General features: G+C 66.9%; 56 protein-coding genes (2 of these 56 cut by a window edge). 7 read left to right on the top strand and 49 right to left on the bottom strand.

Features of this window, described 5'->3' with window-relative positions; all coding sequences use genetic code 11:
* The 33 genes from fliM to AC10QF_RS05980 all read right to left on the bottom strand — a co-directional run.
* Window positions 1–953 carry the 5' portion of a flagellar motor switch protein FliM gene (fliM, locus tag AC10QF_RS06140; protein WP_005416434.1) on the bottom strand. It extends 52 nt beyond the left edge of the window, so only the first 953 of its 1,005 coding nucleotides appear in the window; it begins with the start codon at window positions 951–953; its stop codon lies off the left edge, out of view.
* 10 nt (window positions 954–963) lie between these two features.
* The gene (locus AC10QF_RS06135) at window positions 964–1,479 is read right to left on the bottom strand and encodes a flagellar basal body-associated FliL family protein (protein WP_005416435.1); all 516 of its coding nucleotides are present in this window, start codon (window positions 1,477–1,479) and stop codon (window positions 964–966) included.
* Window positions 1,480–1,606: 127 nt separating this feature from the next.
* A complete protein-coding gene (locus tag AC10QF_RS06130) occupies window positions 1,607–2,776 on the bottom strand; it encodes a flagellar hook-length control protein FliK (protein WP_494541930.1) in 1,170 nt (389 codons plus the stop codon).
* Window positions 2,776–3,243 (bottom strand): flagellar export protein FliJ, encoded by a 468-nt coding sequence (fliJ, locus tag AC10QF_RS06125; RefSeq protein WP_005416437.1) that lies wholly within the window; start codon window positions 3,241–3,243, stop codon window positions 2,776–2,778. The genes AC10QF_RS06130 and fliJ overlap by 1 nt, the downstream gene beginning before the upstream one ends.
* A 3-nt stretch (window positions 3,244–3,246) precedes the next feature.
* Window positions 3,247–4,632 carry a FliI/YscN family ATPase gene (locus tag AC10QF_RS06120; RefSeq protein ID WP_049412897.1) on the bottom strand — a complete coding sequence of 462 codons (1,386 nt, stop codon included), beginning with the start codon at window positions 4,630–4,632 and terminating at the stop codon, window positions 3,247–3,249.
* Entirely contained in the window at window positions 4,629–5,270 is a 642-nt protein-coding gene (locus AC10QF_RS06115) for a FliH/SctL family protein (RefSeq protein WP_065178547.1), read from the bottom strand. The genes AC10QF_RS06120 and AC10QF_RS06115 overlap by 4 nt, the downstream gene beginning before the upstream one ends.
* Window positions 5,267–6,253 (bottom strand): flagellar motor switch protein FliG, encoded by a 987-nt coding sequence (gene fliG / locus AC10QF_RS06110; protein ID WP_024958226.1) that lies wholly within the window; start codon window positions 6,251–6,253, stop codon window positions 5,267–5,269. The genes AC10QF_RS06115 and fliG overlap by 4 nt, the downstream gene beginning before the upstream one ends.
* 7 nt (window positions 6,254–6,260) lie before the next feature.
* Window positions 6,261–7,907: a flagellar basal-body MS-ring/collar protein FliF gene (gene fliF / locus AC10QF_RS06105; RefSeq protein ID WP_171956910.1), complete on the bottom strand. Its 1,647-nt coding sequence runs from the start codon at window positions 7,905–7,907 to the stop codon at window positions 6,261–6,263.
* A gap of 13 nt (window positions 7,908–7,920) precedes the next feature.
* Entirely contained in the window at window positions 7,921–8,286 is a 366-nt protein-coding gene (fliE, locus tag AC10QF_RS06100) for a flagellar hook-basal body complex protein FliE (RefSeq protein ID WP_005409552.1), read from the bottom strand.
* Window positions 8,287–8,730: 444 nt separating this feature from the next.
* On the bottom strand, window positions 8,731–9,147 hold the full coding sequence (locus AC10QF_RS06095) for a hypothetical protein (RefSeq protein ID WP_494541929.1): 417 nt from the start codon (window positions 9,145–9,147) through the stop codon (window positions 8,731–8,733).
* 185 nt (window positions 9,148–9,332) lie between these two features.
* Window positions 9,333–10,835 carry a sigma-54 dependent transcriptional regulator gene (locus tag AC10QF_RS06090; RefSeq protein ID WP_494541928.1) on the bottom strand — a complete coding sequence of 501 codons (1,503 nt, stop codon included), beginning with the start codon at window positions 10,833–10,835 and terminating at the stop codon, window positions 9,333–9,335.
* On the bottom strand, window positions 10,832–11,209 hold the full coding sequence (locus AC10QF_RS06085) for a response regulator (protein WP_005409556.1): 378 nt from the start codon (window positions 11,207–11,209) through the stop codon (window positions 10,832–10,834). The genes AC10QF_RS06090 and AC10QF_RS06085 overlap by 4 nt, the downstream gene beginning before the upstream one ends.
* A 14-nt stretch (window positions 11,210–11,223) precedes the next feature.
* Window positions 11,224–12,633: an RNA polymerase factor sigma-54 gene (rpoN, locus tag AC10QF_RS06080; RefSeq protein WP_494541927.1), complete on the bottom strand. Its 1,410-nt coding sequence runs from the start codon at window positions 12,631–12,633 to the stop codon at window positions 11,224–11,226.
* 323 nt (window positions 12,634–12,956) lie between these two features.
* Window positions 12,957–13,589, bottom strand: a complete 633-nt coding sequence (locus AC10QF_RS06075) for a response regulator (RefSeq protein ID WP_005413261.1) — start codon at window positions 13,587–13,589, stop codon at window positions 12,957–12,959.
* 92 nt (window positions 13,590–13,681) lie between these two features.
* Window positions 13,682–14,260, bottom strand: coding sequence for a PilZ domain-containing protein (locus tag AC10QF_RS06070; RefSeq protein ID WP_069138606.1), 579 nt, complete (start codon window positions 14,258–14,260; stop codon window positions 13,682–13,684).
* Window positions 14,257–14,550: a hypothetical protein gene (locus AC10QF_RS06065; protein WP_069138605.1), complete on the bottom strand. Its 294-nt coding sequence runs from the start codon at window positions 14,548–14,550 to the stop codon at window positions 14,257–14,259. The genes AC10QF_RS06070 and AC10QF_RS06065 overlap by 4 nt, the downstream gene beginning before the upstream one ends.
* Window positions 14,547–14,963, bottom strand: a complete 417-nt coding sequence (gene fliS, locus AC10QF_RS06060) for a flagellar export chaperone FliS (protein ID WP_005416447.1) — start codon at window positions 14,961–14,963, stop codon at window positions 14,547–14,549. The genes AC10QF_RS06065 and fliS overlap by 4 nt, the downstream gene beginning before the upstream one ends.
* Before the next feature lie 128 nt (window positions 14,964–15,091).
* Window positions 15,092–16,507 carry a flagellar filament capping protein FliD gene (gene fliD, locus AC10QF_RS06055; RefSeq protein WP_049412079.1) on the bottom strand — a complete coding sequence of 472 codons (1,416 nt, stop codon included), beginning with the start codon at window positions 16,505–16,507 and terminating at the stop codon, window positions 15,092–15,094.
* A gap of 441 nt (window positions 16,508–16,948) precedes the next feature.
* A complete protein-coding gene (locus tag AC10QF_RS06050; RefSeq protein WP_049442739.1) occupies window positions 16,949–18,127 on the bottom strand; it encodes a flagellin in 1,179 nt (392 codons plus the stop codon).
* 86 nt (window positions 18,128–18,213) lie between these two features.
* The gene (locus tag AC10QF_RS06045; RefSeq protein WP_099485385.1) at window positions 18,214–19,404 is read right to left on the bottom strand and encodes a flagellin; all 1,191 of its coding nucleotides are present in this window, start codon (window positions 19,402–19,404) and stop codon (window positions 18,214–18,216) included.
* 72 nt (window positions 19,405–19,476) lie between these two features.
* On the bottom strand, window positions 19,477–20,694 hold the full coding sequence (locus tag AC10QF_RS06040) for a flagellin (protein ID WP_005416451.1): 1,218 nt from the start codon (window positions 20,692–20,694) through the stop codon (window positions 19,477–19,479).
* Window positions 20,695–21,112: 418 nt separating this feature from the next.
* Window positions 21,113–22,315: a flagellar hook-associated protein FlgL gene (gene flgL / locus AC10QF_RS06035; protein ID WP_049412414.1), complete on the bottom strand. Its 1,203-nt coding sequence runs from the start codon at window positions 22,313–22,315 to the stop codon at window positions 21,113–21,115.
* The gene (flgK, locus tag AC10QF_RS06030; RefSeq protein ID WP_049412411.1) at window positions 22,312–24,192 is read right to left on the bottom strand and encodes a flagellar hook-associated protein FlgK; all 1,881 of its coding nucleotides are present in this window, start codon (window positions 24,190–24,192) and stop codon (window positions 22,312–22,314) included. Before flgK ends, flgL begins: the two co-directional genes overlap by 4 nt.
* Window positions 24,193–24,200: 8 nt before the next feature.
* Window positions 24,201–25,400: a flagellar assembly peptidoglycan hydrolase FlgJ gene (gene flgJ / locus AC10QF_RS06025; protein WP_100478063.1), complete on the bottom strand. Its 1,200-nt coding sequence runs from the start codon at window positions 25,398–25,400 to the stop codon at window positions 24,201–24,203.
* Between the two features lies 1 nt (window position 25,401).
* Window positions 25,402–26,532: a flagellar basal body P-ring protein FlgI gene (locus tag AC10QF_RS06020; protein ID WP_494541926.1), complete on the bottom strand. Its 1,131-nt coding sequence runs from the start codon at window positions 26,530–26,532 to the stop codon at window positions 25,402–25,404.
* 8 nt (window positions 26,533–26,540) lie between these two features.
* Window positions 26,541–27,233, bottom strand: a complete 693-nt coding sequence (flgH, locus tag AC10QF_RS06015) for a flagellar basal body L-ring protein FlgH (RefSeq protein WP_005416456.1) — start codon at window positions 27,231–27,233, stop codon at window positions 26,541–26,543.
* Window positions 27,234–27,255: 22 nt separating this feature from the next.
* Window positions 27,256–28,041, bottom strand: coding sequence for a flagellar basal-body rod protein FlgG (gene flgG, locus AC10QF_RS06010; protein ID WP_005416457.1), 786 nt, complete (start codon window positions 28,039–28,041; stop codon window positions 27,256–27,258).
* 103 nt (window positions 28,042–28,144) lie between these two features.
* Entirely contained in the window at window positions 28,145–28,894 is a 750-nt protein-coding gene (locus AC10QF_RS06005) for a flagellar basal body rod protein FlgF (protein ID WP_494541925.1), read from the bottom strand.
* A gap of 32 nt (window positions 28,895–28,926) precedes the next feature.
* Complete coding sequence (gene flgE / locus AC10QF_RS06000; RefSeq protein WP_005416459.1) at window positions 28,927–30,150, bottom strand: flagellar hook protein FlgE; 1,224 nt, start codon at window positions 30,148–30,150, stop codon at window positions 28,927–28,929.
* Window positions 30,151–30,182: 32 nt separating this feature from the next.
* Window positions 30,183–30,866, bottom strand: coding sequence for a flagellar hook assembly protein FlgD (locus AC10QF_RS05995; RefSeq protein WP_005416460.1), 684 nt, complete (start codon window positions 30,864–30,866; stop codon window positions 30,183–30,185).
* Between the two features lie 23 nt (window positions 30,867–30,889).
* Window positions 30,890–31,297, bottom strand: a complete 408-nt coding sequence (gene flgC / locus AC10QF_RS05990) for a flagellar basal body rod protein FlgC (protein ID WP_005416461.1) — start codon at window positions 31,295–31,297, stop codon at window positions 30,890–30,892.
* Window positions 31,298–31,300: 3 nt separating this feature from the next.
* A complete protein-coding gene (flgB, locus tag AC10QF_RS05985; protein WP_005409576.1) occupies window positions 31,301–31,696 on the bottom strand; it encodes a flagellar basal body rod protein FlgB in 396 nt (131 codons plus the stop codon).
* Window positions 31,697–31,834: 138 nt separating this feature from the next.
* Window positions 31,835–32,779: a chemotaxis protein gene (locus tag AC10QF_RS05980; RefSeq protein WP_005416462.1), complete on the bottom strand. Its 945-nt coding sequence runs from the start codon at window positions 32,777–32,779 to the stop codon at window positions 31,835–31,837.
* Window positions 32,780–33,042: 263 nt separating this feature from the next.
* Between AC10QF_RS05980 and flgA the strand changes: the two genes are divergently transcribed.
* The 4 genes from flgA to AC10QF_RS05960 all read left to right on the top strand — a co-directional run bounded on the left by flgA (window position 33,043) and on the right by AC10QF_RS05960 (window position 35,727).
* Entirely contained in the window at window positions 33,043–33,699 is a 657-nt protein-coding gene (gene flgA, locus AC10QF_RS05975) for a flagellar basal body P-ring formation chaperone FlgA (RefSeq protein WP_111178530.1), read from the top strand.
* 75 nt (window positions 33,700–33,774) lie between these two features.
* Window positions 33,775–34,080 carry a flagellar biosynthesis anti-sigma factor FlgM gene (flgM, locus tag AC10QF_RS05970; protein WP_005409579.1) on the top strand — a complete coding sequence of 102 codons (306 nt, stop codon included), beginning with the start codon at window positions 33,775–33,777 and terminating at the stop codon, window positions 34,078–34,080.
* Entirely contained in the window at window positions 34,077–34,415 is a 339-nt protein-coding gene (locus AC10QF_RS05965; protein ID WP_014037132.1) for a FlgN family protein, read from the top strand. Before flgM ends, AC10QF_RS05965 begins: the two co-directional genes overlap by 4 nt.
* Window positions 34,416–34,506: 91 nt before the next feature.
* On the top strand, window positions 34,507–35,727 hold the full coding sequence (locus AC10QF_RS05960; RefSeq protein WP_053496680.1) for an ATP-binding protein: 1,221 nt from the start codon (window positions 34,507–34,509) through the stop codon (window positions 35,725–35,727).
* 93 nt (window positions 35,728–35,820) lie between these two features.
* On the opposite strand, the gene AC10QF_RS05955 is transcribed toward AC10QF_RS05960, so the two are convergent.
* Entirely contained in the window at window positions 35,821–37,593 is a 1,773-nt protein-coding gene (locus AC10QF_RS05955) for an EAL domain-containing protein (RefSeq protein WP_005416466.1), read from the bottom strand.
* 3 nt (window positions 37,594–37,596) lie between these two features.
* The gene (locus AC10QF_RS05950; protein WP_494541924.1) at window positions 37,597–39,699 is read right to left on the bottom strand and encodes a PAS domain-containing sensor histidine kinase; all 2,103 of its coding nucleotides are present in this window, start codon (window positions 39,697–39,699) and stop codon (window positions 37,597–37,599) included.
* 130 nt (window positions 39,700–39,829) lie between these two features.
* On the opposite strand from AC10QF_RS05950, the gene AC10QF_RS05945 reads away from it, so the two are divergent.
* Window positions 39,830–42,589: a bifunctional diguanylate cyclase/phosphodiesterase gene (locus tag AC10QF_RS05945; protein ID WP_494541923.1), complete on the top strand. Its 2,760-nt coding sequence runs from the start codon at window positions 39,830–39,832 to the stop codon at window positions 42,587–42,589.
* 185 nt (window positions 42,590–42,774) lie between these two features.
* On the opposite strand, the gene AC10QF_RS05940 is transcribed toward AC10QF_RS05945, so the two are convergent.
* The 9 genes from AC10QF_RS05940 to AC10QF_RS05900 form a co-directional block, all read right to left on the bottom strand.
* On the bottom strand, window positions 42,775–43,950 hold the full coding sequence (locus tag AC10QF_RS05940; RefSeq protein WP_181452220.1) for a GAD-like domain-containing protein: 1,176 nt from the start codon (window positions 43,948–43,950) through the stop codon (window positions 42,775–42,777).
* 54 nt (window positions 43,951–44,004) lie between these two features.
* Window positions 44,005–44,511: a hypothetical protein gene (locus AC10QF_RS05935; protein ID WP_494541922.1), complete on the bottom strand. Its 507-nt coding sequence runs from the start codon at window positions 44,509–44,511 to the stop codon at window positions 44,005–44,007.
* Between the two features lie 106 nt (window positions 44,512–44,617).
* Window positions 44,618–45,082 (bottom strand): hypothetical protein, encoded by a 465-nt coding sequence (locus tag AC10QF_RS05930; protein ID WP_494541921.1) that lies wholly within the window; start codon window positions 45,080–45,082, stop codon window positions 44,618–44,620.
* A 135-nt stretch (window positions 45,083–45,217) separates the two neighbouring features.
* Window positions 45,218–45,433, bottom strand: coding sequence for a hypothetical protein (locus AC10QF_RS05925; RefSeq protein WP_494541920.1), 216 nt, complete (start codon window positions 45,431–45,433; stop codon window positions 45,218–45,220).
* Between the two features lie 98 nt (window positions 45,434–45,531).
* Window positions 45,532–46,722, bottom strand: coding sequence for a methyl-accepting chemotaxis protein (locus AC10QF_RS05920; RefSeq protein WP_005416472.1), 1,191 nt, complete (start codon window positions 46,720–46,722; stop codon window positions 45,532–45,534).
* Window positions 46,723–46,933: 211 nt separating this feature from the next.
* Window positions 46,934–47,548 (bottom strand): high frequency lysogenization protein HflD, encoded by a 615-nt coding sequence (gene hflD / locus AC10QF_RS05915; RefSeq protein WP_005416473.1) that lies wholly within the window; start codon window positions 47,546–47,548, stop codon window positions 46,934–46,936.
* Entirely contained in the window at window positions 47,545–48,687 is a 1,143-nt protein-coding gene (mnmA, locus tag AC10QF_RS05910) for a tRNA 2-thiouridine(34) synthase MnmA (protein ID WP_005416474.1), read from the bottom strand. The genes hflD and mnmA overlap by 4 nt, the downstream gene beginning before the upstream one ends.
* Window positions 48,684–49,145 (bottom strand): NUDIX hydrolase, encoded by a 462-nt coding sequence (locus tag AC10QF_RS05905; RefSeq protein WP_049460786.1) that lies wholly within the window; start codon window positions 49,143–49,145, stop codon window positions 48,684–48,686. The genes mnmA and AC10QF_RS05905 overlap by 4 nt, the downstream gene beginning before the upstream one ends.
* Window position 49,146: 1 nt before the next feature.
* The gene (locus AC10QF_RS05900; RefSeq protein WP_005416476.1) at window positions 49,147–49,620 is read right to left on the bottom strand and encodes a hypothetical protein; all 474 of its coding nucleotides are present in this window, start codon (window positions 49,618–49,620) and stop codon (window positions 49,147–49,149) included.
* 112 nt (window positions 49,621–49,732) lie between these two features.
* Between AC10QF_RS05900 and clpS the strand changes: the two genes are divergently transcribed.
* Window positions 49,733–50,059 (top strand): ATP-dependent Clp protease adapter ClpS, encoded by a 327-nt coding sequence (gene clpS, locus AC10QF_RS05895; RefSeq protein ID WP_005416477.1) that lies wholly within the window; start codon window positions 49,733–49,735, stop codon window positions 50,057–50,059.
* Window positions 50,060–50,197: 138 nt separating this feature from the next.
* Here clpS and AC10QF_RS05890 read toward each other — a convergent pair whose 3' ends face one another.
* Entirely contained in the window at window positions 50,198–51,010 is an 813-nt protein-coding gene (locus AC10QF_RS05890; RefSeq protein ID WP_111178546.1) for an APH(6) family putative aminoglycoside O-phosphotransferase, read from the bottom strand.
* A 138-nt stretch (window positions 51,011–51,148) separates the two neighbouring features.
* Here AC10QF_RS05890 and clpA point away from each other — a divergent pair, with 138 nt between their 5' ends.
* Window positions 51,149–53,434 (top strand): ATP-dependent Clp protease ATP-binding subunit ClpA, encoded by a 2,286-nt coding sequence (gene clpA, locus AC10QF_RS05885; protein ID WP_069138589.1) that lies wholly within the window; start codon window positions 51,149–51,151, stop codon window positions 53,432–53,434.
* A 72-nt stretch (window positions 53,435–53,506) separates the two neighbouring features.
* Here clpA and AC10QF_RS05880 read toward each other — a convergent pair whose 3' ends face one another.
* The 4 genes from AC10QF_RS05880 to AC10QF_RS05865 form a co-directional block, all read right to left on the bottom strand.
* Window positions 53,507–53,887: a hypothetical protein gene (locus tag AC10QF_RS05880; RefSeq protein WP_049460780.1), complete on the bottom strand. Its 381-nt coding sequence runs from the start codon at window positions 53,885–53,887 to the stop codon at window positions 53,507–53,509.
* A 202-nt stretch (window positions 53,888–54,089) separates the two neighbouring features.
* Window positions 54,090–54,308: a translation initiation factor IF-1 gene (gene infA / locus AC10QF_RS05875; RefSeq protein ID WP_005409596.1), complete on the bottom strand. Its 219-nt coding sequence runs from the start codon at window positions 54,306–54,308 to the stop codon at window positions 54,090–54,092.
* Window positions 54,309–54,394: 86 nt separating this feature from the next.
* Entirely contained in the window at window positions 54,395–55,135 is a 741-nt protein-coding gene (aat, locus tag AC10QF_RS05870) for a leucyl/phenylalanyl-tRNA--protein transferase (protein WP_111178562.1), read from the bottom strand.
* A gap of 65 nt (window positions 55,136–55,200) precedes the next feature.
* On the bottom strand, window positions 55,201–55,785 hold the 3' portion of the coding sequence (locus tag AC10QF_RS05865) for a GNAT family N-acetyltransferase (protein WP_494541919.1). 540 nt of this gene lie beyond the right edge of the window; the window shows 585 of its 1,125 coding nt (coding positions 541–1,125); its start codon lies beyond the right edge, outside the window; the stop codon is at window positions 55,201–55,203.

The raw sequence follows: 55,785 nt of genomic DNA, 5'->3' as shown, positions 1-55,785 counted from the left end.
TGGGTAGCGGTGATCTTCACGGCGTTCATGCCGTTGGCGATGCCGAACTCGCCGGTGAACACGGGGATGTTCTCCACGCATAGCGGCACCTGCGGGCTGAGCTCGATCGGCAGGATGTCGCCGACCTTCAGCTGGGTCAGGTCGCGCAAGGTCATGCGCTTGCTGGCCAGCACGCTGGACAGGGTGACTTCGGCGACGTTGAGCTGCTCACGCAGGGTCTTGCCCCAGCTCTCGTCGCGGTCGTTGCGGTCGCTCTGGATGCCGGCGTCGAGCAGTTCGCGGATCGGTTCCAGCATCGAGTAGGGCAGGGTGACGTGGATGTCGCCGCCGCCACCGTCGAGCTCGACGTGCAGGCGGCACACCACCACATATTCGCGCGGGGTCACGATGTTGGCGAAATGCGGGTTGATCTCCGAGTTGATGTACTCGAAGTCGACATCCATCACCGGTGCCCACGCTTCGCGCAGATCGGCGAAGGTCTGCTTCAACAGCAGGTGGATCACCCGCATTTCAGTAGCCGTGAACTCGCGGCCCTCGATGCGGGTGGGGTAGCGCCCGTCGCCGCCGAAGAAATTGTCGACGATGGCGAACACCAGGGTCGGCTCGAACACGATCAGGCCGGTGCCGCGCAGCGGCTTGAAGCGGATCAGGTTCAGGTTGGTCGGTACATACAGCGAGTGCATGTAGTCGTTGAACTTGATCAGTTCGATGCCGCGCACCGACAGTTCGGCCGAGCGGCGGATCAGGTTGAACAGGCCGATCCGCCACAGGCGCGCGAAGCGCTCATGGACCATTTCCAGGGTCGGCATGCGACCACGGATGATGCGGTCCTGGCTGGCGAAGTCGTACGAGCGCGCTTCGCCTGACGGGGGTTCCGCATCGGTCTCGACCGCGCCACTGTCCACGCCGTGGAGCAGGGCATCGATCTCGTCCTGGGACAGCAGATCATTCATCGGTGGGCCCTTACTGGGTCACGAAGCTGGTGAACAGCAGATCGTCGGCGCCGTTGCTGCCGGTCTCGGCCTTGAGTACCTTCTGCACCTCGGCCAATGAGGCGGCCTGCAGCTTCTGCTTGCCGGCGACATCGGCGATCTGGTCCGGGCTGACCTGCGAGAACAGCATCAGCAGGCGCGCACGGATGGCCGGGGCGTGGGTCTTGATCGCTTCCAGCGCGGCCGGGTCGCGGGTCATCAGCTGGACCTCCAGCTGCAGGTAACGCGGGCCGTCGACCGGGCCATTGAGGTTGACCACGAAGGCCGGGTCCAGCGCGAAGTACTGTGCCGGGGCTGGGGTCGCGCTCTTCTTCGGCGCCTGCGCGGTCTTCTCTTCGTGCTTGGACTGGGTGAAGAACCACACGCCGCCACCGGCGGCAGCGGCGGCCAGTACGGCCACCAGCGCGGTGATCAGGATCGGACTACGCGGCTTGGCGGCCTTGTCCTTCTCTGCGGTCTTCTTGGTTTTGTCAGCGGCTGCGGCCACGGGTGAAGCTCCTGAGGGTTGCTTCACCGGGATATGCAAGGGGCGTGCCGAAGGCCGGGCAGCGGGATGCGACGGAATTCCGTCGGAAACCTGCGCTGGTGGGTGCCGACCCTGGTCGGCACGGCTGTCAGGCGTAGGCGTCCAGCAGTCCGCGCTGGCGGATCAACTGCGCCGACGACACGCTGGCATCGCCCGGCGTCGGTTCTCCGTCGCCGATGATGCCGCTGCCACCGGGCTGGCCCGGCGCATTGCCCTCACCACCCGGTGACTGGTGGCCGACATCGGCGTGGGCCAGCTGGAAGCCCTGTTCGCCCAGCAGCTCGCGCAGGCGCGGCAGGCTGCTTTCCAGCGCTTGCCGCACGTCCACGTGCGGGCTGCTGAAGCTGGCGTGCACCTTGTCGCCGTTCAACTGCAGGCGCACGTCGACCGGGCCCATGTCGTCCGGGCTCAGGCGGATGTGGGCGTGGCCGATCTTCTGGTCGGCCAGCCAACCCAGGCGTGCGCCGATGGCCTGGTCGAAGCCATCGTCACCCAGCACGGGTTTCGGCGTCGGCTCGCCATTGAAGATCGCATTGCCGGCGGCGAGCGCCGCCTTGAGGTCCTGTACGGCGGCTGCTGCCGGGGCGTGCAGCAGGGGTGTGCTGGCGCGGTCGCCAACGGCGGCCACGTCACTGCCTTCGCCGCGCTCGCTGCGCTTGCCGGGCAGGATCATCTCCGGCAGTGGCAGCGCCGTGGCATCGTCCGCACTGGTCGCCGCCGGTTTGGCGTCAGCCGCCACTGGGGTTGTGGTGGCCGTCGCCGGCGCGTCTGCAGGCAGTGTCGGGTTCGTGGCGGGGGCAGCAGCAGGCAGCGCGCTACCGTCGCTGGCCAGCGCCGGTGCAGCGGTGGTCGGCAGAGCAGCGGCCGGATCGGCAGGCATCGGCATCGCCAGCACCAGGCCGGCCAGGCCGGGCGGTGGCCACGGGGCGTCCTCGGTCGCGGCGGGCTTGTCCTTCTCGGTGCCGGGTCCCGCTGGGGTCACGGCAACGGGCGGCAGCGACGGCGTTTCAGCGGTTGCCGCTTCGGCGCCCGCATTGCGTTCATCCGGTGCCTGGCCATTGCTGTCGGCGGTCGATGGTTGGCTCGGCGTGGATGGCATCGGTGTCGTGGCGCTGCCGGCTGGCGTGGGTGCAGACGGTGCGCCGCCCTGCAGCAGCTGGCTGAAGTCCTTTCCGCCTTCGCTGCGCGAGGCACGTGCGGCACTGTTGCTGGTGGCGGGCGTGGCCGTGTTGGCGCTGCTGGCGAGCGGGGCGGGCATCACGAGCGGCCTCCCTGCTCGGCGCCGTCCTGGTCTTCGGCCTGCACCAGGCGTGCACGCCGTGCACCAATGTCGTCCATCTCGCGCTGGTCGCGGCGGTCGGTCACCACCTTTTCCTGCGCCCGGTAGCTGGCGGCCAGCTGCTCCAGCACCGCCTTGTCACGGCTGGCCAGGATCAGGCGCGCGCGCTCGGCCTCCACTTTCTCGCGGTTGCCATTGACCGTGGCCTGCTGCTGCTCGACCGCGCTGTCCAGTCGATCGAGGAAGGCGCGGCGGTTGAGCAACTGTGCCGGGCTGGTCGCCGCCATCTGTGCGTTGGCGTACTCCTCGGCATAGCGGCGCAGTTCGTCCAGTCGCGACAGATGGGTGTCGAGCACGCGCTGGCGTTCGGCCAGGTCGCGGGCGACTGCGTCCTCATGTTCCTGGGCTCGCTTGAGCAGGGGATCGATGCGCTTGGACTGGTTCATGGCTTAACTCTCTTGTTCCACCAGGCGCTGCAGCGCCGCCTGGCTGTGCGGGAGATCTGCGGCCTTGGCAACGTCCTGGCCGAGGAACTCCATGATTTCCGGCCAGCGTTCCAGGGCTTCGTCGGTGGCCGCGTCGTTGCCGCGTTGGTAGGCACCGATCGCAATCAGGTCCCGGTTGGCCGAGTAGGCCGAGACCAGTCGCTTCAACTTGCGGATGCGCAGGCGCCACGGTTCGTCGGCGATTTCCGTGACCACGCGGCTGACCGACGACTCGACGTCGATGGCCGGGTACAAGCCGCTGTCGGCCACGCGGCGCGAGAGCAGGATGTGGCCGTCGAGGATCGCGCGCGCGGCATCGGCGATCGGATCCTGCGGATCATCGCCTTCGGTCAGCACCGTGTAGAACGCGGTGATCGAGCCACGGCCCTTGGCGCCATTGCCGGCGCGTTCGACCAGTGCCGGCAGCTTGGCGAACACCGACGGCGGATAGCCGCGAGTGGTCGGCGGTTCGCCGACCGACAGGCCGATCTCGCGCTGCGCCTGGGCGAAGCGGGTCAGCGAGTCCATCAGCAGCAGCACGTTCAGGCCCTGGTCGCGGAACCACTCGGCAATGGCGGTGGCGCGGTAGGCACCATGCAGACGCGCCAGCGGCGGCCGGTCGGCAGGGCTGGCGACCACCACGGCGCGGCGAAGGCCTTCCTCGCCCAGCGTGGTCTCGACGAAATCGCGCACTTCGCGGCCGCGTTCACCGATCAGGCCGACCACGATCACGTCGGCGGCGGTGTAGCGGGTCATCATGCCCAGCAGCGTCGACTTGCCGACGCCGGACCCGGCGAACAGGCCGACGCGCTGGCCGCGGCCGATCGGCAGCAGCGCGTTGATCGCGCGCACGCCCACGTCCAGCGGCTGGGTGATCGGTTCACGCGCCAGCGGATTGATCGACACGCCGGCCATGCCAACATGGCCTTCGGCGCGGATCGGGCCCTTGCCATCCAGCGGCACGCCGTCGCTGTCGATGACGCGGCCGAGCAGGCCTTCGCCCACTTCCACGCCGCCCCGGCGCGCCGATGGCACCACCCGGGCATTGGGCAGCAGGCCATGCAGTTCGGCGCTGGGCATCAGGTAGGTGCGCTCGCCGGCAAAGCCGACCACTTCTGCATCGACCCAGCCACCGTCGACCACTTCCACCTTGCAGCTGGCACCCAGCGGCGCTTCGCAGCCGACCGCTTCCAGGGTGAGCCCGACCGCACGGCGCAACACGCCCTCGCGGATCAGGCCGCGACCATGCGCGGTGTCCACGCGCAGGCCATCCAGGCGCCGCGCCAGGCGCAGGTTGCGGGCTACGGCCCAGTCGGCCGGCGGCGGAGTGGTTTGCGGTCCGACGCTCATGCGGTGGCTCCGGTCTGGCGGATCACCGCATCCAGGGCCCCGCGCAGGCGGGCTTCCAGGGTGCCGTCGATGCGCACGGCTTCGGCGTGCACGCGCAGGTCGCCACGGCTGAGGCTGGTATCCGGTACCAGGCGCTGCGTCGGCGAAAGATTCAACAGCGGGGCGAGGGCAGCGATGTCATCCGGGTGCAGCCGCACTTCCACCTCGCGGGTGCTGCCGCCCACGGCGTCGATCGCTTCGCCGACCAGCTGCGCCAGCAGTGCCGGCTCGGCTTCGTAGGCGCGGCCGACCAGTGCGCCGGCGATGCGAACCGCCAGTTCGCCGAGTGCACCGACCACTTCGTTCTCCAGCCGCACCAGCGGCCGGCTGAAGTTGTCCAGGATCCCTTCGATCTGCGCGGCGAGGCGACGTACTTCGGCCTGGCCCTGGCCGTAGCCGTCGGCATGGCCCTGTTCGAACCCTTCCTTCTCGGCGTTGTCCTGGATCGCCTGGATCTCTTCAAGGGTCGGCAGCTGCAGCGGCGGCTCCGGTTCGTGTTCCGGATCCGGCTCGGTGAGTTCGAACGCATCCTCCTGCTCCAGCACTGGTTCGGGCTGGGCCAGCAGGTCCGGGGCAAGCCAGCGCACGACGTTGCTCACAGCATGGCCTCCGCGCTGCCACCGATGGTGACGGTGCCTTCATCGGCCATGCGCTTGACGATGGCCAGGATCTCGCGCTGCGCGCCTTCCACGTCGGACAGGCGCACCGGACCGCGGGCCTCCATGTCTTCGAGCAGGATTTCGGCCGCGCGCTGCGACATGTTGCGGGTGATCTTGTCGCGCACCTTGATGTCGGCGCCGCGCAGGGCCAGGCCCAGGCGCTCGCCGCTCACCTCGCGCAGCACCAGCTGCATCTCGCGATCGTCCAGGTCGACCAGGTCGTCGAACACGAACATCAGGTCCTGGATGCGGTTGCTCAACGGCGCATCGATGCGCGCGATTTCGCCCAGGATTGCCTGGTCCTGGCCGCTGTCCATGAAGTTCAGGATGTTGGCTGCGCACTGCACGCCGCCGATGTTGGACGACTTCAGGTTCTGGTTGCCGGCGAACTGGCGCTCCATGATCTCGTTGAGTTCATTGAGCGCGTTCGGCGGAATACCGTCGAGGGTGGCGATGCGCAGCAGCACATCCACGCGGGTACGGTCCGGCAGCAGCTTCAGCGCGTCGGCGGCCTGGTCGGTTTCCAGGTGCGCCATCACGATGGCGATGATCTGCGGGTGCTCGTTGCGCACCAGGTCGGCCACCGCACGCGGGTCCATCCACTTCAGCGCGTCCAGGCCGGTGGTGTTGCGGCCGAGCAGGATGCGGTCGATCAGGTTGCCGGCCTTCTCGCTGCCCAACGCCTGCACCAGCATGTTGCGGATGTAGTCATCCGAACCCACGCCCAGCGAGGTCTTCGAGCCCAGTTCCTGGCCGAACTGGTCCATCACACGCTCCACCTGCTCGCGGGTGATGTCGGTCATGGTGGCCATGGCGATGCCGATCTTCTGTACTTCCTTGGGTTCCATGTGGCGCAGCACTTCGGCCGCATCCAGCTCACCCAGCGAAAGCAGCAGCACGGCCGCGCGCTGTACACCGGTCAGTTGTGCCTCAGTCATTGGCCACCCAGCCCTTGACCACCTGGGCCACGCGCTTGGAGTCGGTCTTCACGGCTTCACGCGCCATCCGCAGTCGTTCCTCATATGAATCCACCGGCAGTGCGAGCGCATCCGGTCCGCCCAGGCTTGCCCGGTCGGTGCCCAGCGCTGGCAGCGCAATGCCATCGTCATCGACCAGCTGCACATCCGCCGTATGCGGCTCCAGCGCCTGCTCGTCTGCCTTCCTGCTCTGGCCGGTGATCGCGCGCAGCGCCGGGCGCAGCACGCCGAACAGCAGCGCCAGCACCACCACCGCGCCCAGCAGCATGCGGCCGGCGTCGTGCACCCACGGCAGCTCCCACCAGGCCGGGCCTTGTTCGGGCGTGGTCTCGCGCACGAACGGGGCATTCATCACCGACACGGTGTCGCCACGCTCGGCGTTGAAGCCGACGGCCTGCTTGACCAGCGCCTCGACGCGGGTCAGTTCGGCGGCCGACAGCGGCTGCGGGCTCATCTTGCCGTTGGCGCCGGCGCGCGGCACGTTGTCCACCAGCACCGCCACCGACACGCGCTTGATGCGGCCGGCCGGCTGGCGGGTGTGCTGCAGGGTGCGGTCCAGCTCGTAGTTGCGGGTGGCGTTCTTGCTGCTTTCGGTCGGGGCCTGCGCGGTGGCCGGCGCGGCCTGCTGGCCCGGCGGGCTGTTGCTGGTGGCACCCGGCACGCCCTGCGGACCCGGCGTGCTGGTGGTGTTCTCGCTCATCTGCTCGCTGCGCAGCTTCTGCGGTTCACCGTTGTAGAGCTCACGGGCTTCCTCGGTCACCGAGAAGTCCATGTCCACGCTCACTTCCGGGTTGACGCGGCCGGGGCCGGTCATCGGCTCCAGCAGCTCGCGGATGCGCTGGTTGAAAGAGGTTTCCTGGCGCCGCACCTGCTCGAACTGCGCGGCGTTGACCGCCGCCTCGCTGTTCGGGTCGGTGATGCTGAGCATGCGCCCGCTCTGGTCGACCACGGTCACCCGTTCCGGCGCCAGGTCCGGAATGCTGGCCGCGACCATGTGCACGATGGCGTCCACCTGGCTGCGTTCCAGCTGCTGGCCGCCCCGCAGTTCCAGGGTGACCGAGGCGCTGGCCACGTCACGCTGGCGGGTGAAGGCGCTGGGCTTGGGAATGGCCAGATGCACGCGTGAATCACGTACCGGGCGCAGCGTGTTGATGGTGCGCGACAGCTCGGTTTCCAGCGCGTGCTGGTAGCGCGCGCTTTCCACGAACTGGCTGACGCCGAAGCCCGGGTCGCGTTCCATCAGCTCGAAGCCGAGCTTGCCACTGTCGGTCAGGCCGGAGCCGGCCAGCTTCAGGCGGGCGTCGTGCAGGTTCTTTTCCGGCACGGTGATGCCACCGGTGGCCGGATCGAGCGCGAACGGAATCTGCGCGGCGCGCAGCAGGTCGGTCGCTTCAGCGGTCGCCTTCTGGTCCAGGCCGGTGTACAGCGGGACCATGCCCGGCTTCTGTGACCAGAAGAACACGGACAGGCCTGCCGCCACCGCCACCGCGATCATCGCCATCAGGCCCAGCCGACGGGTGATCTGCAGACTCTGCAGGCGGTCGAACCATTGCCCGGCCTTCTCGGCGTTCAGGCTGTCCTTGGAGAGCGTCAGTGCCATGCGTCAATGTTCCTTACAGCGGCATGTTCATCACGTCCTGGTAGGCCTGGACGAGACGGTTGCGGACTTCCACGGTGGCGCGGAAGGCGATCTGGGACTGCTGCGAGGCGACCATCACCTTGGCCAGGTCGGCGCTGGGGTCGCCCATTTCAAAGGCCTTGGCGAGGGCGCCGGACTTCTGCTGCGCATCGTTGACGCCGGCAATCGCACCACGCAGGGTTTCGGTGAAGCTGGCCGGCTGGGCCTGCGGCGCGTCCAGCACCGTGCCCGGCAGGGCGTTGCTGCGCGGCGTTTCGCCCAGCGGGTTGAGCGCCGGCTGCCCCATCTGGGTCTGATAGGAGCGGATCTGCGAAAGGATCGAAGTGACGGAGTGGGACATCTGCAACGGTTCCAGAAACAGGGATGGGGTTGTCTGCTGGAGCCAGTGCAAGTGCCGTGCCGAAACCGGTTTTCGATTCAGTGACGTGAGGAGGTTGGGTGTGCGTGCGGGGTTGCACCCCGCTCCCCGCGGTAGTGCCGGCCGCTGGCCGGCAACCTCAGTGGCAATGACCGAAGCCGGAGCCGGAGCAACAGCAGAAGCGGGTCTACTGAGGGTTGGCGGGGTGGGTCCGGTTGCGGGGGGCGCCGTAAACCCGTCCTTGGGGGCTTGGCCGCGGCATCCATGCCGCGGACACCCCCGCAACCGGACCCACCCCGCCTTCGACAGTGGGCCGCGATCTGTTGGGACCTGCTGCTGTTGGTGGGTGCCGACCGTTGGTCGGCACTGATTGGACGGGCTCTGACCCCATTGAAGGCGCCATTTATCCGGCGTCGGTTTTCTGGCCTACGGCTGCAGGGTCCAGCGGCCGGAATTCTGGCGCTGGCGCGGGGCGATGGGGCCGTCGTGCTGGGTGTAGATGAAGCGACCCTGGCGGTCGCTCTGGCAGGTCAGCAGCAGGGTGTAGCGTGCGGGGCCGGCCGGGTGGCTTTCGCTCATCTGGATCTCCGCGATATGCGGGGCCAGGCGCTGGTAGCGGTAGCTGCCGCCGATGCGCAAGTCAGTGCCGAGGATGTCCAGCACGTACTGGCTGCCAGCAAAGCTGAGCTGCACCATGCGTCCGGCGTTCGGATTGTCCGGCGCATACAACGGGTCGCTGAGGTTGGTGAAGTGGCGCTGGTCCAGCGTGACAGGCAGCGTGCAGTTGGCCGCGGTGGCCAGGGCCGGGCAGAGCAGGGTGGCGAGCAGGGCAAGGCGATGCATGGTGGAACCTCCTTGGGGGTGTCCTCGCCATGCTCCGCACTGCGGCGGTGTTGTCTCTAGGAAAACGTGCAAAAGCAATGGGCGCAGATCCCTTTCCGCAGCAAAGGGATGTGAGCCCAGGGCCCAAAACACCAACGCCCGGGCAAGCCCAGGCGTTCGTGCCCCCTTCATGCTGGCAATGCGTTTCAGCCGGCCAGTTCGGCCTGCTCGCGCTCGATGCCGTACTTGCGCAGCTTTTCCACCAGGGTGGTGCGGCGCAGGCCGAGCAGCTGGGCCGCGTGGGCGACCACGCCCTGGGTGCGTTCCAGTGCTTCGTTGATCAGGCCAAGTTCGATGTTGGCCATGTGGTTGCGCAGGTCCATGCCTTCGTCGGGCAGCGCCGCCGGTGCCGCCGGGCGATTGACGGCAATGCCGTGCTCCAGTGCCGGCTGGTTGCCGCTGCCCGGGGCGTGGAAGGAGAAACTGCGCAGGTCCAGGCGTTCTTCGCTGGCGGCCGGCTGTGCCGGTGCCGGCGTGGCGGCGGCCAGTGCCGCATCGCCACGGTAACGGGCCGGCAGGTCCTGCACGCGCACCGAGCCCCCCGGATGCAGCACCGCCAGGCGCTCGACCAGGTTGGTCAGCTCGCGCACGTTGCCCGGCCATTCGTAGCCGGCCAGCGCCTGCAGGGCTTCCGGGGTGAAGCGCACTTCGCCACGGCCAGTGCGGGCCAGCTGCGCGGCGATGGTTTCCACCAGTGCCGGCAGGTCTTCGCGACGCTCGCGCAGCGCGGGTACTTCAATCGGGAACACGTTGAGGCGGTAGAACAGATCCTCGCGGAACTTGCCCTCAGCGATGCGGGTCTCCAGGTCGCGGTGGGTCGCGGCCACCACGCGCACGTTGCAGCGGATGGTCTGGTTGCCACCCACGCGCTCGAAACTGCGCTCCTGCAGCACGCGCAGCAGCTTCACCTGCATCGGCAGGCTCATGTCGCCGATTTCGTCGAGCAGCAGGGTGCCGCCCTCGGCCATTTCGAAACGGCCCTTGCGCGCGGTCAGCGCGCCGGTGAAGGCGCCCTTCTCATGGCCGAACAGTTCGCTTTCCAGCAGGTCGGCCGGAATGGCGCCGCAGTTGATCGCCACGAACGGTCCGTCACGGCGGGGCGAACGCTGGTGGATGGCGCGCGACACCACTTCCTTGCCGGTACCGGATTCACCCAGCACCAGCACGGTGGTATCGAATGCGGCCACCTGCTCGATCATGGTGCGCAGGGCGCTCACTGCCGGGCCGTTGCCGGTGGGTCCCTGGTCCTGCGCGGCGCCGGCCTGATGCTCGGCATCCAGGCGCTTGAGGCTGGCGCGGCGCAGCAGGGCTTCCATCTGCGCGTGGCGCAGCGGCGTTTCCAGCGGCCAGATATTCGCTTCATGCAGCCCGTGCTGCTGGGCAAACACTGCGGCATCACCATCGGCCAGCAGCACCGGAGGCGGCAGGCTGCTGCCGCCCAGCCAGTTGTACAGCGCGGTGCTGGCGGGGCTGTCGTCCAGGCTGCCGACGATCACCGCCATCCAGTCGTTCTGGCGCTGCCGGCCCAGGTCGAAGTCGGCCGCGTCGGAGACCCAGCGCGGATTGAAGTCCATGAATTCCAGCAGGGCAACGGTGCGCTCTGCGCGCACGGCGTCGTTGTCCAGCACCAGGATGCGCGATTCACTCACGACTGTTCCTCCCTGAGGCCTTCCAGGATCGGCATGACTTCCTGGATGTAGGACAGCTTGCTGACAAAGTTGTCGGCACCGGCACGCAGCGCGTGTTCGCGGTGCTCGGCGTCGTCGAAGTGGCTGGCGATCACGATGTACGGCGCATCGTCCTGCGACTTGATCAGGCGGGTGGCCTGCAGGCCGCCCATCTCCGGCATGGCCAGGTCCATCAGCACCACCTGCGGGCGCAGCGTTTCCGAGCGCTCGATCGCTTCCAGGCCGTTGCCGGCACTGCCGACGATCTGCAGCCAGTCGATCTTGCGGAAATGGCGCATCGCCGCGTTGATGAAGCCCTCGTGGTCATCGACCAGCAGGACCGTGAGCTTGTTCATGTCCAACATCCTTTTCAGCCCACCCGGGCCAGCTGCGGTTGCCTGGCGCTGAGCCGGCGCCGTTCGCGGGCCGGGGCGATATCCAGTTGTTCTCGGTATTTTGCGACGGTTCGGCGGGCAATGTTCACCCCCTGGCGTGACAGCAGGCCGGCAATGGCCTCGTCGGCCAGCGGACGGCCGGCGGGTTCGGCGTCGATCAGGCGGCGGACCATGGCTTTCACCGCCTGGCCGGAGACGCTGGCGCCTTCCAGGCGCACCGCGAAGAAGTGCTTCAGTTCGAAGGTGCCGCGCGGGGTCTGCAGGAACTTGCCGGTGGTGATGCGCGAGACGGTGGACTCGTGCATGCCGATTTCCTCGGCCACTTCCTTCAGGGTCAGCGGCGCCATCGCCTCTTCGCCACGCACCAGAAAGGCGGCCTGGCGCTCGACGATCACACGCGCGGTGCGCAGCAGGGTGTCGTAGCGCATCGACAGGCCGCGGCTGAACCAGCGCGCCTCCTGCAGCATCTCGCGCAGTGCCGGCGCGGCTTCGCTGGTTTCGGCCAGCGCCTGTTCGTACTGGCTGTTGATCGAGACGCGGCGGCTGGTGGCCGGGTTCAGTGCCACCTTCCACTGCCCATCGGCATGCCAGGCGACCACGTCCGGTACCACCACCGCATTGCGTTCGGGCAGCAGGCTGTCGCCGGGGCGCGGCTGCAGCGAGAGGATCAGGCGCACCGCCTCGCGCACGTCGTCGATCTCGGCGTCGTGCTGGCGGGCGAGGGCGGGGTAGTCGTGCGCGGCCAGTGCCTCGAGCGCGCCATCGAGGATGCGGGCGGCCAGGTGACGCGCGGGGACCACACCGTGCAGGCTGCGCAGTTGTGCCTGCAGGCCTTCGCGCAGGTCCTGCGCAGCCATGCCAGCCGGTTCACCGTGCAGCAGCTGCTGGCGGATGGCCTCGACGCCTTCGGCGGCGATGTCGAACTGGGCGCTGGCCAGCAGCTGCAGCTGCGCCAGTGGCGCCTGCAGGTAGCCGGCCTCGTCGCAGTGGTCGAGCCAGAACGCGGCCACCGCCAGTTCGCGGTCGTCCATGTCCAGCGCCAGGCGCTGCAGCACGCGCAGCTGAGGGTCGGTCGACTCACCGGCGGCAATGCGCGCCATGCGGTCGTCGTCGCCGTCCTGCCAGCTGGCGCCGGCCACGTCCCACATCGAAGACTCCGGCAGCTCGTCGAACGCGGCGGTTTCCAGCGTGGTGGCGCTGACCTCGGTGGCATCAGCGGCAGGCGCTTCGGCCTCTTCGATCTCCAGCAGCGGGTTGGAGTCCAGCAGGCGCTGGATTTCCTGTTCCAGGTGCAGGCCATCAAGCTGCAACAGCCGTATCGACTGCAGCAGCTGCGGGGTGAGGTGAAGTTGTTGGCCCAGCTGGGTCGAGAGTGCAGCCTTCATCGTGGTTCCCCGGCGCCGCTCCCCGGCGCCTTGTGGAACGCATCTTGCTTTTGATCCGGCGTGGGCGGAATCGGGGGGTTCCTGAAGGGATTCGTGGTTGTCCCGACAGGATGTAGGGGTATTCCCTACATCGGCGCGGAATGTTGACGATGATCGCGCCTAAGTTGCTGATTTTCGGTGTGGTTGCCGGGGTGACCGGGCTGTGCCGTGTACGGGTTCCTGTCGGGGCGTGTCAGGGTGACGGGAATTCGTCGCCGGTGCAGTGCCGGGCAGGGGTCAGATCCCTTTCCTGCGGAAAGGGATCTGACCCCATTCGCAGGCAATCACTCCAGCTCGTGCTGGTGGCGCGCGGCCAGCAGCAACAGGTCATTGGCGCGGCGGCAGCCCAACGACTCCATCATGCGTGCGCGATGGGTTTCCACCGTCTTCACGCTGATGCCCAGGTCCGCGGCGATTTCCTTGTTGCTTTCGCCCTTGCCGATGCGGCGCAGGATCTCGCGCTGGCGCGGCGACAGCGCGGCAATGCCGGTGGGCTTCTCGCGGCCCAGCATGGGGGCCAGCATCTTGGCCGAGATCTGGGGACTCAGGAACACCTGGCCGGCATGCGCGGCGCGCAGCGCCAGTTCCAGCTCCTGCGGTGCTGCATCCTTCACCACGAACCCGACCGCACCGCGATCCAGGGCGTCGCGCACATGGGCGGCATCGTCGTGCATGGTCATCATCACCACCCGGGTGCCCGGGGCGCGCAGGCGGATGTCGCTGAGCGCTTCCAGGCCGGTGCGGCCCGGCAACGAGAGATCCATCAGCACCACATCCGGCGCATGCTGCAGGGCCAGCTGCAGTGCCTGTTCGGCGTTGCTGGCCTCGGCGACGAGCTGCACGTCGGCAAACCCCTGCAGCAGCCGCGCCAGGCCGGCGCGGACGAGGGTGTGATCGTCGACGATGAGAACTCGCACAGGCACGCAACAGATCCGTGTAGGGGAGTCCACCTTAACTTAGCTGAACGGGCGCGCCAAGGCTTGCCCGCCAAGCGTGATGGTGGCAGCTTTCAGCGCGCCCGGCGCGCCTCGGCCACCTGGCGGCGGTGCAGTCGGAACAGGTGCCGTTCCATTGCCATTTCCAGGCCGTCGCCCAGGCGCTGGAAGCGCAGCCACAGGAAGTGGCCGCCGCTGCCGTCGGCTGCCTCGGCGATCACTTCCACCGGCAGGTCGATGTGGTCGGGCAGCCAGTCGCTGGGCTGCAGGCGCACCACGCCGGCCTGTCCGGGGCTGGCACCACTGCGCGGGCCCAGCTGCAGGCGGATGCCACGGCGCGACCAGCGCACCGGACGCAGGGGCAGTTCCAGGCCCTGCTGGCGCACCAAGCGGCCGAGCAGCACCATCGCCAGGTCCAGCTTGGCTTCAAGGCGTTGCAGCTGCAGGGTGGCCTCGTTGCGCTCGTCGTGCTCGTCAACACGGCTGTCTTCGACCAGTGCCAAGCTGCGCAGCAGGCCTTCGGCACCGCTGGTGCGTCCGGCCGCGCTGCCCGCCTGGAACTCGGCCGGCAGGGCCAGCTCGCAGCTGAGCGTTTCGTCGAACAGCTCGCTTTCGGCAGGATGGTGCAGCGACGTGGTCGGCAGCTGGGTCATGCCAGCGATTCTGCCTGCAGGTAGGCATGGGCGGCGCGAAGAGAGCGCTGGCCGTCATTCATCAGTGCGGCTGCTGCATCGCGGCGCTGGCGCAGCAGGCCCAGAAGGCTCTGCTGGCGCTCGAACAGGGCGCTCAGCGGCCCGTGGTCCGCAGCGGTCAGCGGCTGGCTGAGCAGGGCATGCAGGGTGCTGTCGTGCCCGTCGAGCAGGCTGTCGGCCTGGTCCAGGGCGTCATCGCCCAGTGCCTTCTCGAAGGCATCCAGCTGCGCGTGCAGTTCGGGCAGGCTCATGGCGCCACCGCGGCCGGGCGGCGCTGTTCGTGCGGGATCGCGTTCCAGGCGCTGTCGATCTCGCCCAGCAGCTGCAGCGATTCATCCAGCGCGGCGCGGTCGTTGTGCAGGTTGGCTTCGGTCAGGCGCTGCAGCACGTAATCGTACAGGGCCGACAGGTTGCCGGCGATCTCGCCGCCGGCCTCATGGTCCAGCGAGCCGTTGAGGTGGCCGACGATCGCGCAGACTTCGCCGATCGCCTTGCCCTTGCCGGCCTGGTCGCCGCGCTCGAGGCTGGCCAGGGCGCGACGCACGCGCTCCAGCGCGCCGGCCAGCAGCATCGCCACCAGCTTGTGCGGATCGGCATCGGCGACCGCACTGGTCACTCCCACCTGGCGGTACTGCTCGGCATATTGACGGCTGGAACCGTACATTCGTGATTCTCCTTGCGCGGGGTGCCGTCGGGTGATCGTGGGGATCGGTGCCGGCGGCGCGGCGATGATTGCTGTTGCGTCCGTTATCGGTGCATTGCGCGGCAAACTTGAGTGCCACGCACGCATCGTCAGCGGTTCAACTGTGCCAGCTGCTGCTGCAGCGCCGTGTTGCTCTGCTGCAACTTGCCCATCAGGCTGTCCAGCGCGATGAACTGCTTCTTGTAGCGCTCTTCCACGCTCTTCATCCGCGTGTCGAGATCCTTGCGGCGCTTGTCGATGTTGTCCAGCGTGGTGTTCAGGCCCTTGGTGCGCGCGACGAACGCGCCTTCCTTGCCGACCGTGGTGCTCACATAACCGTCGACCAGCGTGTACAGCTTGCCGGCGCCGCCGGTATCACCGGTGATCGCCTGGCGCATCTTCTCCGGCTGGCTGGCCAGGGCGGCGGCGAACTTGGTGGTGTCCAGGATCAGTGTGCCGTCGGCATTGGGATAGCCGCGGGTATCCAGGCCGATCGCCTTGGCATCGAGCTTGTCACCGGCCAGGTCCTTGAGCACGCTCGACATCACCGAGCGCAGCTGGCTGGTGGCGCCGCGCATCTGCGCATCGCCGGTCAGCGTAGAGGCTTCCTTGGTCTTGGCGTCGTACTTGGTTTCGGTGTTGATCGCCGCCAGTGCAGCGTTGTAGGCGGTGACGAACTCCTGCATCACCTTGGTGGCTGCTGCAGTATCCGTGCTGATGGTCACCGTGCTGGTGCCCGGCATCTTCAGGTTCAGGGTCAGGCCCGGAACCGCATCGGCCACGGTATTGCTGGCGCTGACGACCTTCACACCATCGATGGTCAGCTCGGCGTCGGCGGCGGCGGTGTTCTGCTTGAGGCTGTTGACCAGCCCCCCCAGCTTGGCGTCGCTGCCTGCGTACTCGAGCTTGATCGCGTTGGCGGCACCGGTCTTCTCCTGGGCGATCGACAGGTACTGGTCGTCGCCGGAGCTGATCAGGGTGGCCTGCACGCCTTCCTTGCGGCCGGCCGCATCGATCTTGTTGCGGATGGTGGTCAGCGTGTCGCCGTCCTCCACCTCCACGTTCATGGTCTTGGCCTTGTCGCCCACGCCAACGGTCAGCGTCAAGGTTCCGGCAGCAAACGTGTCGGTCTTCGGTACCGAGGTATCGGCGATCAGTTTGTGCGCGGTGGCCAGCGAGGTGACATTGACCACGTGCGTGCCGTTGGAGGCCGCCGCCTTGGTGGTGCCAACGTCATACAGCGCGACCGACGCCGTCAGGATCTCGTCGGTGCCCTTGTCGCCGCCTTTGCTGGCGGTCACCGTGCGCGTGTCGAACGCCGTGGTGGCCTTCAGTGCGGTCAGCGCCGTCTTCAGCTTGTCGAAGGCCGAGGTGATGGTGCCGATCGACGACAACTGCATCTTGGCCTTGGACTGCTGCAGGTTCAGCGCATTGTCGGCGGGCTTGCGGTCAGCTGCGACCAACTGGTTGACGATGCTGGAAATATCCAGTCCCGAGCCAATGCCACCGTATCCAAAGTCTGCCACGTCGTTTCTCCTGGTATCCGGGCCCGGCCGTCGTGCGCTGGCCCGTCGTCAACGAAAATAGCGGCCTGCGCCGCTGGGTCTTGAGGACTTCGTTGATGCATGTGCCGTGCCAATCGCCTGGCGCAGGTTCTGGCACGCGGGTTGCAGGAGGGCTGGGGCAGGGTGCGGGTGGGTTCACCGCGGGCTGCCGGGAGTCTGCAAAAAGCCCTCCCCCAATGCAGGGGAGGGATCAGGCTACTGACAATCGGGGGGAGACGAAGCCGCCCGGTACGTACAGTCAAAGGTACAGCGCTGAAAGAGAGGTCCGCAGGAGCGGGCGATGCCAAGCCGGATCGGGACTCATCCCGGGCCGGGCATGGCCCGCGCCTTCGTGCATCGTGGCTTCCCGGTTGCCGCTACCGTCGGTTCGACCCGACGGTAGCGGCACCTTCTTGCCGTGGATCAGCGCAGCAGGCTGAGCACGCCCTGCGGCACCTGGTTGGCCTGGGCCAGCATGGCCGTACCGGCCTGCTGCAGGATCTGGGTGCGGGTCAGTTCGGCGGTTTCCTTGGCGAAGTCGGTGTCCTTGATGCGGCTGCGCGATGCCGACAGGTTTTCCGACGAGGTCTGCAGGTTGGCCACGACCGAGGTGAAGCGGTTCTGGATCGCACCGAGGTCGGCGCGGGTGCTGTTGATCGCACCTAGGGCCTTGTCGACCACTTCCAGGGCCTGCTGGGCACCGAGCACGGTGCTCACGTCCAGCTTCTGCACGTTGGCCGAGGTGTCGGTGCCAGCAGTGTAGGCGCCGGCAGCCGCTGCGGTGCCCCAGGTCTTGGCGGTGGCATCGTAGTCGCTGCGCATCAGGGCGATATCGGCAGTGGCAACGGCCTTGCCTTCCTTCACCGAGCTCAGCTTCAGGGAGCCGTCGGCATTGGCTTCGGCGTAGATGCCGGCCTCGCCGATCTTGGCGTTGATGGCGGTGGCGACGGCCTTGGATGCATCCGCCGTGGTGGCGCCGGCCTTCACTTCAACCGTGCCGATGTCCACGCCCATAACGGTGCCGGAGAAGCGGGCACCGTCGGTGCTGGCGGCCAGGGCAGCGGTCGCACCGGTGGCGAAGGTCGAGGTGCCCAGCGAGCCGGCCTTGGCATCGATGGTCTTGTCGATGGCGATGGCCTGGCCGGCATTGGCGCCGACCTGGAACAGCTGGCTGGAGAAGGTGCCGTCCAGCAGCTTGGTGCCGTTGAAGTCCGACTGCTTGGCAACGCGGTCGATTTCCGAGACCAGCTGGGTCACTTCGGCCTGCAGGGCCTTGCGGTCGCTGGCCGAGTTGGTGGCGTTGGAGGCCTGCACCGACAGCTCGCGGACGCGCTGCAGGTTGTTGCCGATTTCGGTCAGCGAACCTTCGGCGACCTGGGCCAGCGAGATACCGTCGTTGGCATTGCGGATGGCGACGTCGGTACCGCGGATCTGCGTGCCGAAGCGCTCGGAGATCGCCAGGCCGGCGGCGTCGTCCTTGGCGCTGTTGATGCGCGAACCGGAGGACAGGCGCTGGATGGTGGTGGCCAGCGAGCTGCCGCTGGTGCTCAGGTTGCGCTGAGCATTCAGGGACATGGTGTTGGTGTTGATGACTTGTGCCATGGTGCTTTTCCTTTGGCGAAGGTGGAACGTGTTTCAGGATCCGGGCGCGGCGTCATGCAGCGCCCGGAGGTCGATCAGCGAGTGGATCAGCGCAGCAGGCTGAGCACGCCCTGCGGCACCTGGTTGGCCTGGGCCAGCATGGCCGTACCGGCCTGCTGCAGGATCTGGGTGCGGGTCAGTTCGGCGGTTTCCTTGGCGAAGTCGGTGTCCTTGATGCGGCTACGCGATGCCGACAGGTTTTCCGACGAGGTCTGCAGGTTGGCCACGACCGAGGTGAAGCGGTTCTGCACGGCACCGAGGTCGGCGCGGGTGCTGTTGATCGCACCCAGGGCCTTGTCGACGATTTCCATCGCCTGCTGGGCGCCCTTCACGGTGCTGACGTCCAGGTTGCTGGCGTACTTGGCGGCCGGCGCCGCAGCGTCGGTGGTCGCGGTGAAGGTCGGCGCAGTGGCGCCGGTCCAGGTGCCCGGGGTCGCGGTGATGGCCTTGAACGAGCCATCGGCGTTGGTGCTGTCCTTGACCGAGGTCAGGGTCACGCCGGTGGTGCCGTTCACTTCCGCATAGACGCCGGTCTCGCCGATCTTGGCGTTGATCGCGGTGACCAGTGCTTCGCGCGAGGCCTTGCCGGTGGCAGCGGCGTCCGCGCCCTGCTTGACCGAGACGTCAGCGATGGCGACGCCATTGATGGACAGGCCGGTGGTGCTGAAATCAGCGTTGGTGCCCGGGTCGGCCAGGGCCAGCGAGTTGGTGTCGAACTTGGCGCCGCCCAGGGCATTGGCCTTGGCATCGATGGTCTTGTCGATGGCGATGGCCTGGCCGGCGTTGGCACCGACCTGGAACAGCTGGCTGGAGAACGAACCGTCCAGCAGCTTGGTGCCGTTGAAGTCCGACTGCTTGGCGACGCGGTCGATTTCCGAGACCAGCTGGGTCACTTCGGCCTGCAGGGCCTTGCGGTCGCTGGCCGAGTTGGTGGCGTTGGAGGCCTGCACCGACAGCTCGCGGACGCGCTGCAGGTTGTTGCCGATTTCGGTCAGCGAACCTTCGGCGACCTGGGCCAGCGAGATGCCGTCGTTGGCGTTGCGGATGGCGACGTCGGTACCGCGGATCTGCGTGCCGAAGCGCTCGGAGATCGCCAGGCCGGCGGCGTCGTCCTTGGCGCTGTTGATGCGCGAACCGGAGGACAGGCGCTGGATGGTGGTGGCCAGCGAGCTGCCGCTGGTGCTCAGGTTACGCTGAGCATTCAACGACATCGTATTGGTGTTGATGACTTGTGCCATGAGGAGAGGTCCTTGAGCGGTTGCACGTGAGTTGGGTCAGACGCCCCCGACGTGCCCCGGGGGCGGCTCATGTCAGCGCTGCAACAGGCTGAGCACGTTCTGCGGTACCTGGTTAGCCTGGGCCAGCATGGCCGTACCGGCCTGCTGCAGGATCTGGGTGCGGGTCAGTTCGGCGGTTTCCTTGGCGAAGTCGGTATCGCGGATGCGGCTGCGCGATGCGGACAGGTTCTCCGAGGAGGTCTGCAGGTTGGCGACCACCGAGGTGAAGCGGTTCTGGATCGCGCCGAGGTCGGCGCGGACGCTGTTGACCGATTCCAGGGCCTTGTCGACGATCGACATCGCCTTCTGTGCGCCTTCGGCGGTGGTGACGTTGAGGTCCTTGACGAAGCTGGCCGCCGCACCGGTCAGGGTGCCGCCGTTGGTGCTGGTCTCGGTCAGGCCCAGGCCGGCAATGGTCGCGGCGGTGACGCCGGCCGGCGGGGTTGCCGCGCTGACGCCCAGGGCGAAGGTCTGGCCATCCTTGACCGAAGCCAGGCTGATGACGCCGGCATTGACCGAGGCCACCACGCCGGTTTCACCCAGCTTGTTGTTGATCGCCGCAGCGGTGGCCGAGGTGATCGACTCGCCGGCCTTCACGGTGAAGTCGCTGATGGTGACCGTGGTGGCGGTGCCGCCCGGCGGGGTGACCGAGACCTGCAGGCCGGAGTAGGTGGTGTCGGCCGTGGCCTTGTCCACCGCCAGCGCAGTGCCGGTGTAGCCGTTGGCAAAGGTGGCCGCCCCCAGCGAATCGGCCTTGGCGTTGACCACGCTGTTGATGGCGATGGCCTGGCCGGCGTTGGCACCGACCTGGAACAGCTGGCTGGTGAAGCTGCCGTCCAGCAGCTTGGTGCCGTTGAAGTCGGCCTGCTTGGCCACACGATCGATTTCCGAGACCAGCTGGGTCACTTCGGCCTGCAGGGCCTTGCGGTCGCTGGCCGAGTTGGTGGCGTTGGAGGCCTGCACGCCCAGTTCACGGATGCGCTGCAGGTTGTTGCCGACTTCGTTCAGCGAACCCTCGGCGACCTGGGCCAGCGAGATGCCGTCGTTGGCGTTGCGGATGGCCACGTCCAGACCACGGATCTGGGTGGTGAAGCGCTCGCTGATGGCCAGGCCGGCCGCGTCGTCCTTCGCGCTGTTGATGCGCAGGCCGGACGAGAGGCGCTGGATGGTGGTGGCGAGCGAGCTGCCGCTGGTGCTCAGGTTGCGCTGAGCGTTGAGCGACATCGTATTGGTGTTGATTACCTGTGCCATGGGGTCGTCTCCTCTTATATGGAACCCGTTGGTGAATGAAACGAAGCGCCGCCTGTTTTTTGTGTGGCTGTGTGCTTCGCCGTTGCCAAATGAATAACGGCGCTTTGTCAACAACCTTTAGCCGTGAATTCCGCTGAAGCCAGAATTCGTTGCCTGAAGCTGTTTTCCCGGGGTTTTCAGCCCTGTTGCCAGGGTGGAAGCGACCCCGGGAGGGGCGGTCGGGCAGGGCCTGACCAGCGCTGATGAAGGTATCGGCGGGGCGGGGTCGGGCTTGATGGAAAATCACGGAAAATTGGCTGGAACCTGCGCCAGGCAGCACCAGGCCATGTCCGTCGAGGGCAACAACACGGGAGCGCGCAAAAGAAAAAGGCCGCGATGCAGGGCATCGCGGCCTTTCAGGGGTGACGCAGGAGAGGCGTCAGCGCAGCTTGTTGAACAGCGACATCGACTGCATCTGCGAGAAGATTGTCTGCGCCGCCTGCAGTGCGGTGCTCTGCAGCTGGTACTGGCTCAGTGCATCGGCGTAATCCAGGTCGCGCATCTGCGACAGCGTGGTCTTCAGGGTCACGCCATTGGCCTCGCGCATCTCCGCCGCGTTGTCCAGCGCCTTCAACTGCGCACCACCGGCAGCGCGCGAATCGATCATCCGCTCCGAGGCGCGCGCCACGTCGCGCAGTGCGCTCTGCAGCTGATTCTGCTGCGCAGTCATCTGCGCGGTGGTACCGGTGTCGGCACCCAGCGCGGCGACCAGGTTGTCCATGGTGGAGAAGATGTCGCGGCTGCTGGCGGCCTGTACGCTGAAGCTGTCGCCCGCTGCCGGTGCGCCGGTGATGCGCAGGCGCACACCGTTCACTTCCAGGTCGTCGCCAGCCTTGTAGGTGCCGGTGCCGGTCACGTTGCCCGCACCATCCACCACCTCGTACTGGGTGCCGGTGGTGAAGCGCACGCTGAAGCCCTGGCCGTTCCAGCTGTCGCTGCCGTCGCGGGTGATGTTGGTCAGCACGCCGTTGCCGGTGTTGCCGGCCGCGGCGCTGCCGTCAACGAAGCCATCGCCGGTGGGGATGCGCATGAAGATCTCGCTGCCGGGCAGGGCGTCGCGCACATAGGTATCGGGGCCGACTTCAACCTGGCGCTGGGTCTGGTCGCCGCGATAGACCACCTTGCCGTTGATCTTGGCAAACGGCGGGTCACCGTCGTTGGTGCCACCGAACACGTAGCGGCCGGTACCATCGTCGGCGTTGGCCAGCGACAGCAGGCCATCGCGGATCTGGTTGACCTCGGTGATCAGCGTCTTCTTGTCCGCCGCGCTCAGCGCCGGATTGCTGGCCTGGATGGTCAGATCGTTGACGCGCGCCATCAGGTCGTTGACCTGCGCCAGGGTGTTTTCCTGCACACCCAGGCGGTTCTGCACATTGCCGGCGTTGAGCTTCATGCGGTCCAGTGCGGCCAGGCTGCGATCAAGGCCGACTGCAGTGCCGGCGGCAACCGGATCGTCCTTGGCGCTGACGATCTTGCTGCCGGTGGCAATCTGCTGCTCCAGGTGGCTGAGCTTGGCCTGCTTGGCCATCATCAGCGACACCGACTGGTTGAACATCATGCTGGTGGAGATGCGGCTGCTCATCGGCGGACGGCTCCCAGGATGGTCTGGAACATGCTGTCGGCGGTGGAGATCAGCTGCGAGGCGGCCTGGTAGGCCTGCTGCAGGCGCAGCATGTCGGCGGCCTCTTCGTCCAGGTTCACCCCGGAGACCTCGTCGCGGGCTTCCTGTGCCTTGTCATTGATCACCAGCTGCGCATCGAGCGAGTACTCGGCTGAGCGGGCGGCTGCGCCGACCTGGGTGGTCAGGCCACCCAGTGCACCGTTCAGTGTCACCGTTCCGGCGTTGAAGGCCTTCGTGCTTTCCACCTTGGCCAGCCTGGAGGCGTTGCTGTTGTCCGACGAACCGGCCGGGGTCGGGGTGATATTGAAGGTATCGCCCACCTTGGGCGCGCCATCGAGCACGAAACTCCAGCCGTTGGCACTGATGGTCTGGCCAGGCGTATAGGTCTGCGGCGGGCCACCGTCGATGGTGTAGGTGGTCGCCGAGGTGAACACGATCGCCGACGGGTTGCGCAGGTTCGCGTTGGCCGAATCGGTGACGGTGACGCCGCTCAGCTTGCCGGTACCGGTGTTGGCGGTGGCGGCTGCGCCCTTGACTGCGGCGGCCGCGGCAATGCGCGACGGATCGGTGATGGCCATCTCCAGGCTGCCGGCCACGCCGGCGGTGGGCTGCAGCAGGAAGCGGTCATTGGCCGCCGGGGTGCCGCCGACGACCAGGTTCACGCCGTTGATCACCAGCGGATCGGCGGCGGTGCCGGTGCCGGTCAGGGGAATGCTGGCGCCGGTGTCGGCGCGGCTGGCCTTCCAGGTGGTGCCATCGAACTGCAGCACCACGTTCTGTGCGTCCAGTTTGCCCAGGTCGCCATAGGTGGCGCTCAGGCTGGCGGTTCCGGTATTGCTGTTGTTGCCGGTCACGCGCGGGCTGCCGACGTTGAAGAAGTCCCCGCCCATCTGGCCATACAGATCCACACCCTGGTGGTGGACCTGGTTGAAGCTCTCGGCCAGGCCCACCGCCAGCTTGCCCAGTTCGGCCTGCGCAGGGGTCAGCACGGTGTCGCGGAATTCCAGCAGGCCACCGATCTGGCCACCGACCGCTTTCGGGTCGAGGCGGATGGTGTTGCCCTGGGTCTCCAGTGCCAGCTGCAGGCGCTCGGGCTGGTACGGATCGGCCACGGTGGTGACCTTGGTCGCCGTGGTGCCCACCACCAGCGCGTTGCCGCCGGCAGTGTAGACATTCATGATGCCGCCGTCCTGGATCACCGCGGTGCCACCGGTGTAGCCGATCAGCTGGGTGATCAGCTGGTCGCGGCGGTCGAGCAGGTCCGGTGCTGCCGAGGCAATGTTGGTGCCGATGGCACCGTTGATCTGCGCGATCTCCTGCGCAAGGCGGTTGACCTCGGTCGCACCGGCCAGCAGGCCGTTGTTGACCTCGCTGTTGAGATTGTTCAGGTGCGTGTTGAGCTGCACGAAGCGGTTGGCCAGCGCCTTGCCACCGTCGAGCATGTTCTGGCGGTCGGCGGTGCCGGCCGCGTTGGACGACAGGCCACTGACCGAGTCGAAGAAGTTCGACCAGACGCCGGCCACGTTGGTGGCGGCATCGGAGAACAGGGCGTTGACCCGGTCGGCCATGCCCGAAAGCTGCTTCAGGCGCGCCAGCTCACCGCTGCTGTCGAGCAGGCGCGAAATCGCCAGCTGGTCGGCCGTGCGACGGATGTCGGTGATGCGGGTGCCGTTGCCGACCGTGCCATAGCCATAGTTCTGTGGATCGGCGGTGGCGAAGTTCACCTTCTGCCGGCTGTAGCCGGGTGTATTGAGGTTGGCCACGTTGTGGCTGGTGGTCGCCAACGCACGCTGGAAGGCGAGCAGGGCACCGGTACCGGTGGAAAGTACGCTGGACATGGTGTTCCTCAACGACGAGTGATACCCAGCGCCGCGGTCGCGGTGCTGGCGAAGGTCTGGCCAAGGCGCGAGCCGGCGTCGGCCACGGCGGCTACGGCGCGCTCGATGGTCGGGCCGCCGGCGATCGCAGCGATCTTGGCGGCGTAGCGCGGATCGGTGGCGTAACCGGCGCGCTGGAGGCCACGGGCGAAGCCCTGCACGTCGGTGCCGGCCTGCAGGGCCTGCTGGTAGCGCGGGCTGGTCTTCAGCAGGCGCACGTAGTCGGCAAAGCTCTCGGCCGGTGAACTGTAGGCGCGGAAGCTGGCGGTTTCGTTGCGGCGCACGCCATCGACATATTCATGGGTGCCTGCGGTGGCGCGCTGGCCGTTCCAGCCAGTGGCCTTGATGCCGAACAGGTTGTGCGAGGTGCTGCCGTCGGCGTGCTTGATGTGGCGCTTGCCCCAGCCGGTCTCCAGCGCGGCCTGGGCGACCAGGGCGCGGGCATCCACGCCCAGTTCCCTGGCCGCGCTCTGTGCGTGCTGCCAGATACTGGCGACGAAGCCCTCCGGGGTGTGCTCGCCGAGCTGGGCGACGGCGGTGCGCGTGGCCAGGGCATCGGCCGGGCTCACGGCCGTGCCGCGATTGCTGGCCGTCGCCGTCCACTGGTCGCTGTTGGCGGCCCAGTCCTCGCCCTGCAGGCTGCCGATGTACGGATCCTCGGTGCCCAGCGAGCGGTGCAGGCCGCTGCTCTCACGGCCGGCGATCAGGTCCAGTGCCTGCTCCATCGGTGCCAGCGCGGCCTGCGCACCGTGCTGTGCGCCTGCGGCCATCTGCTGCAGCATGCGCACGGCCTGGCTGCCATCTTCCAGGGGCAGCGACGGTGCCGGCCTGGCCGGCGCGTTGAGCTGGTAAGCGCGGCTGGCCTTGGCCGGATCCACGCGGGTATCCAGTGCCGGGCCTTCGGCGGCCTGGCCGGACAGCTGGCGGGTGATCATGCCGGACAGGCCCAGGCCCTTGCCGCGGGTCATCGCCTCGGCAATCTTCTGGTCGTACATGTCGCGGAACATCTTGTTCTCGCCGGGAAACAGCGAGTCGCCGAAGCTGGCATCGCGCATGCTCTTGACCAGCATCTGTGCGAACTGGCCTTCCAGCTGGCGTGCGACCTTGTCGATCTTCGCCGGATCGTTCTGCTGCGCCGGGTGCAGGTCGAATGCGGGATTGATGCGCATGTCAGATCACCTCGAGCTCGGCACTCAGTGCGCCGGCCTGCTTCAGGGCTTCCAGGATCGCGATCAGGTCGCCCGGTGCCGCACCCACGGCGTTCACCGCATGCACGATCTCGTCCAGGTTGGTGCCGCCGCTGAACTTGAACATGCGGCTGCCGTCGTTGGTGGCGGTGATGGTGGATTGAGGGCTGGCCACGGTACGGCCGCCCGACAGCGCATTGGGCTGGCTGACGTTGGTGTTCTCCTGGATCGTCACCGTCAGCGAACCATGCGAAATCGCCGCAGGGCCGACCCGCACCTGCTGGCCGATGACCACGGTGCCGGTGCGCGAATTGACCACCACCTTGGCCGGGGCAGTGCCCGGGGTCAGTTCCAGGTTCTCGATGCGCGCCAGCAGGCCGATGCGTGCGCCCGGATCGGTCGGTGCGGTGACGGCGACGGTCACGCCATCGATCGCGCGTGCCGCACCTTCGCCGAACGCGTTGTTGAGCGCGGCGACCATGCGCGAGACCGTGGTGAAATCATTGTTGTGCAGGTTCAGGGTGATGTCGCCGCCGTTGGCCAGCGGATCGGGCAGGGCACGCTCCACGGTGGCGCCGTTGGGAATACGGCCGACGCTGGGCACGTTCACCGAGACACGGGAACCGTCCTTGCCCTGCGCGCCAAAGCCACCCACGATCAGATTGCCCTGGGCGATGGCATAGATCTGGCCATCGGCGCCGCGCAGCGGGGCCATCAGCAGCGAGCCGCCGCGCAGCGACACCGCGTTGCCGATCGAAGACACCGTGATGTCGATCGGCTGGCCTGGCTTGGCGAACGGCGGCAGTTCGGCGTGGATCGCCACGGCGGCCACGTTCTTCAGCTGCGGGTTGACGTTCGGCGGCACGTTCACGCCCAGCTCGCCGAGCAGGTTCTTCAGGCTCTGCACGGTAAAGGGCGCCTGGCTGGTACGGTCGCCGCTGCCATCCAGGCCGACCACCAGGCCATAGCCCACCAGCGCATTGCCGCGCACGCCGCCGACCTGGGCGAGGTCCTTGATGCGCTCGGCGCTGGCCGGGGCGGCCACGATCAGCAGCATCAGCGACGCAATCAACGCCACGCGTCGCTGCCAGGAAGTAGAGAAGGAGAAGTTCATGGCCATACTCAGAACGGCGTCAGGCCGGAATTGAAGAAGCGGCTCAGCCAGCCCATTGCGTTGGACTGCGCGACCGGGCCGCGGCCGCCGTAGACGATGCGGGCCTCAGCCACGCGGCTGGAAGGAATGGTGTTGTCCTGGCTGATGTCGCCCGGGCGCACGATGCCCTGCACCTGCACCAGTTCATCGCCCTGGTTCAGCCGCAGGTTCTTCTGCCCCTGTACCACCAGGTTGCCGTTGGGCAGGCGCTGGATCACCGTGACCGTGACGCTGCCCTGCAGGCGGTTGCTCTGCGCGCTGTTGCCCTTGCCGGTGAAGTCACGCGCGCCCTTGGCGGTGGCACTGAGGATGTCCTTGCCGCCCAGGGTGACCGGCGCACCGAGGATGGACGGCGTGCCCAGGCTCAGGTTGGATTCCTTGTTGGTGGCCGTGTTGGCGCTGGTCTGCGCGGTGGTGTTTTCCAGCAGGGTGATCGTCAGCAGGTCGCCGACATCGCGCGCGCGGCGGTCCGAATACAGCTGCAGGGTCGGGCCAGCGGCGTAGATCGCACCGGCGGTGGGCGCGGCCTGCGGCGGCATGATCGGCTGGATCGGTGCCATCGCCGGATAGGGGCGCACGTCGCCCGCGATCACGCAGCCACCGAGCAGGGCGACCACGGTGCAGGCGAGGGCAGTACGGGCGAGGTTGGAAATGGGCGACATGGCGGTTTCCCGGTTGGGCCGGTCAGATCTTGTTGTTGAGATAGCCGAGCATCGAGTCGGTGGTGGAGATCGCCTTGGCATTCATTTCGTAGGCGCGCTGGGTTTCGATCATCGACACCAGCTCTTCCACCACATTGACGTTGCTGCCTTCCAGCGCACCCTGCACCACGGTGCCGAGACCGTTCAGGCCGGGATTGCCGTTCTGGGCCGGGCCCGAGGCCGTGGTTTCCAGGAACAGGTTCTCGCCGCGCGCCTGCAGGCCGGCCGGATTGACGAAGTCGGTCAGGGTCAGCGCACCGACTTCCACCGACGCGGCGTTGTCGGCCATCTTTACGCTGATGGTGCCGTCGCTGCCGATGGTGACCGACTGCGCGCCCTCGGGAATCTGGATGCCCGGCTGCACCGGGTAGCCGCTGTTGGTGACCAGTTCGCTGTCCTGGTTGATCTTGAACGAGCCATCACGGGTGTAGGCCGAGCTGCCATCGGGCATCTGCACTTCGAAGAAGCCGCGGCCGTTGACCATCACGTCCAATGCGCGGCCGGTCTGCTGCTGGCCACCCTGCTCGAAGTTCTTGGCGGTGGCGACCACGCGCACGCCGGTACCCAGCTGCAGGCCGGTCGGCAGCTGCGTCTGCGCCGACGAAGAGCCGCCCGGCTGCCGCACCTGCTGGTACAGCAGGTCCTCGAAGCTGGCGCGGTCCTGCTTGAAGCCGGTGGTGTTGGTGTTGGCGAGGTTGTTGGAAACCACCGACATGCGCATCTGCTGCGCATCCAGTCCGGTTTTCGCGATCCACAATGCCTGGTTCATCTTCGGAGTCCTGTCTGGGTGAAGCCGGCCGCGCAATGCGGCCCTTGGTAGCGGGTGTGCAAGCGGTGTGCCAGCGCCGCGCCCGGGCGGCGCCGGAAATCCGTCAGCTGCCCAGGCGGAGCAGGCTGTTGGCGCTGCGCGCGTTGTCGTCGCCGTGCTTGATCACCTGCACCTGCATTTCGTACTGGCGCTGCAGCTGGATCATCTGCACCAGCGCACCGGCGGCATCGACGTTGCTGCCCTCCAGTTGCCCGCTGTGCACGGCGGTGCCCTGTGCCGGTGCGAACGGCTGGCGCGGGTCGGTGTTGCGGAACAGGCCATCCAGGCCGCGCTCGAGGCGCTCGTCCGGCGCCTGCACCACCTTGATCCGGCCGATCTGCGCCATCGTCTGCGGGCCTTCGCCCTGCGGGATGATCGAGATCGTGCCGTCGGCACCGATCTCCATGGCCTGGTAGGGCGGAATGGCGATCGGGTTGTTGTTGTCATCCAGTACCGGACGGCCGCTGGAGGTCACCAGCTGGCCGTTCGGCGTCACCGAAAGGGCTGCGCCACGCGTATACGCTTCGCTGCCATCGCTCGCCTGCACCGCCAGCCAGGTGCCGCTCTGCAGTGCAAGGTCCAGCGGTTTGCCGGTGATGTGCTGCGCGCCGGGCCGGCGGTTGAAGCCGGCGTCGACGTGCAGCGCATCCACCCGCGAGGCAAAGCCCTGACCCTTGATCGGGAAGGCTTCGGTGTTGGCCAGCGCTTCCTTGAAGCCAGGAGTATCCGAGTTGGCGAGGTTGTGGCTGAGCGTTCCCTGCGCCTGCAGGGAGGCGCGGGCACCGGTCATCGCCACGTAAAGGGCTTTATCCATGCGGGGAGTTCCGTGACAGGGTCAGCAGCTCATCAACGGATGTTGATGACGGTCTGGGTGATCTGGTCCTGCGTGGTGATCATCTGCGCGTTGGCCTGGAAGTTGCGCTGCGCGGTGATCATGTTGACCAGCTGCTCGGTGAGATCGACGGTGGACGCTTCCAGCGAGCCGGCCTGGATCTTGCCGAGATTGGAGGTGTCCGGCATGCCGGTGCGCGGCGTGCCCGACTCGAAGGTCTCCACCCACAGGTTGTTGCCCTTCGATTCCAGTCCCTGGGTGTTGTTGAAGGTGGTGAGTGCGACCTGGCCCAGGGGCTTGTCGTCGCCGTTGGAGTAGCGCGCATAGACCACGCCCGACTCGGACACAGTGATCTCGTTGAGCTTGCCGGCGGCATAGCCGTCCTGCTGGGTGTTGCGCAGGGCGAACTTCTCGCCGTACTGGGTCGAACCGCTGATGTCCAGCGTCATGTTCAGCTGGCCAGCGCCCGTGGTCGGGGTGAAGGTGCCGAGGCCAACCTTGCCGTTGGCCGGGGCGGTCAGCTTGCCGCTGTTGTCGAAGGTGACCGCGGTCGGGGTGCCGGCGGGCTGGCCATCGACATAGTTGTGCACGGTCCATTCGTTGGGGTTGGCGCCCTTCACGAAGTACGAGACCTGGATGTGGCTCACGCCCAGCGAGTCGTACACGGTGATGCCGCCGCTGGAGTGGTTGTAGCTGTTGGAGTCGGTCGGGTCGAACGTGGCCACGGTCGGCTGCTTGGCGTTGGCCGGCAGGGTGAAGCCCACCTTCACTTCGCTGGTCTGCTTCGGCGGGCTGTCGGTGGTCAGCAACTGCAGGTCGACCAGGCGGCCGGCGTCGAAGTTGGTGCCATCGGCATTCGGCGCGAACACCTGCAGGCGCGCGCCCTGCGGATTGACCACGTAGCCGGCCGAATCGGTCTGGAAGTTGCCGGCACGCGAGTACACACGCGAACCGTTCATGTTCATGGTGAAGAAGCCCTCACCGGAAATGGCCATGTCCAGGCTGCGCCCGGTCTGCTCGTTGTGGCCCTGGATGAACTGCTGGGCGACGTTGGAGACGCGCACGCCCGAGCCGGTCTGGTTCTTCGACAGGCCGTAGCTGGTGGAGGCGAACAGATCGGCGAACTCGGCGCGCGACTGCTTGAAGCCGGTGGTGTTGACGTTGGCGACGTTGTTGGCGGTGACGCTCAGGTCGGTGTTGGCGGCATTGATGCCGGACAGCGAGACATTGAAGCCCATGGGATGCTCCTGGTTGATGCGGGATGTGCGGCTCAGCTGACGCGGAGCACGTAGTCGATCGGGGCCGTGCCCAGGCCCTTGAGGTTCAGGTACAGGCCGTCGGATCCGACGGTCACGCTTTCCACCGGCGCCTGCACATAGGTGGACAGCTTGGTGCTCTTGCCGGCGGTATCGACATGGTTGGCAACGATGGAATACTTGCCCGGTTCCATGCGCTTGCCGTTGGCGTCCTTGCCGTCCCACTGGAAGGCGGTTTCGCCTGCTGCCTTGGCTTCCACGCTCAGCGAGGTGACCTTGGCGCCGGTGGCATCGGTGATATCCACGGTGATGATGCCGGCCGACGGCGCGGCCACCGTGCCCTCGACGCTGCCTTCCTTCTCCAGCACCAGCTTTTCCGATGGCACCAGCACCTGGTGGCCGACCAGCGCCGCGCCACGCAGCACCTGGTCGCTGGCCATCGATTCCTGGAAGCCCTTCACCGTCTTGTTCAGATCGGTGATGCCCTGCACGGTGGACATCTGCGCCATCTGCGCGACCATCTGCGTGTTGTCCATCGGCTTCAGCGGATCCTGGTGCTGCAGCTGCTCGGTCATCAGGCGCAGGAAGTCGGCCTGGTCGAGCGTGTTCTTCTTTTTCGTGGCGTTGCTGTTGGGGGCGTTCAGGCCCAGCGCGGAATAGACGTCCTGGCTGGTCTGGTTGTTGACGGCGGTGGTCATGGCGGTATCCGGTGCTGCGGGCCTCAGCGGCCCATGGTCAAGGTGGCCAGGGCCAGTTCCTTGGCGGTGGTCAACATCTCCACGCCGGCCTGGTAATTGCGCGAGGTCGAGATCAGGTTGACCATCTGCGCCACCGGATCGACGTCGGGCTGGTAGATGTAGCCATCGGCGTCTGCCAGCGGGTGGCCCGGCTCGTAGCGCTTGATCGGCGCCGCCTCGCTCTGGGTGATCTCCTTCACCTTCACCGAGGTGATGTTGGGATCGTTCTTGCTGGTGACGGCCTGGAAGATCGGCTCCAGCGGCTTGTACACGGCGTCGGCAGACCCGGCCACGGTGTCGGCGTTGGAGAGATTGGAGGCGATGGTGCTCATGCGCACCGACTGCGCCTGCAGCGCGGAGCCGGCGATATCGAAGATCGGCAGGTTGCTCATGGCTTATTGCCCCGTGATCGCGGTCAGCATGGAACGCACCTTGCTCTCGACGAAGCTGAGCGAGGCGCGGTACTCGAGCGCGGCTCGGCCATAGGCGGCACGCTCGGCATCGGGATCGACGGTGTTGCCGTCCAGGCTGGGCTGCACGCCCTCGCGCGCGATCTGGAACGGGTTCAGGCCACTACTGATTTCGTAGTGCTGCTCATGGGTGGTGGCCATCAGGCCGTTGGCATCCTGCCCCTGGGCATGGCGCAGGGCGGCATCGAAGTCCAGGTCCTGGGCCTTGTAGCCGGGCGTGTCGGCATTGCCGAGGTTGCTGGCGATCAGCTTCATCCGCTGTTCGCGCAACGGCATGGCCTGGGCGTGGACGCCCAGGTAGTCGGTAATCAGGTTGCGCACGGTGCACTCCCACGGGAACGTTGCCCGGGAAGCTGCAAGGGGTGTGCCAAATTCGAGAGGGTAGTGCCGGCCACTGGACGGCCCCCCAATGGACCTGCGGCTGCCGGCCAGCGGCCGGCACTACCGGATCAGTGGCCGTCAGGCCGCCATCGCCACCTTGCGCAGGCGGTCCAGCACGAAGTCAGCCAGCTCGTGCGGCGAGTACTTGGCGACGAACGCGTTGGCGCCGACACGCTCGACCATGGCGTTGTTGAAGACACCCGACAGCGAGGTGTGCAGCAGCACGTAGAGGCCGGCCAGGCCCGGATGGCGCCGGATTTCCGTCGTCAGCGTGTACCCGTCCATGGCCGGCATCTCGATGTCGGAGATGACCATGGCATAGCGTTCGGCGGGGTTTTCGCCCGAGGCTTGGATCTGCAAGAGGTGGTCGAGAGCCTGCTTGCCATCGGAAAGCAGGGTGGCACCCACGCCCAACTGATCCAGCACGCTGCGGATCTGCTGGCGGGCCACGCGCGAGTCGTCCACCACCAGCACCTGCAGCTGGGGGCCATCGGCGGGCATTGCCATCGCCGGATCGAGTACGGCGTCACCGCGGACCTGGGCGATATCGGCCAGCACGCTTTCAACGTCGATCACCTGGATCAGCTCACCCTGGAAGCGGGTTACCGCGGTCAGGTAGCTCGACTCGGCGCCAAGCTCCGGCGGCGGGTGGATGTCTTCCACCGCGATGTTGACGATGCGTTCGACGCCGCTGACCAGGAACCCCTGGATCGAGCGGTTGAATTCGGTGACGACCAGGTAACCCGGCGAGGTATCGGCATCGGGCTCACGTTCGGGGTGGCCGATGGCCAGGCCCAGGTCCAGCACCGGCACCGAGCGGCCGCGCACGTCGGCCACGCCGGCGAACTGGCTGGGCAGGCCGGGTACCTGGAACAGCTCCGGGCGCCGCAGGACTTCCTGCACCTTGAAGACATTGACGCCAAAAAGCTGACGTCCGCCGAGACGGAACAGCAGCAGCGCCAGGCGGTTGTGGCCGGCCAGGCGGGTCCGCTGGTCGATCCGGTTGAGCAGGTCATGGGACATGGCTGCTGTATCGGCGCGTTGGGCGCCAAACTTGAGGGCGCTCTGCCACCTGTGCGCTCCACACTGCGTTTGTAGAGTCGACTGTCAGTCGACTGCTCTTCGATCCGATCACGGGAAACCCCGCGCTTCGCGCGAAAGTCGACTGGCAGTCGACTCTACCCATCCGGTCGCATCCCCAACCCGGATCCGATCAACGGGCCCCGGCGCTCTGGCACACCCCTTGCACGCACCTGGGCCAGCTCTTGCCGATTGAAGGAGGCGCCATGTGCCGGGTCACATCTCTATTCGCCATCGCGCTGGCCGTGGCCTCGCCGTGGGCGGCTGCCGCCGACTGGCAGCCGGTGGCAAGCATCCGCGCGGCGGCCTTGTCGACGCTGCCGGCGGGCAGCGAGGGCGAGGCCCAGGTGGCCGATGCGCTGCGCCTGCCGAAGTGCGGGGGGGCGTTACAGGTGCAGCCCACCGCCAACACCACGGTGGAAGTCAGCTGTCCGGATGCGGGCGGCTGGCGCCTGTTCGTGCCGGTAAAGGTGCGGCGCAACCAGACCGTACTGGTGCTCAACCGTGGAATCGGTACTGGAGAAACCCTCACTGCCGCCGATATCACCACTGCCCAGCGTGACGCTGCCCGGATTGCCGGCGTGGTGCTGTCCGATCCCAATGCAGCGATCGGCCGCGTCGCCCGCCGTCCGTTGCAGGCCGGAGCCCTGCTGTCGAACAACGATCTGGTGGTGCAGCGTCTCATCAAGCGAGGAGACAATGTGGCCCTGGTGTCGCGTCGCGGCTCGGTCGAGGTCCGCATTGCCGGCCGTGCGATGGGTGATGCCGGTGAGAACGAACGGGTCTCGGTCGAGAACCTGTCCTCGCGGCGGATCGTGCAAGGCACGGTCGATGCCGCAGGTGACGTAATCGTGGCGCGTTGAATTACCGCAAAATATCCCTAAAGATCACGGCCCTGCGGCCGTTATCCCTTGTGAACGGCAACTCCAGGACACCCCATGAGCCAGAAAATCGACGGCAACCTGCAGGTCCCCCAGGCACTGCGCAGCGTGACGACCCCGGCCAACAAGCCCGGTGTCAGCACCGATGCGGCGGCGCGCCCGGTCGAGGCGGCCGACAGCCTGCGCCTGACCGGCGAGGCCACCAATCTGCAGGCCATCGAGCGCGAGCTGACCACCGCCCCGGCGATCGACGCCCAGCGCGTGGCCGCCGTGCGCGAATCGCTGCAGAACGGCACCTACAAGATCAATCCGGACGCGATCGCATCGCGCATGCTCGATCTGGACCAGCAGCTGCACGGATGACTGCGGCGATGAGCGAGCCGCTGCAGCGTCTCGCCCAGGCCCTGGACGTTGAACGCCAGGCCCTGGTCGAGCACGACGTGCACGCCCTGATCCGGGCTACCGGCGCCAAGCTGGAAGCGTTGCGTGCGCTGGAAGGCGCGCCACCGGTGGGCGAGGGCGAACAGCTGCAGGAACTGGCCGAGCGCAACCGGGCCAACGGCGTGCTGCTGTCGCGCCGCCGCCGCGAGGTGAACTGGGCGCTGCGCCAGCTCGGCCGCACCGAAGACGCCTCGGCCTACGATGCCAAGGGCCAGTCGCACACGGTCAGCATCGGCCGGCCCCTCGCCGTCGCCTGAGGCGACGGCGGTCGCATAACCCCTCCCGGCGGGCTGAAGCCCGCTGCATGACCGCGTATATTGGGCGCCTGTTCGAACGTCCCGAGTCGCCGTGTCCGCTGCCAACGCCCTGGTTACCGCCCCCCTTCCGCCGCAGCCGGTGCTGCAGGCCCTGCTTGAGCGCCTGCGCGAAGGCCTGCTGCTGTTCACCGATGACGGGCGGGTGGCCCTGGCCAATCCGGCCGCACAGAACCTGCTGGCCAGTGGCGAGGACGGCGGGTTGCCGCCGCCGCAGCGCCTGCGCGAACTGCTGCCGCCCGATGCGCTGGAACAGGCTCGCCAGCATGGTCACTGGAATGGCAGCCTGCCGCTGGGCGAGGGCGTGGTCATCGCCCATCTGTACCACCATGGTCCGGTCGGCCAGGGGCATTTCCTCGCCCTGTTCCGCCACATCGAAGGGCAGGAAGACTACGAACGCGAGCTGCAGCAGCGCCATGCGGAACTGCGCCAGGCCTACCTGCGCCTCAATGGCACCCAGGAAAAGCTGCTGCAGTCGGAGAAGATGGCGTCGATCGGCCAGCTGGCCGCCGGCGTCGCGCACGAGATCAACAACCCGATCGGTTACGTGCACTCCAACCTGGGCAGCCTGCAGGAATACCTGCGCAGCCTGTTCACCGTGATCGAAGCCTACGAGCGCGCCCTGCGCGCGCCGGACCCGAAAGCGCTGATTCCGGAAATCGATGATATCCGTGACCGTCTGGATATCGATTTCATCAGCCGCGACCTGCCGCAGCTGATGGCGGAATCGCGCGAAGGCATCGAGCGGGTCACCCGCATCGTGCGCGACCTGAAGGATTTCTCGTATTCCGGCCGCGACGAGTCGTGGAAGCTGGTCGACCTGCACGCGGGCCTGGAATCGACCATCAACATCATCTGGAACGAACTCAAGTACAAGGTCACCCTGGTGCGCGAGTTCGGCCAGTTGCCCTTGGTGGAGTGCCTGCCATCGGAGTTGAACCAGGTCTACATGAACCTGCTGCTCAACGCCGGCCATGCCATCGCCGAGCGCGGCACGATCACGGTGCGTACCGGCGTTGATGGCGATCACGTTTGGGTCGAGTTCGAAGATACCGGCGGTGGCATCTCGCCGGAACTGCGCCAGCGCATCTTCGATCCGTTCTTCACCACCAAGCCGGTTGGCAGTGGCACCGGCCTGGGCCTGTCGATCTCCTACAGCATCATCAACAAGCACCACGGCCGCATCGACCTGGACAGCACGCCCGGCGTGGGCTCGCGCTTCCGCGTGGTGCTGCCGGTCAAGCAGCCGCGCTGACCGCTCCTGGCAGTGCCGGCCGCTGGCCGGCAACCTCATTGAACCCGATTTCCAGAGCAGCCGGCCAGCGGCCGGCTCTACCAGAGCGGATGGTTACCGCAATGGGCGATCCTCGCCGCCATCTCCGCTCTCCACCGGCGCCGGGCCGGCATTGCTGCGGCGCTGTTCCTCGTACGTGCGGAACGCCTGGTGGATGTGCTTGCGCAGCTCGTCGTCGTTCCACGGCTTGGTCAGGAAGCGATAGATCGCGCCGCGGTTGATTGCATCGGTCACCGTGTTCAGATCGGTATAGCCCGACAGCACCAGGCGGATCGTATCCGGGTACAGCATCTTCACCCGGCCGAGGAACTCGGTGCCGCTCATGTCGCTCATTCGCTGGTCGGACAGGATCACCTGCACATCGTTGATCGCCAGCAGGTCGAACGCATCGCGCACGTTGCCGGCGGCCAGGATGCGGTAGCCGTCGCGGCGGAACAGGCGCACCAGTGAGCGCAGCACGTTTTCCTCATCATCCAGCAGCAGCAGCGTCCGGTCCGGACGTGTCTCAGCGAAGGCTTCCGGGCGCAGGTAGCGGCGGCGCAGGGTCATGCCGGCGGCATCGGCCGACATCGGTTCGCCGAACAGGTAGCCCTGGAACACGTCGCAGTCGTTGCGGCGCAGGAAGCCCAGCTGCGCCTGCGATTCCACGCCGTTGGCAATCACGGTCATGCCCAGCTGGTGGCCCATGGCGATGATCGCGCGGGCGATGGCCGCTTCACGATTGCCGGCCGGCGCGCTCTTGATGAAACTGCGGTCGATCTTCAGCTTGTCCACCGGGTAGCGCACCAGCGCGCTGAGGCTGGAGTCGCCGGTACCGAAGTTGTCCAGGCTCAGGCTGATGCCTTCGTTGCGCAGGTTGGCCAGCGTTTCGTGGACGAAATTGACGTTGTTGGTCAGCGCACTCTCGTTGATCTCCAGCGTCAGCATGTGCGCCGGTACGCCCGCCGCCTGCAGCAGTGACATCACTTCGGCGAAGAAGTTCGGCCGCAGCAGCTGCAGGGTGGACACGTTCACTGCGATGGTGAAGTCATCGAAGCCCTGGTCGCGCCACAGCCGCGCCTGCTTCAAGGCGCCTTCCAGCACCCAGGTGCCGATCTGCACGATGATCCCCAGGCGTTCGGCGGTGCGCATGAAGCGCTCCGGCACCAGCATGCCCAAGGTCGGCGACTGCCAACGCAGCAGCGCTTCCATGCCCACCACGTGGCCGTCGCGCGCGCTTACCAGTGGCTGGTAGCGCAGCTTCAGCTCGCCATTGGGAATGGCATCGACGATCTGGCGCGCGATGATGCTCTCGCTGTGCGCGCTTGGCGGGGTGTCCACCGCATGGATGCGCACGGCATTGCCGCCTTCGCGGGCGGCCTGGTACAGCGCATCCTCAGCATGGTCGAGCAGGCGCGAGGTGCTGCTGGCATGTTCCGGGCACAGGCTCACGCCCAGCTTGCCGGTCATGAACAACGTGTACGGCAGCACCGACAGTGGCAGCTCCATCTGTTGGCGGATCTCCTCGGCGAAATCCTCCGGCAACGGCAGATCGGCGGTGCGCGGCACCGCGATCAGGAACTCGTCGCTGCCATGTCGCCACAACTTGCCGCGCCCGCGCAGGTAGGACTGCAGGCGCTGTGCCACCAGCACCAGCGCCTGGTCGCCCACTTCGGCACTCATGTTTTCATTGACCGATGCGAAATGGTCGATGTCCACGTGCATCAGCATCAGTGCGATGCCGCCTGAGGCTGCCTCGGCAACCATTGCCTGCAGCTCGGGGTTGCCGGCGCCAAGGCGGTCGGGAGCGTCATCGATGCTGACCGGGGGCAGGTTGGGATTCCACATGGTTCAGTATTCCGGTGAATCGACGGCAGCCCTGCTGGCCGCCTGGTAGGGGAGGTGGACATCGACCAGGGTGCCTTCGCCATGCGCGGATTCAATCCGCACGTGGCCACCGACGCTCTGTGCGCGCTCGCGCATCACGATGAGGCCCAGGCCGCGCGGGCCGTCCGGATCGAAGCCTTCGCCGTCATCGCGGATCTGCAGGTGCAGGCCGCGCTGGCCGACATCGCGCAGCTGCAGCAGGACCTGGCTGGCGCGCGCATGGCGCAGCGCATTGGTCAGGCTTTCCTGTGCGATGCGGAAGCAGGCCTGTTCGATGCTGTTGTCGGGGCGATGCGGCAACGGCTCGATCTCGGCCAGCAGCTCCACTGGCGAGGAGCGGAACAGAACCCGCGCCTGCCAGCTGAGCGCTGCCTCCAGGCCCAGTGCATCCAGCTGCGGGGGGCGCAGCAGGGTGGAGATGTCGCGCAGTTTGGCCACGGTGGTGTCGGCCAGGCTGACGATCTGCGCCAGATCCTGCCCACGCCGCTGCGGATCGTCCTCTTCCAGCGCGGCGTGCGCCGACAGCTTGATCGCGGTAATGGCCTGGCCGATGTCATCGTGCAGGTCGCGCGAAATCGCACGACGTTCGTCCTCCTGCAGCGAGAACAGCCGCCCGGCCATCGCCTGCAGTTCGCGGTTGCTGGTTTCCAGCGCGCTGCGGATGCGCTCGGAATCACTGAGGTCGCGCACGATCAGCAGCTTGCAGTCGCGGCCACCGTAGCGCACGTCGCCCACCGCCAGGCCGGCATGGAAGCTGCGGCCGTCGCCGCGCTGCATGGCCACCACGCTGCTGTGGCCCGGTCCCAGGTGCGGCTGGCCGGCACGCAGCTGGCTGCGCACCCGCGGCAGGTCTGCGGCAGCGACCAGCGCCGACAAGGGCTCGCCCAGCAGGGTATGGCTGCCGTAGCCGAACAGGCCGGCGGCCCAGGCGTTGGCGTACAACACATGTTCGTCGGAGAGGATCACCACGCCGTCGGGCAGTACCCGCACCAGCTCGCGGAACTGCTCCTCGCGCTCGCGCAGCAGTCGCCGCGACTGCTCGCGTTCGGTCACGTCCTGCAGCGTGCCCAGCACGCGGTTGCGGCCAGCCTCATCGAGACCACTGGCGGCGCGCAGGTGCACCATCAGCGCGCGCCCGTCCATCGACAGCAGCGGCAGCAGCACGTCCACCTGTACCGGCTCGCCGGAGCACAGCTCGGCCAGCAGCTGCTCGGTCTGGGTGGCGGTGGCCGGGTCGGCCGGCACCAGCAGTTCGTCGAAGCGGTGCCAGCGGCGGGCTTCGGGCGGGCGGCGGCCGAGCAGGCGATAGACCTGGTTGGAATAGCGGCCCAGGCCGGTGGACGGGTCCAGCTCCCAGGCGCCGATGCGGGCCAGTTCGTGGGCTTCTTCCACCCGTGCCAGCGCCTGGTCGCGACGCAGCTGGGCCAGGTCCTCGGCAGTGCGATCGATGGCGATCAGCAGGCGCGCATTGTGACCGTCGTAACTGATCGCGTTGGAGCGCAGTTCCATCTGCCGCAACGAGCCGTCACGCAGCTGCAGCTGCGCGCGCAGGATGCACAGCTCGTCGGGCGCCTCGCGGATCGCCTCCAGCTTGGCCTGCAGCGCCTGGCCCTGGCCGGGTGGCCACAAGGCGTCGATGGTCTGTTCCAGCAGCTCATCGCGCTCCCAGCCGAAAGCGGTGCAGGCGGCTGGGTTGGCGTCGAGGATCGCCAATGTGTCCAGGTCATAGACGAGGATCGGGCCGGGGTTGCCCTCGAACATCTGCCGCAGGCGCAGCTCCGAGGCCTGCTGGCGGGCGTGGGTATGCAGCACGTGCTCGGCCAGCGGGCGCAGCAGCAGGTACAGCAGGCCCGCGCTGGCCAGGGCGAAGAACGAGCCCTTCAGGCCCTGCCACAGGGCCGCCTGCTGCGGATCGGGCACCAGCGCCTGCACCACGCTGTCGGTGGAGATCATCCAGGCCAGCGCCATCACCAGGTAGCTCAACACCACCCGCCGCCGGTCACGGCTCAGTGCCTGCGCCATCCGCGGGTCGGGAACTGGGGCGTTGCCGGTCGGTTCTGCGGGCATGGACGGGGTGGGTGAAAGGGGCGCCGGTCATCTTACCCCGCAGCGTGCCGTCACCACTCAATTATCCGCCGCAGGCGCCGTTAACCACTGCGTGCCCCGCTGACGGGCGAGTCATCCGGAGCAAGATCGCGTGGACCAAGGGATCATCGCCAGCCTGCTGCAGCACCCGCTTGCGTCGGCGCTGGTCATCGTCGACCGTACCGGGCGCCCGCTGGCGGCCAATCCGGCCGCGCGCGAGCATGGCCTGCCGGCCACCGTGGCTGCCTATGCGCCAATGCTGGAAGATCTACGCCTGATGGCCGCTGATGGCGGCATCGTGCCCTGCACGCTGCCAGGCGGCCCGCGCGGCCACTACGACGGCCACCTGCGCGCCGTGCATGACGGTGCCGGCAACCTGCTGGCGTTCACCCTGAGCATTCCCGAGCCGGTGCCGGTCGACGGGGGCGGGCGCTGGGAACTTGCACTGGACAGCGCCGGCCACAGCCTGTGGGACTGGGACATCCCCAGTGACCGGGTGGCGCGCACGCCGGCGCTGGGCGACGAAACGGCCACTGAACTGCTGTCGCGCGTGCACTGCGAGGACATTGACCAGGTGCGCGCCGCGCTCGACGAGCACCTGCGCGGGGGCAGCGAGCAGTACAGTGCACAGTTCCGCTTCCGCCAGGCCGATGGCCAGTGGCGTTGGGTGCTGGATCGCGGGCGCGTGGTCGCGCGCACCGCCGATGGCCAGCCGCTGCGCATGGTCGGCACGCATACCGATATCGAGCAGCAGAAGCAGCTCGAATCGCTGCTGCAGGAACAGCAGCTGCACCTGAGCGAGGCCCAGCGCATCGCCAGCATGGGCAGCTGGTCGTTCGACCCCAACAGCGGGCACTTCTGGTGGTCGCCGGAACTGCGCTCGCTGCTGGCGCTGGAGCACGGCGCCGTGCCCGGCCAGCGGCGCTGGCTGAAGCAGCTGCATCCGCGCTCGCGTGGCGCGTTGCGTGCGGCATGGCGGCGGCTGTGGCGCGATGGTCGTGCCGCCAATCTCGAGCTGGAGCTGACCCGTGGCCATGAGCCATCACAGCACCTGCGGCTGTGGATGCAGCCGCTGCTGGACATGGACGGGCAGCCCAAGCGCCTGCTCGGCCAGGTGCAGAACATCACCGAACAGCACCAGACCGACGCGTTGATTCGCTGGCGCACCGAACTGCTGAACCGGGTTTCCGCGCTGGGCCGCATCGGCGGCTGCGAGATCGAGGTGCAGACCCGGAGCATGCAATGGACCGAGGAATGCTATCGCATCCACGGCCTGCGCAAGGAACCGATCACCCTCGATCAGGCGATGGCGCTGTATACCGAAGACTCGCGCGATGCGTTCGAGGCGGCGCTGGCCCGCATCGCCAACGGCGGCCTGCCCGAGCAGCTGGACCTGTGCTTCTACCGCCAGTCAGGCCTGCGTGTCTGGGTGCAGGTGCTGATCGAGCTGGATCGTCGTGACGGACTGCCGCCGCGCTTCGTGGTGCTGTTCCGTGATATCACCCGCGAGCGCGAGGCCAACGAGCGCATCGAACTGCTGGCCCACTACGACCTGCTGACCGGCCTGCCCAATCGCGTGCTGCTCGGTGAACAGACCGCCGAGGCCATCGAGGAGGCGCGTGATCGCGGCACCTCGTTGGCGATGCTGTTCATCGACCTGGACGGCTTCAAGACCATCAACGACAGCTTCGGCCACGCCACGGGTGATGCGCTGCTGAAGGCTGCCGCGACCCGCCTGCACCAGAACCTGCGCAACAACGACCTGTTCGGCCGCTTCAGTGGCGACGAGTTCATTGTGGTGCTGCGCGACCTGGCCGAGCCGGAAGACGCCGGCCACGTGGCGCGCAAGTTGATCGCCTCGCTGGCCGAGCCGCTGCGCCGTGGCGAGACCACGTTGAAGGTCGGCGCCAGCGTCGGCATCGCGATGCTGGGCGATGCGCAGACCGATTTCGATTCACTGCTGCGCGCTGCCGACGCCGCGATGTACGCGGCCAAGGAAGCCGGACGCAACACCTACCAGTACTACAGCCAGGATGCCCTGGCCCGCATCCAGCGCAGGCTGGAGCTTGAGCACGCGCTGCACGGTGCGATCGAGCGCGAGGAGTTCAGCCTGGCCTATCAGCCGCTGCTGCATGCCCACCAGGGCGAGCCGCCGGCAATCGAAGCACTGCTGCGCTGGCATCGCCCCGGCATCGGCTATTGCAGCCCGGCCGAGTTCATTCCCATCGCCGAGAAATGCGGCGAGATCGTGCGCATCGGCGACTGGGTACTGAACGAAGCCTGCCGCCAGGCAACCGCCTGGGACCGGGCAGGACTGCATTTCGACCGCATCGCGGTCAACGTGTCGGCGGTGCAGCTGCGCGACCGTGGCTTCGCCGAACGTGTGATCGAGATCTGCCATGCCCACGGCTGGCCGCCGCAGCGGCTGGAGCTGGAGCTGACCGAATCGGCGCTGATCCGTGACACCGACATCCTGCGCCACTGCTTCGACGTGCTCGAACGGCACGGCGTGCCGCTGGCGGTGGACGACTTCGGTACCGGCTTCTCCAACCTCAATTATCTCAATCGCTTCCCGGTCGGGCGGCTGAAGATCGACCGTAGTTTCGTGCAGGGCATGCTGCACGATTCGGGCACGGCCGAAGTGACCCAGGCCATCGTGCACCTGGGCCACGCGCTGGGCATGAAGGTGGTGGCCGAGGGCGTGGAGACGCACCAGGAAGAAGACATGCTGCGCCGCCAGGGCTGCGACGAGATCCAGGGTTACCTGTACTCGCGCCCGCTCAGCCCGCGCGACCTGGCGCAGTGGCTGCGTCAGCAGCGTCCGTTACCGATGCGCACCGACGCCAGCAGCGAAGCGGTGCTGGTGCGCTGACCACCCGACGCTGGTAGGTGCCGACCGTTGGTCGGCACGGATGCATGTACCTCGCGATCATCCACGCATGGCGTGGTTCTACTTGCAGCACCTGCAGTGGCGAGTGCCGGAGCCTGCCACGGTGGGTGCCTACCGTTGGTCGGCGCCGATGCCAGAGATCGCGACCAGCAATGAACGGCGCGGGTTTACCTGTCTTCAGCATCAGACCGCAAGGACCGTCTTGCTGCTGTCTGCTTGGCGAGTGACTTCAATTCAGCGAGACGATCCCGCTTGACCAGGCGCGCTGCCTGCCAGCCACCTTCAACAACCGAGGGTGAGAAGCTGTAGATCTCGTTGGGAGCCAGGTGGCCCAGTAAATCGAGTGCGCGTGCGTACAAGGGCTGCTCGTCATCGTCGGTTGCATCGAGATAGGGCCCATCCAGGTGGTGCAGCAGGAACTCCAGTTTCCAGTTGCGTTCAGTCGCGCCGGCAGTGGCTGCTACATCCGAGTCCGCCGAAACCTGTCCGCTGTGCGGATCGATGCTGATATGCATGGAGGTGTTCTCTCCACACAAGAGCATCTGGCCGAAAGGTGTCACCGCATAGGCATGGAACCGATCAGCACCGTCCATCGGAGTGCCCTGCAGGAAGGCTGCGACAACCCCTGAGTACAGATGCGGATCGACCAAGATGAGCCTGTCGTCGCGATAGCGTGCGAACCCGTCGCGTCGCCACAGCGCCAGCAGCAGGTCGGGCAGCACGCCCTTCCATGCGGCAAGAGTCGCCTCGGAGAGCGCCTCGCCCCGGGAGCTCGCACTGAAGCTCTCCATGAACGCCCTGGTTTCAAAGCTTGATTCCTGCGCTTCGATGCCTGGTTCCACCAACGCATTCCTCCCGGCGTCGAATGGCAGATAATCCAGGAATGTCAGCATTCGCTCGGCCTGTGTGGCTTCCTTGTTCGCCTCCTGAGTTGAGATGATGGCCGCTGTGTTTCCAGAGACGAGCAACAATGTTCCCGCCGAAAGGCTTTGCCAGGGCTCGTTCAGCACCAGATAGCGCTCGGGTGCCTCGTCTACATCCGCGTCCAGGATGATGACCTGTGGACCATCCTTCACACACCCGGCGGAGATCTCGACAGTTGCATCGGTCACACCTGCATCAGGATCGGCCACATCTACAGGTGCGGAGTAGGGCTGTTGAAATTCGCCGAAGGACTGGAGCGCTTGGTGAAGGGCGAGCAGGGAGTCGGGATCTACGGCAAGCGGTTCTGAAGCAACCGGGAGCTGCAAAGCGAGTGAAAGGCAGAGGGCGGCGCTGGTCATCGGGCTGATCTGAACCGGAATCGGCCCTTTACGATGAAGGGCCGAGCGCTCACGGTCCATGCAAACAATCCGAAATGCAGGCATCGCAGGGCACTATCAAAGCATGGCGTGGATCTACCTGGGAAACTCCGCCTTCAACTGCATGCGCAGCGCCTCGACAATGGCCGCATAGCGCCGCTTCTGCACCAGATAGCTGGCCAGGAACAGTGGCAGTACCAGCAGCATCGGCGCCACCATCGGGCGCATCGCCACCAGTGGCAACAGCAGCAGCGACAGCATCGCCACGAACCAGCTGCACAGGCCGATCACCCGCACCTCGTGCCGCCGTGCGTTGAGCACGATGCGTCCACGCATCACCGGGAAGTAGCGCAGGCCGAAGCTCGGCGCGAAGCTCTCGCGGAACGCCATGCTGCCATCGGGCAGCGCATGGAAGGCCAGCCGCAGCCACTTGTCCTGCGGCAGGTCACGCTCCAGGCTGCCCAGCGAGAGCCGGGCCTGTATTGCCGGTGACGCCGCGATGCGTTCGTTGAACAGGGTGATGCCCCAGCTGAAATAGCCGGCTACCCAGACCATCAGAAGGACGGTCTCCAACAGCACGAGTGCGATCAGGGTGATGGCCATAGGTCTTCCATGGACGGGACCGGGCAATCATGCCATGGGCAGCCGTGGCCGGCCCCGCGGGGGCGAGTCCGTACAGCAGGTCATGCGTTTTTCGGGATCGACTTGGTCAATCTTCTTCGGCGAGATCGCTTAGGTCCAGGATCTGCGGATCAACGCTGCTGGCTACGATGCTTCTGATCAGCCCCGGGCGGCGGCGAAGCGAGTAGGCGCGAATCGCATGGATGGGGCTGAATTCACACAGGGGGTAGCGTGAGTGCCCCATGATGACGGGCCTGTTGAAGTGGATGTCCTTAGGGTCATCAAGTGGCAGGGTCCACTTCCCACCGTGTACCAGCCTGACGGTCTCCCCTAGATATCGGGCGAACACGACCCTCAGAGAGTCCCGCTCATCCTCAGACAGCGTGGCTGCCATCAAGTCATGGAGGTGTTCCAGCCTGTCGAGACTTTCGGGGCTGCTATCCAGTTCAATGCCATGCATTTGAGCCTGCGCAACCAGCCATTCTATCTGGCCGTCCATCAGCATAAGGAATTGCTCAAAAGCCTCGCGGGCTTCTTCCAGATTGAACGTCATGCGGAGGCCAGAGAGACAGGGGGAGGGGGCAGTGTGTCCTCGTCCCCTTCCTCAGGCTATGCAACAAATCCTAAAAGGCGACAGGCAAAGCAGAGGTGCAGATATCGCGACGGCCCATCCACGCATGGCGTGGATCTACTTCAGCGCATCCCCATCCAGCCCGAGATCCCACGCCAGTCCCAGCAGCGCCTCATCCGCTCGCGACGTGCCAGGCCGCGCGTCCGCCAGCTGCTGCAGCTCGCGGATCTCCTCGCGTGCCACATCCTCCAGCTGTTGCAGCTGCTCACGCACGCTCGCGTTGCGCGGGCGCTCGGTGTCGGTGAGGGAGGGCAGGGCGTGGATCAGGGTCATGGTGCGCGTACAGGATGCATCCAACGGCGGGTCACAGGCAAAGGCCCCGGACGAACCGGGGCCTTGCGGGCTGCCAGCGAGGGCAGCGGACATCAGGATCAGAACAGCTCTACCGTGCCGGCACCCATGCTCTGCTGGGCAACCGGCTTGTGCGGCGGGCGTTCCCATTCGCTGCGCAGTTCGCGCAGGCGGTTGCCGGTGCGCTGCAGGGCCGTGGCGATCTCTTCGTCGAACACGCCGCCATTGCGGTGCAGCAGTTCCTGCAGGGCCACCGCTTCACGGTTGATCGCGGTCAGGCGGTCCAGGTGGGTGTGCACGCCGCCCAGCGCCTGGGTGGCGATGTCTTCGAACTGCAGGGCGCGCACGGCTTCGGCCACGCTGCCATCGATCGCACGTGCGCACTCGGAGACTTCGCGCATGCCGTCGCCGAGCGAGGCATTGATCTGCGCGACATTGTCGAGCATTGCCGCCGCTTCCTGGCGTGCTTCGCGGGAGCGGTCCATGTCACGCGAGGCCATGTGCGAGACCGTCTCGCGCACCTTGGCGATGGCGTCCTTGGAGCTGTGCGCCAGCTTGCGGATCTGCTCGTTGAAGGTGGTCGAGCGCTCGGACAGGTTGCGCACTTCGTCGGCGACCACCGCGAAGCCTCGGCCGGCTTCACCGGCACGCGCGGCTTCGATGGCGGCGTTCAGCGCCAGCAGGTTGGTCTGGTCGGCGATCGACTTGACGTCTTCCAGCAGCGCGAAGATGCCATCCAGGTGCTGTGCCATCTGGTCGATATGCTGCACGGTGGTGCTGCTCTGGCCGCTCACCTGTTCCAGCGCTTCCACCAGCTGTTCCATGCGGTGGCTGGCGTGCTGGGCGAAACGGGCAACGTCGAGGCCGGCATTGCCTTCATCGCCGGCGCGGTCGACGATGCGCGACAGCGCCTGGCTCTGCTGGCGCGACTTGCGGTTCATCGCATCGAAGCTGCCGCCCAGGCTGGAGACCGCCTGGCGGATCAGGTCGCGGGCGCGTTCCACTTCACCACGCGAACCGTCGATTTCGTTGCCGACGAAGTTGCGCAGTTCGGTCAGCAGCTGGTCCTGCTCACGCAGGACACGGGCATGTTCCGGGGAACGATGCGCCTGGGCGCGGGTGGTCCACCACGCAAAGCCGAGCCAGCTCAGCGTCATCGTGGTCAGGATCGCCCAGCGCAGGGCGGCCGGCCATTCGAAACCGATGGCGAAGGGGAGCAGCAGGGTCAGAGCCAGGGGGGCGGCCAGACGGATGAAAATGCGTGAGTACATGGACGTTCTCGGGAGGTGCACGGAGGATGTATCGGCCGTACCCCCTTTCTCTTTAACGTCGATGTGCTTGGAAGTGCATTCTGAATGCGCCGGTTTTCCGGCGCTTGGCGGCTTCGGGGTCTGAGTCCGTGCCGGAAAGGGATCCGACCCCTGGGTAGGCAGCGGCGGGGTCGGATCCCTTTTCATGGAAAAGGGCTCTGACCCCACACCCTTACGCCAGCTGCCGGTCCACGGCCTCGATCATCGCCTTGCGGCCGAACAGGAAGTCCCAGTAGCTGCCGCCCAGCTGGCGCCACAGCACTGCCGAGCGCACCGCGGCCAACAGCAGGGCACGGATCTCGGCCACCACGCCGGCCTGGCCCAGGTAGTGCGGGTTGCCCTGCACCATCACCCGCGGCTTGAGGTGGCTGATGGTGTCCGCGTACAGGCTTCCCAGGCTGGCCAGCACATCCGGGTGGCCGCTGTCGCCCAGTTCGGTGGCCTGGCGCTGGGCACGCTCGATGCCCGAAGCAACCTTGTTCACGGTGGCGCCATCCTGAACGAAGCGGCGCTCCAGCTGCAGCACCGACAGCGCCAGTTTCGGCAGGATCGGATCCTGGCCCTGGTTGCGGAAATAGTTGTGCAGCAGGCGCAGCCCGGCCTTCAGTGCATGGCGGTCACCGAACACCGCCTGCGGCGAGGACGCATCGACACGGAACACGCTGTCCACGGCGGTGCGCACGGCGGCGGCGTCGGAATGGCCGGTATCGGCGATGCGGCGTACCTGCTGCAGGGCCTGGGCAATGCCGGCCAAGGCCAGGACGCGGTCGTCGACAGTGAAACTCATGCAGCGATTACCTCAAAAGGGGAGGGGGTGGTGCGCAGGCGCTGTTCCAGCGGCGCATCGGTGGCGGCGATCACCGCGCCACCCAGGCACACATCACCGTCATACAGCACCAGCGATTGACCGGGGGTAACGGCACGCTGCGGGCGCGCGAAGGTGACCAGCACGCTGCCATCGTCCAGCACGTCGACCGTACACGGCTCATCGGGCTGGCGGTAGCGGGTCTGGGCGGTGCATTCGAAGCGTCGCGCGGGTGGCGAGCCCGAGATCCAATGCGCCGGCTCCGAGCGCAGGCGCTCGGACAGCATCCATGGGCTGTCGCGGTCCTGGTCGACGTACAGCACGTTGCTGGCCACATCCTTGCCGACCACGTACCACGGTGCGGCCGGGCGGCCGCGTACGCCGCCGATGTTCAGGCCCTCGCGCTGGCCAAGGGTGAAATAGAACACGCCCGGATGTTCGGCGATGACGCTGCCGTCGGCCGGGTCAAGGATCTGGCCGGGCCTGGCCGGCAGGTAGCGGCCGAGGAATTCGCGGAAATCCCGCTCGCCGATGAAGCAGATGCCGGTGGAATCCTTCTTGGCGTGGGTCGGCAGGCCGACGTCGCGCGCAATCCGTCGCAGGTCGGTCTTCTCCAGGTCGCCGATCGGGAACAGGGTGGCCGCCAGCTGCTCCTGGCCCAGCTGGTGCAGGAAGTAGCTCTGGTCCTTGGAGCGGTCGGCACCGCGCAGCAGCAGCCACTGGTGGCCGCGCTGGGTCACCCGCGCATAGTGGCCGGTGGCGATGCGCTCGGCGCCCAGCTCGCGGGCGGCATCCAGGAAATGCTTGAACTTCACTTCACGGTTGCACAGCACGTCCGGGTTCGGCGTGCGGCCAGCGGCGTATTCGGCCAGGAAGTGCTCGAACACGCCCTGCCAGTACTCGCTGGAAAAGTCACGGAAGTGGAACGGGATACCGAGCAGGCCGCATACGGCGACCGCATCGCGGCGGTCATCCTCGGCACGGCAGTCACCGCTGCCGTCGTCGGCCCAGTTCTGCATGAACAGGCCGGCCACGGCCTCGCCCTGCTGGACCAGGCGCCAGGCGGCGACCGAAGAGTCGACACCACCAGAGACGCCCACCATCACGCGCGGCGTGCTCATGCGACCTCCCGGACCAGCGAAAGCGGGTGGCGCTGGCCACCCAGGTAATCCGCCACCACCTGCCAGACCAGCGGGCTGCGCTGGCGCTCACCGGCGGCCTGCAGCTCGGCCGGGGTCAGCCACAGCGCGCGGTCGATGCCGGTGTCCAGCGGTTGGGCCGGGTCGTGCGAGACCGGGTGTGCTGCATAGCAGAAGCGCAGGAAGGCGGTGCCGTCGCCGGCAGTCCACTGGTAGCAGCCGATGAAATGGGTCAGCTGCACGGTCCAGCCGGTTTCCTCCCGGGTCTCGCGCAGGGCTGCCTCGGCCAGGCTTTCGCCCGGCTCGAGGTGGCCGGCCGGCTGGTTCAGCACCTGGCGGCCTTCAATGGTCTCTTCGACCAGCAGCACGCGGCCGCCGTCAACCACCACCGTGGCGACGGTGGCGTGCGGTGCCCAGCGCGGGTCCGGCGTGGCGTTCAACTCAGAACTCGTCCTTCTTGGTCAGCTCCAGCTCCATCGCGTCGGCGGTGCGGATGGCCGCATCGATGGCGTCGCTGAGCTGGTCCGGGGTGGCATCGGCGTCGATCTTCACCACGAACATGGCGGTGGTGTCCTGCTTTACCCAGCCCCCCATCTTGGCGTCCTGCGAATCCTCCAGCAGGCGGTTGGCCACGGCCACCGGGAACTGCTTGGTCTTGGCGTTGTAGGCCGGCGACCAGATCTCACGGATGTTGTGGCTGCCGAAATCCTCCACCGCCGAGCGCACGTAGACCATCTGGGTGCGGTCACCCTCGACGTCGAACACCATGCGGTAGTCGCCATCCTCGTCGACTTCGTAGGTATAGCCCAGCTTGTCCAGATGGCGGGCCACGGACTTGTCGGCGCTGGTTGCGGCAGTGGCAGAGCCGGCAGCGGCCAGCGCGATCAGCAGGGCGGGAAGAAGGGTCCTTTTCATGAAGATCCTGTGAAACAGTGTTGGGAGAGGGTGCAATTGTGACGGTGGGCGTGCGTGCCGTCCAATCTGCGGCGGGCCGACGCAGGCCTGCCCGAGCCCCTATAATGGATGGATGCCCCATGAGTCCTCCCCCGATTCCCAGCACGAGCACGGCGTTGCCGTAGAGCCCGCGCGCCCGGAAGTGGCGCCGCCGCCGTTCTACCAGGTGATGCTGCTCAACGACGACTACACCCCGATGGATTTCGTGGTGGATGTGCTGCAGCAGTTCTTCAGCATGGACCTGGACAAGGCCACCCAAGTGATGCTGCACGTTCATACCCGCGGCCGCGGCGTCTGCGGTGTCTTCACCCGCGAAGTGGCCGAGACCAAGGTTGCCCAGGTCAACGAGTACTCGCGGATGAACCAGCATCCGCTGCTGTGCACGATGGAAAAGGCCTGACCGGCTGCTGATTCGCGTCCGGGCACAACGATCCCGGACCCAGTGTGCCCACCAAGGTGGGCACCTACCAAAGCAGAGGCCTGTATCGATCGTGGATGGAGCGCCCCCAGCAAGGTAGGCACCTGCCAAGCGCGGGTCTCAGCTCTCCGCCAGCGCCTCCAGCGCCATCCGCGCCACCGCCTCGTCCACGTCGGCCGGGTCGCCGTCATCCCTGAACCACACTGCCGACAGCGCCATGCTGGCCGCGATCCAGCGCAGCAGGCGCGTGCGCTCCAGGCCGGCCAGTGCGCTGACCTGTTCCAGCCGGGCAGCAAACCGCTCCGGCCGCGTGGCCACGTGGATGCCCGGGCCACAGAGATCCGGATTGCTGAACATCGTCGTGTAGTCGAACGCACGGTCGCCCAGCAGCCGCTTCGGATCGATCGCCAGCCAGCCGCGCGCGCCGAAATCGAGCACGTTGTCGTGGTGCAGGTCGCCATGCAGGGGCCGGACCTCGCGCTCTTCCTGCAGCAACCCCTCCGCCAGTGATCTGCACTGTTCCAGCAGTGGCGGCAGCGCAGCCCTTGGCTGCAGCAGATCGGCGAACCATGTACGCAGGCAGACCAGTTCCGCTGGCGGCGCGCTCCGTGGCCGGTGCAGCCGTTGCAGGACCTGGCACAGGATCGTGGTGCAGGCCTCATCGTCGCCCTCGATCGAGCGTTGCCGCAGCGAGTCGCCGCCGGCACGCTCGATCAGGATAGCCGGCCCGGCGTGGGCCAGCAGGCGGGCAGCGCCATCGCCGTCCCACCAGCGCAGCAGGCGATGGCTGTTCTGCTCCTCCGCTTCGCTGCTGATCTTCAGCATCGCCGGCTCGCCGGCAGCGGTCAGCACCGGCCAGAGCCGGGCATGGGGCGTTTCGATGGCCGGGCCATCACGCCGCAATCGCCAGCGGCTCAGGTAGGGTTCGCTCATGCCGGTTGAGGTCTTCTGGAGTGAACGAAGATCAAGCGTTCTGCAGTGCTAACGCCATCTGAACGCAGCAATCCGCTAGGGTGATGGAAATCGCGTAGTCAGGCCGCATATTGTTCCCATCTGCCGCCGGAGTAATCCATGTTCAGCAAAGACCTCGAACACACCATCGGCCAGTGCTACAAGCGCGCCCGTGAGGCCCGGCATGAGTTCATGACGGTCGAACACCTGCTGTTGGCACTGCTCGACAATCCGTCCGCCCAGGCCGTCCTGAAAGCCTGTGGTGCCGACGCCGAACGCCTGCGCCAGGAGCTGGAGCAGGCCATCGAGGCCTCAGTGTCGCGCCTGGCCGAAGATGACGGCCGTGACACCCAGCCGACCCTGGGCTTCCAGCGGGTGCTGCAGCGGGCCGTGTACCACGTGCAGTCCTCGGGCAAGAAGGAGGTCACCGGCGCCAACGTGCTGGTCGCCATCTTCGGCGAAAAGGACTCCCACGCCGTCTACTACCTCAACCAGCAGGACGTGACCCGGCTGGATGTGGTCAATTACCTGTCCCACGGCATCGCCAAGCTGGGCGAGGAAGGCGAGCAGCCGTCCTCTTCCTCCGAGGGCGAGGGCCGCATGGAAGGCGGGGATGGCGAGCCGAAGGGCGATGCCCTGACCGAATTCGCCAGCAACCTCAACGAACAGGCCCGGTCCGGCCGCATCGATCCGCTGGTCGGTCGTGGTGACGAGATCGAGCGCACCATCCAGGTCCTGTGCCGCCGCCGCAAGAACAACCCGCTGTACGTGGGCGAGGCTGGCGTGGGCAAGACCGCCATCGCCGAAGGCCTGGCCCGCCGCATCGTCGAGGGCTCGGTACCCGACGTGCTGGCCGACGCGGTGATCTACTCGCTCGACCTGGGCGCGCTGGTGGCCGGCACCAAGTACCGCGGCGACTTCGAGAAGCGGCTGAAGGGTGTGTTGACCGCGCTGAAGAAGGTGCCCAACGCGGTGCTGTTCATCGACGAGATCCACACCATCATCGGCGCCGGCTCGGCGTCGGGCGGTACCATGGATGCGTCCAACCTGATCAAGCCGGCGCTGGCCTCCGGCGAGCTGCGCTGCATCGGCTCGACCACCTTCCAGGAATATCGCGGCATCTTCGAGAAGGACCGGGCGCTGGCCCGCCGCTTCCAGAAGATTGATATCGTAGAGCCGACCGTGGGCGAGGCCTACGAGATCCTGCAGGGCCTGAAGTCCAAATACGAGCTGCACCACAGCGTGACCTATTCGGACGAAGCGCTGCAGGCGGCGGTGGACCTGTCGGTGAAGCACATCGGCGACCGCCTGCTGCCGGACAAGGCCATCGACGTGATCGACGAGGCCGGTGCCCGCCAGCGCCTGCTGCCGGAAGGCCAGCGCAAGGAGCTGATCGACGTCGAGGAAGTGGAAGCGATCGTGGCCAAGATGGCGCGTATCCCGACCAAGCAGGTCAGCGCCACCGACAAGGACGTGCTGCAGCATCTGGAGCGCAACCTGAAGATGGTGATCTTTGGGCAGGATCCGGCGATCGAGACGCTGTCCTCGGCGATCAAGCTGGCCCGCTCGGGCCTGGGCAACCCGGAGAAGCCGATCGGCAACTTCCTGTTCGCCGGCCCGACCGGCGTCGGCAAGACCGAGGTGACCAAGCAGCTGGCGCTGCAGCTGGGCATCGAGCTGGTCCGCTTCGACATGTCCGAGTACATGGAGCCGCATTCGATCAGCCGCCTGATCGGTGCCCCTCCGGGCTACGTCGGCTTCGACCAGGGTGGCCTGCTGACCGAGAAGATCGTCAAGACGCCGCACTGCGTGCTGCTGCTGGATGAGATCGAGAAGGCGCACCCGGACATCTTCAACATCCTGTTGCAGGTGATGGACCGCGGCGTGCTGACCGATACCAACGGTCGAGAGGCCAACTTCAAGAACGTGGTGCTGGTGATGACCACCAATGCAGGTGCGGCGCAGGCCTCGCGGCGCTCGATCGGCTTCACCAAGCAGGACCACGCCACCGACGCGATGGAGACCATCCGCCGCAGCTTCACCCCGGAATTCCGCAACCGCCTCGACGCGGTGGTGCAGTTCCAGGCGCTGGGCTTCGAGCACATCCTGCGCGTAGTCGACAAGTTCCTGATCGAGCTGGAGATGCTGCTGCAGGACAAGCACGTCAGCCTGTCGGCCACGCCGACCGCGCGCGACTGGCTGGCCCACCACGGCTTCGACCCGCTGATGGGTGCGCGTCCGATGGCCCGGGTGATCCAGGACAGGATCAAGCGTCCGCTGGCCGACGAGCTGCTGTTCGGCAAGCTGGTCAACGGCGGCAAGGTGAGCATCGATGTGCGCGACGACGAGCTGGTGGTCGAAACCCAGGCCGAACCGGAGCGCCTGCTGCCGGTCACGGTGGAATGAACTGACCCCCGGCCGGTTTCGGCGGACCTGAAATGACAAGGGCGGCTTCGGCCGCCCTTGTTGTAAGCGACGTCAGCGGCTGCGCTGGCGGGCTTTCTTCTTGAAGGTTGCCTCGTCAACTGGTTCGATCTGCGACACGATGCAGCGGCTGGAATCGGTGTTCAGCTGGCTGCGGCCGGCAGCGCACAGCAGACCCTGCTGGCCGTCCGTGGCGAAGCTCAGTTTCCGCGAGTAGCCTGCCGCCGAGCAGTCGTCCTGGAAATGCACGACGTAGTGGTCCTGGCCATTGCGCAGCAGGATGTTGCGCGAGGCGCCGGCGCGCACCAGTTGCTGGTCGCTGCCCAGCTGGACGCAGTCACTGGAGGTGGAAAGAGTGTCGGCGGCGTGCACGGGCGCTGCGCTGGCGGACACGGCAAGGGCGACGAGCAGAGCGGTCAGCGGGAGCATGTTCATGGCGGGGCAGGGGATGGCGATCCGGACTGGATCAGGTGCCACGATGCCGCCACGGATGCAGATGCGAATCTGCCGCAAGCAGGGCTGACCGACGTCACGGTGAGTTCGGTCACGATGACCTCCGGCAGGGCCGGATTGCAGGCATGACAAAAGGCCAGCAACCAGGGCTGGCCTTGTCGAAATGGCGGAGCGCGCCGACCGCTTACTTCATGCGGTAGGTGATACGACCCTTGGTCAGGTCGTACGGGGTCATTTCAACCTTGACCCGGTCACCGGTGAGGATGCGGATGTAGTTCTTGCGCATGCGGCCGGAGATGTGGGCGATGATTTCGTGCCCATTTTCCAGACGAACGCGGAAAGTGGTGTTCGGCAGCGTCTCGCTGACGGTGCCCTCGAACTCGATGGAATCGTCTTTCGACATGTAGTCCTGTGCGGTTCAGAAAACGGCCACGCTGGGCCTAAGGCGCGGTATTTTACGCGTGACCGGCCCAGCTTGCAAAGTTTGTGTTAACCGCCGGCCAAATGCCGGGCTGGCAAGCGTCCGACGGCCTGTGTCCACGAGCCTTCACGGCCGTCATGGCGCACGGCCTGGCGCACGTGCTGCAGGAATTCCGCGCGCGGCAGGTGTTCGGCGCCCATCCGCAGCAGGTGCGGATTTTCCACCTGTGCGTCGATCAGCTCCCAACCCCAGCCGTGAAGCGTGGTCGCCAGTGCCGCCAGCGCGATCTTGGAACCACCGCTGGCGCCACTGAACATGCTCTCGCCGAAGAACATTGACCCGATGGCCACCCCGTAGATGCCGCCGACCAGCGACTGACGGTCCCAGACCTCGAAGGAATGGGCGAAGCCGAGGTCGTGCAACTGGCTGTAGGCCTCGACCATGGCCGGGCTGATCCAGGTGCCGTCCTGGCCGGGCCGAGGTGCCGCCGCACAGGCGCGCATCACCTGGCTGAAGGCGGTGTCGGCGGTGACCTCCCACGTGCTGCCGCGCAGCTGGCGGCGGAAGCGGCTGGACAGGTGCACGCCATCGGTGCGGAACACCATGCGCGGGTCGGGCGACCACCACAGGATCGGCTCGCCCTCGCTGAACCATGGAAAGATGCCGCCGGCGTAGGCGTTGAGCAGGCGCGCTGGATGCAGGTCACCACCCACCGCGAGCAGGCCATCGGGCTGGCGCAGGGCGGTCTCGGCAGGAGGGAAGGGAGCGTCCGGCGCATCGGCCAGGCGCCAGGGCAGCTGGCGGGTCATGCCGGCATTGTAGTCGCCACGGCCCCGCGCGAATGCCGCGGTAGATGCCAACCTTGGTTGGCTGGTCACCCGTCCGCGCGAAATGGGCTGTGCCCCAGCAGCTCCTGCCGGTACCGCCGCACATCCCGCCGCTCCTGCCGGCACCACTCCTGCAACGCCTCGGCGAAATCCGCGTCGGCCACCCAGTGCCGGCTGCGTACCAGCGTCGGCAGGAAGCCTCGCGCCAGTTTGTGCTCGCCCTGTGCGCCCGGCTCGAAACGGCTCAGCCCTTCGCGCAGGCAGTATTCGATGCCCTGGTAGTAGCAGGCTTCGAAATGCAGGCCGGGCAATGTGGCGCCACCCCAGTAGCGACCGTACAGCGTGTCACCACCGCGCAGGCAAAGTGCGCCGGCAATCGGCTGGCCTTCCTGCTCGGCCAGGAACAGCACCAGCCCACGTCCCAATGAAATGGCTAGATGGCGCAGGAAGGCCTCGGTCAGCGCCGGGGCATTGCCGTACTCAAGGAAGGTCTGCAGGTAGAAGCGGTACATCGCCTGCAGGTCGGCGCGGCTGGCGTCGTCGCCATGCACCACGCGGAAGGTGATGCCCTGGCGGGCGACCTTGGCCCGTTCCTGGCGGATGTTCTTGCGGTGCTTGTGGTTCATGGCACC

The sequence above is a fragment of the Stenotrophomonas maltophilia complex sp. Om-AH-Sm3 genome (assembly GCF_059337855.1).
Note: the sequence above shows the minus strand (reverse complement) of the source record. Positions and strands in the feature narration are given on the sequence as shown.

Bases quoted from the DNA above. Each gene is read 5' to 3' on its own strand.
- AC10QF_RS06130 (WP_494541930.1), bottom strand. From the start codon at position 2,776: ATGCCCGCCCCGCTCGCCAGCAGCGCCAACACGGCCACGCCCGCCACC.
- fliJ (WP_005416437.1), bottom strand. From the start codon at position 3,243: ATGAACCAGTCCAAGCGCATCGATCCCCTGCTCAAGCGAGCCCAGGAA.
- AC10QF_RS06120 (WP_049412897.1), bottom strand. From the start codon at position 4,632: ATGAGCGTCGGACCGCAAACCACTCCGCCGCCGGCCGACTGGGCCGTA.
- fliF (WP_171956910.1), bottom strand. From the start codon at position 7,907: ATGGCACTGACGCTCTCCAAGGACAGCCTGAACGCCGAGAAGGCCGGG.
- fliE (WP_005409552.1), bottom strand. From the start codon at position 8,286: ATGTCCCACTCCGTCACTTCGATCCTTTCGCAGATCCGCTCCTATCAG.
- AC10QF_RS06095 (WP_494541929.1), bottom strand. From the start codon at position 9,147: ATGCATCGCCTTGCCCTGCTCGCCACCCTGCTCTGCCCGGCCCTGGCC.
- AC10QF_RS06085 (WP_005409556.1), bottom strand. From the start codon at position 11,209: ATGAACAAGCTCACGGTCCTGCTGGTCGATGACCACGAGGGCTTCATC.
- rpoN (WP_494541927.1), bottom strand. From the start codon at position 12,633: ATGAAGGCTGCACTCTCGACCCAGCTGGGCCAACAACTTCACCTCACC.
- AC10QF_RS06070 (WP_069138606.1), bottom strand. From the start codon at position 14,260: ATGACCCAGCTGCCGACCACGTCGCTGCACCATCCTGCCGAAAGCGAG.
- AC10QF_RS06065 (WP_069138605.1), bottom strand. From the start codon at position 14,550: ATGAGCCTGCCCGAACTGCACGCGCAGCTGGATGCCTTCGAGAAGGCA.
- fliS (WP_005416447.1), bottom strand. From the start codon at position 14,963: ATGTACGGTTCCAGCCGTCAATATGCCGAGCAGTACCGCCAGGTGGGA.
- AC10QF_RS06050 (WP_049442739.1), bottom strand. From the start codon at position 18,127: ATGGCACAAGTCATCAACACCAACACCATGTCCCTGAATGCTCAGCGC.
- AC10QF_RS06045 (WP_099485385.1), bottom strand. From the start codon at position 19,404: ATGGCACAAGTCATCAACACCAATACGATGTCGTTGAATGCTCAGCGT.
- AC10QF_RS06040 (WP_005416451.1), bottom strand. From the start codon at position 20,694: ATGGCACAGGTAATCAACACCAATACGATGTCGCTCAACGCTCAGCGC.
- flgL (WP_049412414.1), bottom strand. From the start codon at position 22,315: ATGAGCAGCCGCATCTCCACCAGCATGATGTTCAACCAGTCGGTGTCG.
- flgK (WP_049412411.1), bottom strand. From the start codon at position 24,192: ATGTCCAGCGTACTTTCCACCGGTACCGGTGCCCTGCTCGCCTTCCAG.
- flgJ (WP_100478063.1), bottom strand. From the start codon at position 25,400: ATGCGCATCAATCCCGCATTCGACCTGCACCCGGCGCAGCAGAACGAT.
- AC10QF_RS06020 (WP_494541926.1), bottom strand. From the start codon at position 26,532: ATGAACTTCTCCTTCTCTACTTCCTGGCAGCGACGCGTGGCGTTGATT.
- flgH (WP_005416456.1), bottom strand. From the start codon at position 27,233: ATGTCGCCCATTTCCAACCTCGCCCGTACTGCCCTCGCCTGCACCGTG.
- flgG (WP_005416457.1), bottom strand. From the start codon at position 28,041: ATGAACCAGGCATTGTGGATCGCGAAAACCGGACTGGATGCGCAGCAG.
- AC10QF_RS06005 (WP_494541925.1), bottom strand. From the start codon at position 28,894: ATGGATAAAGCCCTTTACGTGGCGATGACCGGTGCCCGCGCCTCCCTG.
- flgE (WP_005416459.1), bottom strand. From the start codon at position 30,150: ATGGGCTTCAATGTCTCGCTGTCCGGCATCAATGCCGCCAACACCGAC.
- AC10QF_RS05995 (WP_005416460.1), bottom strand. From the start codon at position 30,866: ATGACCACCGCCGTCAACAACCAGACCAGCCAGGACGTCTATTCCGCG.
- flgC (WP_005416461.1), bottom strand. From the start codon at position 31,297: ATGAGCAACCTGCCGATCTTCGATATCGCCGGCTCCGCGCTGCAGGCG.
- AC10QF_RS05980 (WP_005416462.1), bottom strand. From the start codon at position 32,779: ATGTCCCATGACCTGCTCAACCGGATCGACCAGCGGACCCGCCTGGCC.
- flgA (WP_111178530.1), top strand. From the start codon at position 33,043: ATGTGCCGGGTCACATCTCTATTCGCCATCGCGCTGGCCGTGGCCTCG.
- flgM (WP_005409579.1), top strand. From the start codon at position 33,775: ATGAGCCAGAAAATCGACGGCAACCTGCAGGTCCCCCAGGCACTGCGC.
- AC10QF_RS05965 (WP_014037132.1), top strand. From the start codon at position 34,077: ATGACTGCGGCGATGAGCGAGCCGCTGCAGCGTCTCGCCCAGGCCCTG.
- AC10QF_RS05955 (WP_005416466.1), bottom strand. From the start codon at position 37,593: ATGTGGAATCCCAACCTGCCCCCGGTCAGCATCGATGACGCTCCCGAC.
- AC10QF_RS05950 (WP_494541924.1), bottom strand. From the start codon at position 39,699: ATGCCCGCAGAACCGACCGGCAACGCCCCAGTTCCCGACCCGCGGATG.
- AC10QF_RS05940 (WP_181452220.1), bottom strand. From the start codon at position 43,950: ATGGACCGTGAGCGCTCGGCCCTTCATCGTAAAGGGCCGATTCCGGTT.
- AC10QF_RS05935 (WP_494541922.1), bottom strand. From the start codon at position 44,511: ATGGCCATCACCCTGATCGCACTCGTGCTGTTGGAGACCGTCCTTCTG.
- AC10QF_RS05930 (WP_494541921.1), bottom strand. From the start codon at position 45,082: ATGACGTTCAATCTGGAAGAAGCCCGCGAGGCTTTTGAGCAATTCCTT.
- AC10QF_RS05925 (WP_494541920.1), bottom strand. From the start codon at position 45,433: ATGACCCTGATCCACGCCCTGCCCTCCCTCACCGACACCGAGCGCCCG.
- AC10QF_RS05920 (WP_005416472.1), bottom strand. From the start codon at position 46,722: ATGTACTCACGCATTTTCATCCGTCTGGCCGCCCCCCTGGCTCTGACC.
- hflD (WP_005416473.1), bottom strand. From the start codon at position 47,548: ATGAGTTTCACTGTCGACGACCGCGTCCTGGCCTTGGCCGGCATTGCC.
- mnmA (WP_005416474.1), bottom strand. From the start codon at position 48,687: ATGAGCACGCCGCGCGTGATGGTGGGCGTCTCTGGTGGTGTCGACTCT.
- AC10QF_RS05900 (WP_005416476.1), bottom strand. From the start codon at position 49,620: ATGAAAAGGACCCTTCTTCCCGCCCTGCTGATCGCGCTGGCCGCTGCC.
- clpS (WP_005416477.1), top strand. From the start codon at position 49,733: ATGCCCCATGAGTCCTCCCCCGATTCCCAGCACGAGCACGGCGTTGCC.
- AC10QF_RS05890 (WP_111178546.1), bottom strand. From the start codon at position 51,010: ATGAGCGAACCCTACCTGAGCCGCTGGCGATTGCGGCGTGATGGCCCG.
- clpA (WP_069138589.1), top strand. From the start codon at position 51,149: ATGTTCAGCAAAGACCTCGAACACACCATCGGCCAGTGCTACAAGCGC.
- AC10QF_RS05880 (WP_049460780.1), bottom strand. From the start codon at position 53,887: ATGAACATGCTCCCGCTGACCGCTCTGCTCGTCGCCCTTGCCGTGTCC.
- infA (WP_005409596.1), bottom strand. From the start codon at position 54,308: ATGTCGAAAGACGATTCCATCGAGTTCGAGGGCACCGTCAGCGAGACG.
- aat (WP_111178562.1), bottom strand. From the start codon at position 55,135: ATGACCCGCCAGCTGCCCTGGCGCCTGGCCGATGCGCCGGACGCTCCC.